Origin of the sequence: Streptococcus sanguinis (assembly GCA_013378335.1) — a bacterium.
GTDB classification, from domain to species: Bacteria; Bacillota; Bacilli; order Lactobacillales; family Streptococcaceae; genus Streptococcus; species Streptococcus sanguinis_I.
The window spans coordinates 1,326,445-1,384,115 of record CP040556.1 but is presented as its reverse complement, the minus strand read 5'-3'; the positions used below and the strand labels follow the sequence as shown (position 1 = coordinate 1,384,115).

General features: G+C 42.6%; 39 protein-coding genes and 7 pseudogenes (2 of these 46 only partly in view). 38 read left to right on the top strand and 8 right to left on the bottom strand.

Annotated features, from left to right (window positions below; translation table 11 throughout):
• The 8 genes and pseudogenes from FFV08_07240 to FFV08_07205 all read left to right on the top strand — a co-directional run.
• Window positions 1-1,222: the 3' portion of a 2-isopropylmalate synthase gene (locus FFV08_07240; protein QLB52424.1), read on the top strand. The gene continues 347 nt to the left of window position 1, outside the view; 1,222 of the gene's 1,569 nt are visible here — the last part of the coding sequence; the start codon falls outside the window, past its left edge; the stop codon is at window positions 1,220-1,222.
• A gap of 12 nt (window positions 1,223-1,234) precedes the next feature.
• Window positions 1,235-2,272: a 3-isopropylmalate dehydrogenase gene (gene leuB / locus FFV08_07235; protein QLB52423.1), complete on the top strand. Its 1,038-nt coding sequence runs from the start codon at window positions 1,235-1,237 to the stop codon at window positions 2,270-2,272.
• Window positions 2,269-2,535: a DUF1294 domain-containing protein gene (locus tag FFV08_07230; protein ID QLB52422.1), complete on the top strand. Its 267-nt coding sequence runs from the start codon at window positions 2,269-2,271 to the stop codon at window positions 2,533-2,535. The genes leuB and FFV08_07230 overlap by 4 nt, the downstream gene beginning before the upstream one ends.
• A 1-nt stretch (window position 2,536) precedes the next feature.
• Complete coding sequence (leuC, locus tag FFV08_07225; protein QLB52421.1) at window positions 2,537-3,919, top strand: 3-isopropylmalate dehydratase large subunit; 1,383 nt, start codon at window positions 2,537-2,539, stop codon at window positions 3,917-3,919.
• Between the two features lie 9 nt (window positions 3,920-3,928).
• On the top strand, window positions 3,929-4,519 hold the full coding sequence (leuD, locus tag FFV08_07220) for a 3-isopropylmalate dehydratase small subunit (GenBank protein QLB52420.1): 591 nt from the start codon (window positions 3,929-3,931) through the stop codon (window positions 4,517-4,519).
• Between the two features lie 99 nt (window positions 4,520-4,618).
• Window positions 4,619-5,398 carry a translation factor (SUA5) gene (locus FFV08_07215; GenBank protein QLB52419.1) on the top strand — a complete coding sequence of 260 codons (780 nt, stop codon included), beginning with the start codon at window positions 4,619-4,621 and terminating at the stop codon, window positions 5,396-5,398.
• Window positions 5,399-5,646: 248 nt separating this feature from the next.
• Window positions 5,647-7,281, top strand: coding sequence for an endonuclease (locus FFV08_07210; GenBank protein QLB52418.1), 1,635 nt, complete (start codon window positions 5,647-5,649; stop codon window positions 7,279-7,281).
• Window positions 7,247-8,550, top strand: a pseudogene (locus tag FFV08_07205) (3-isopropylmalate dehydrogenase). The gene FFV08_07210 and the pseudogene FFV08_07205 overlap by 35 nt, the downstream one beginning before the upstream one ends.
• A 79-nt stretch (window positions 8,551-8,629) precedes the next feature.
• On the opposite strand, the gene FFV08_07200 reads toward FFV08_07205, so the two are convergent.
• Window positions 8,630-10,024, bottom strand: a complete 1,395-nt coding sequence (locus tag FFV08_07200) for an IS1182 family transposase (protein ID QLB52417.1) — start codon at window positions 10,022-10,024, stop codon at window positions 8,630-8,632.
• Window positions 10,025-10,237: 213 nt separating this feature from the next.
• On the opposite strand from FFV08_07200, the pseudogene FFV08_07195 reads away from it, so the two are divergent.
• The 6 genes and pseudogenes from FFV08_07195 (at window position 10,238) to FFV08_07170 (ending at window position 14,529) form a co-directional block, all read left to right on the top strand.
• Window positions 10,238-10,318: pseudogene (locus tag FFV08_07195) on the top strand (polyketide cyclase).
• Between the two features lie 14 nt (window positions 10,319-10,332).
• The gene (locus FFV08_07190) at window positions 10,333-11,061 is read left to right on the top strand and encodes an ABC transporter ATP-binding protein (protein QLB52416.1); all 729 of its coding nucleotides are present in this window, start codon (window positions 10,333-10,335) and stop codon (window positions 11,059-11,061) included.
• A pseudogene (locus FFV08_07185) lies at window positions 11,054-12,573 on the top strand (ABC transporter permease/substrate-binding protein). The gene FFV08_07190 and the pseudogene FFV08_07185 overlap by 8 nt, the downstream one beginning before the upstream one ends.
• A 148-nt stretch (window positions 12,574-12,721) precedes the next feature.
• On the top strand, window positions 12,722-13,039 hold the full coding sequence (locus FFV08_07180) for a TfoX/Sxy family protein (GenBank protein ID QLB52415.1): 318 nt from the start codon (window positions 12,722-12,724) through the stop codon (window positions 13,037-13,039).
• A gap of 91 nt (window positions 13,040-13,130) precedes the next feature.
• On the top strand, window positions 13,131-13,796 hold the full coding sequence (locus FFV08_07175; protein ID QLB52414.1) for a DNA-binding protein: 666 nt from the start codon (window positions 13,131-13,133) through the stop codon (window positions 13,794-13,796).
• Window positions 13,793-14,529, top strand: a pseudogene (locus tag FFV08_07170) (DUF3307 domain-containing protein). The gene FFV08_07175 and the pseudogene FFV08_07170 overlap by 4 nt, the downstream one beginning before the upstream one ends.
• Before the next feature lie 100 nt (window positions 14,530-14,629).
• On the opposite strand, the gene FFV08_07165 reads toward FFV08_07170, so the two are convergent.
• Both FFV08_07165 and FFV08_07160 read right to left on the bottom strand, forming a co-directional pair.
• Window positions 14,630-16,024: an IS1182 family transposase gene (locus tag FFV08_07165; protein ID QLB52413.1), complete on the bottom strand. Its 1,395-nt coding sequence runs from the start codon at window positions 16,022-16,024 to the stop codon at window positions 14,630-14,632.
• Between the two features lie 145 nt (window positions 16,025-16,169).
• Window positions 16,170-16,931 carry a DNA/RNA non-specific endonuclease gene (locus tag FFV08_07160; protein QLB52412.1) on the bottom strand — a complete coding sequence of 254 codons (762 nt, stop codon included), beginning with the start codon at window positions 16,929-16,931 and terminating at the stop codon, window positions 16,170-16,172.
• Between the two features lie 193 nt (window positions 16,932-17,124).
• On the opposite strand from FFV08_07160, the gene FFV08_07155 reads away from it, so the two are divergent.
• The 8 genes from FFV08_07155 (at window position 17,125) to FFV08_07120 (ending at window position 23,131) form a co-directional block, all read left to right on the top strand.
• Window positions 17,125-17,706 carry a GrpB family protein gene (locus FFV08_07155; protein QLB52411.1) on the top strand — a complete coding sequence of 194 codons (582 nt, stop codon included), beginning with the start codon at window positions 17,125-17,127 and terminating at the stop codon, window positions 17,704-17,706.
• On the top strand, window positions 17,703-18,326 hold the full coding sequence (locus tag FFV08_07150) for a methyltransferase domain-containing protein (GenBank protein ID QLB52410.1): 624 nt from the start codon (window positions 17,703-17,705) through the stop codon (window positions 18,324-18,326). Before FFV08_07155 ends, FFV08_07150 begins: the two co-directional genes overlap by 4 nt.
• An 11-nt stretch (window positions 18,327-18,337) precedes the next feature.
• Window positions 18,338-18,958 carry a peptidase S51 gene (locus FFV08_07145; GenBank protein ID QLB52409.1) on the top strand — a complete coding sequence of 207 codons (621 nt, stop codon included), beginning with the start codon at window positions 18,338-18,340 and terminating at the stop codon, window positions 18,956-18,958.
• A gap of 114 nt (window positions 18,959-19,072) precedes the next feature.
• Window positions 19,073-19,483, top strand: coding sequence for a helix-turn-helix domain-containing protein (locus FFV08_07140; protein QLB52408.1), 411 nt, complete (start codon window positions 19,073-19,075; stop codon window positions 19,481-19,483).
• 10 nt (window positions 19,484-19,493) lie between these two features.
• Window positions 19,494-20,594: an alpha/beta hydrolase gene (locus FFV08_07135; GenBank protein ID QLB52407.1), complete on the top strand. Its 1,101-nt coding sequence runs from the start codon at window positions 19,494-19,496 to the stop codon at window positions 20,592-20,594.
• A 139-nt stretch (window positions 20,595-20,733) separates the two neighbouring features.
• Complete coding sequence (locus FFV08_07130; protein QLB52406.1) at window positions 20,734-21,231, top strand: GAF domain-containing protein; 498 nt, start codon at window positions 20,734-20,736, stop codon at window positions 21,229-21,231.
• Window positions 21,231-22,901 (top strand): DNA polymerase III subunit gamma/tau, encoded by a 1,671-nt coding sequence (dnaX, locus tag FFV08_07125; protein ID QLB52405.1) that lies wholly within the window; start codon window positions 21,231-21,233, stop codon window positions 22,899-22,901. The genes FFV08_07130 and dnaX overlap by 1 nt, the downstream gene beginning before the upstream one ends.
• 38 nt (window positions 22,902-22,939) lie before the next feature.
• The gene (locus FFV08_07120) at window positions 22,940-23,131 is read left to right on the top strand and encodes a DUF3272 family protein (protein ID QLB52404.1); all 192 of its coding nucleotides are present in this window, start codon (window positions 22,940-22,942) and stop codon (window positions 23,129-23,131) included.
• Between the two features lie 54 nt (window positions 23,132-23,185).
• On the opposite strand, the gene birA is transcribed toward FFV08_07120, so the two are convergent.
• The 3 genes from birA to FFV08_07105 form a co-directional block, all read right to left on the bottom strand.
• Window positions 23,186-24,121, bottom strand: a complete 936-nt coding sequence (gene birA / locus FFV08_07115) for a bifunctional biotin--[acetyl-CoA-carboxylase] ligase/biotin operon repressor BirA (GenBank protein QLB52403.1) — start codon at window positions 24,119-24,121, stop codon at window positions 23,186-23,188.
• Between the two features lie 16 nt (window positions 24,122-24,137).
• Window positions 24,138-25,139, bottom strand: a complete 1,002-nt coding sequence (locus FFV08_07110) for a LacI family DNA-binding transcriptional regulator (protein ID QLB52402.1) — start codon at window positions 25,137-25,139, stop codon at window positions 24,138-24,140.
• Between the two features lie 82 nt (window positions 25,140-25,221).
• A complete protein-coding gene (locus tag FFV08_07105) occupies window positions 25,222-26,094 on the bottom strand; it encodes an AraC family transcriptional regulator (GenBank protein ID QLB52401.1) in 873 nt (290 codons plus the stop codon).
• A 60-nt stretch (window positions 26,095-26,154) separates the two neighbouring features.
• On the opposite strand from FFV08_07105, the gene FFV08_07100 reads away from it, so the two are divergent.
• The 11 genes and pseudogenes from FFV08_07100 to FFV08_07050 all read left to right on the top strand — a co-directional run bounded on the left by FFV08_07100 (window position 26,155) and on the right by FFV08_07050 (window position 48,027).
• On the top strand, window positions 26,155-28,317 hold the full coding sequence (locus FFV08_07100; protein QLB52400.1) for an alpha-galactosidase: 2,163 nt from the start codon (window positions 26,155-26,157) through the stop codon (window positions 28,315-28,317).
• Window positions 28,318-28,349: 32 nt separating this feature from the next.
• Entirely contained in the window at window positions 28,350-29,600 is a 1,251-nt protein-coding gene (locus FFV08_07095; protein QLB52399.1) for an extracellular solute-binding protein, read from the top strand.
• A 16-nt stretch (window positions 29,601-29,616) separates the two neighbouring features.
• A complete protein-coding gene (locus tag FFV08_07090) occupies window positions 29,617-30,483 on the top strand; it encodes a sugar ABC transporter permease (protein ID QLB52398.1) in 867 nt (288 codons plus the stop codon).
• 16 nt (window positions 30,484-30,499) lie between these two features.
• On the top strand, window positions 30,500-31,333 hold the full coding sequence (locus tag FFV08_07085) for a carbohydrate ABC transporter permease (GenBank protein ID QLB52397.1): 834 nt from the start codon (window positions 30,500-30,502) through the stop codon (window positions 31,331-31,333).
• Window positions 31,334-31,578: 245 nt separating this feature from the next.
• Window positions 31,579-33,024 carry a sucrose phosphorylase gene (gtfA, locus tag FFV08_07080; protein QLB52396.1) on the top strand — a complete coding sequence of 482 codons (1,446 nt, stop codon included), beginning with the start codon at window positions 31,579-31,581 and terminating at the stop codon, window positions 33,022-33,024.
• A gap of 21 nt (window positions 33,025-33,045) precedes the next feature.
• A complete protein-coding gene (gene ugpC / locus FFV08_07075; GenBank protein ID QLB52395.1) occupies window positions 33,046-34,182 on the top strand; it encodes a sn-glycerol-3-phosphate ABC transporter ATP-binding protein UgpC in 1,137 nt (378 codons plus the stop codon).
• 176 nt (window positions 34,183-34,358) lie between these two features.
• The gene (locus FFV08_07070; GenBank protein QLB52394.1) at window positions 34,359-35,537 is read left to right on the top strand and encodes a galactokinase; all 1,179 of its coding nucleotides are present in this window, start codon (window positions 34,359-34,361) and stop codon (window positions 35,535-35,537) included.
• A 66-nt stretch (window positions 35,538-35,603) separates the two neighbouring features.
• Entirely contained in the window at window positions 35,604-37,085 is a 1,482-nt protein-coding gene (gene galT, locus FFV08_07065) for a UDP-glucose--hexose-1-phosphate uridylyltransferase (protein ID QLB52393.1), read from the top strand.
• A gap of 3 nt (window positions 37,086-37,088) precedes the next feature.
• Window positions 37,089-38,132, top strand: a complete 1,044-nt coding sequence (gene galE / locus FFV08_07060; GenBank protein ID QLB52392.1) for a UDP-glucose 4-epimerase GalE — start codon at window positions 37,089-37,091, stop codon at window positions 38,130-38,132.
• A 119-nt stretch (window positions 38,133-38,251) separates the two neighbouring features.
• Window positions 38,252-38,818, top strand: a pseudogene (locus FFV08_07055) (hypothetical protein).
• A 206-nt stretch (window positions 38,819-39,024) separates the two neighbouring features.
• A complete protein-coding gene (locus FFV08_07050) occupies window positions 39,025-48,027 on the top strand; it encodes a YSIRK-type signal peptide-containing protein (GenBank protein ID QLB52391.1) in 9,003 nt (3,000 codons plus the stop codon).
• Window positions 48,028-48,297: 270 nt separating this feature from the next.
• Here FFV08_07050 and FFV08_07045 read toward each other — a convergent pair whose 3' ends face one another.
• Window positions 48,298-49,473 (bottom strand): IS256 family transposase, encoded by a 1,176-nt coding sequence (locus tag FFV08_07045; protein QLB52390.1) that lies wholly within the window; start codon window positions 49,471-49,473, stop codon window positions 48,298-48,300.
• A gap of 303 nt (window positions 49,474-49,776) precedes the next feature.
• Between FFV08_07045 and FFV08_07040 the strand changes: the two genes are divergently transcribed.
• The 3 genes and pseudogenes from FFV08_07040 to FFV08_07030 all read left to right on the top strand — a co-directional run bounded on the left by FFV08_07040 (window position 49,777) and on the right by FFV08_07030 (window position 53,693).
• Window positions 49,777-52,197 (top strand): LPXTG cell wall anchor domain-containing protein, encoded by a 2,421-nt coding sequence (locus FFV08_07040; GenBank protein ID QLB52389.1) that lies wholly within the window; start codon window positions 49,777-49,779, stop codon window positions 52,195-52,197.
• A 267-nt stretch (window positions 52,198-52,464) separates the two neighbouring features.
• Window positions 52,465-52,536: pseudogene (locus FFV08_07035) on the top strand (ABC transporter permease).
• A 119-nt stretch (window positions 52,537-52,655) separates the two neighbouring features.
• Window positions 52,656-53,693, top strand: coding sequence for a M42 family metallopeptidase (locus FFV08_07030; protein QLB52388.1), 1,038 nt, complete (start codon window positions 52,656-52,658; stop codon window positions 53,691-53,693).
• A gap of 156 nt (window positions 53,694-53,849) precedes the next feature.
• Here FFV08_07030 and FFV08_07025 read toward each other — a convergent pair whose 3' ends face one another.
• On the bottom strand, window positions 53,850-55,298 hold the full coding sequence (locus tag FFV08_07025; GenBank protein QLB52387.1) for an alpha-amylase: 1,449 nt from the start codon (window positions 55,296-55,298) through the stop codon (window positions 53,850-53,852).
• A 212-nt stretch (window positions 55,299-55,510) separates the two neighbouring features.
• Here FFV08_07025 and FFV08_07020 point away from each other — a divergent pair, with 212 nt between their 5' ends.
• Together FFV08_07020 and FFV08_07015 are read left to right on the top strand one after the other, a co-directional pair.
• Window positions 55,511-56,254: an ABC transporter ATP-binding protein gene (locus FFV08_07020; protein ID QLB52386.1), complete on the top strand. Its 744-nt coding sequence runs from the start codon at window positions 55,511-55,513 to the stop codon at window positions 56,252-56,254.
• A pseudogene (locus tag FFV08_07015) lies at window positions 56,244-57,671 on the top strand (hypothetical protein) (it continues 209 nt past the right edge of the window). Before FFV08_07020 ends, FFV08_07015 begins: the two are co-directional and overlap by 11 nt.

Here is a 57,671-nt window from a genome sequence, read left to right as displayed (position 1 = left end):
AGAGATTTTAGAAGCTATTAAGGAGCACGTTTCTTATGCTCGTTCCAAGTTTGAGATTGTTGAGTTTTCACCTGAGGACGCGACACGAACAGAGCTGGATTTCCTTTTTCAGGTGGTACAAACAGCAGTTGATGCAGGTGCGACTTATATCAATATTCCAGATACAGTCGGCTTTACTACTCCGGAAGAGTTTGCAAATATTTTCGACTACCTAGTGGCAAATGTGACTTCTAATCATAAGGTTGTATTTGGTGTTCATTGCCATGATGACCTTGGTATGGCAACGGCTAATAGTTTGACAGCTATCAAGCACGGTGCTGGTCGTGTTCAGGGAACTATCAATGGAATCGGTGAGCGGGCTGGAAATGTAGCATTGGAAGAAGTAGCAGTTGCCTTAGAGATTCGTCAGGACTATTACCAAGTTGAGACAGACATTGTCCTTAATGAAACCATCAACACTTCTGAGCTGGTATCCCGCTTCTCTGGTATTCCAGTGCCTAAGAACAAGGCGGTTGTTGGCGGCAATGCCTTCTCTCATGAGTCCGGTATCCATCAGGATGGTGTTCTTAAGAATCCACTGACCTATGAAATCATCACACCAGAGTTGGTTGGAGTCAAGAGCAATTCACTGCCGCTTGGCAAACTGTCTGGCCGCCATGCCTTTGTCGAAAAACTCAAAGAACTGGCTCTGGACTTTGCGGAATCTGAAATCAATGATCTCTTTGCTAAGTTTAAGGTCTTGGCTGATAAGAAAAATGAAGTCACTGACGCTGATATTCGGGCTCTGATTGCCGGAACGACCGTCGAAAATCCTGAAGGCTTCCACTTTGATGATCTGCAGTTGACGACTAATGACGACCATACCATCACAGCGGATGTGCAGCTGGTTAATGGAGATGGCGAGACGGTCAGCTGTGTGGCAGAAGGTAAAGGAAGCGTCGAAGCTATCTTTAATGCCATTGACCAATTCTTTAACCAGTCTGTCCAGCTTTTGTCTTATAACATCGAAGCGGTAACGGATGGTATTGACTCTCAGGCTCGCGTCTTGGTAGCTGTTGAAAATATGGATACAGATACGATTTTCAACTCCTCTGGTATTGACTTTGATGTTCTTAAGGCCAGCGCCATTGCCTATATCCATGCCAACACCTTTGTGCAAAAGGAAAATGCTGGTGAAATCGGCCATCAGGTTTCCTACCGCGATCTGCCTGCAAATAGTTAGAAGGAAGCGACTATGACAAAAGAAATTGTAGCACTGGCGGGTGACGGTATCGGTCCAGAAATCATGGAGGCCGGTCTCCAAGTACTGGCTGCTGTTGCGGGCAAGTTCGGCTTTACATACCATGTAACTGAGAAGGCTTTTGGGGGTGCTGGTATTGATGCGGAAGGTCATCCTCTGCCTCAGTCAACTCTAGAAGCAGCCAAGGAGGCAGATGCTATTCTTCTAGCAGCTATTGGCAGTCCCCAGTATGATGATGCCCCAGTTCGTCCGGAGCAAGGCTTGCTCGCTCTGCGGAAGGAGCTTGAACTCTATGCTAATATTCGGCCGGTTAAGATTTTTGATGCTCTTAAGCATTTGTCGCCTTTGAAGGCAGAGCGTATTGCTGGCGTGGACTTCGTGGTCGTGCGCGAGCTGACTGGTGGGATTTACTTTGGTGAGCATATTTTGGAGGACAGAACTGCGCGTGATATTAACGACTACAGTTATGAAGAGGTGGAGCGGATTGTTCGGAAAGCTTTTGAGATTGCGCGTGGCCGTAGAAAGCGCGTGACCAGTATTGACAAGCAAAATGTGCTAGCGACATCCAAACTCTGGCGTAGAGTAGCAGATGAGGTGGCCCAGTATTATCCAGATGTGACCTTGGAGCACCAGCTGGTGGACAGTGCTGCGATGCTCATAATCACCAATCCTGCTAAGTTTGATGTTGTGGTAACGGAAAATCTCTTCGGGGATATTCTATCAGACGAGTCCAGTGTCCTGTCAGGGACGCTGGGAGTTATGCCATCGGCCAGTCATTCGGCTGCAGGCCCCAGCCTTTACGAGCCTATTCATGGTTCAGCTCCCGATATTGCGGGGCAGGGTATTGCCAACCCTATCAGTATGATACTTTCTGTAGCTATGATGTTGCGGGATAGTTTTGCAGAGCTTGAAGCTGCAGAAGCGATTGAAGTAGCGGTTGAGAAGACTTTGGCTCAGGGGATTCTAACGCGAGATTTGGGTGGTCAGGCAGGGACAGCTCAAATGACGGAGGCAATTATTAAGAACCTATGAAATGGATATTAACGGGTATTTGCCTGCTATGGAACCTTGTCGTTTTCCTGCTTTATGGCTGGGATAAGCGAAAGGCTAAGAAAAATCACTATCGCATTCCAGAGAAGACTTTGCTGCTGTCAGCATTGGCAGCCGGAGGTTTGGGTGCTTTATTAGGCGGTCGTCTCTTTCATCACAAGACCAGAAAATGGTATTTCTGGTTGGCTTGGATTTGCGGAATAATAGTGGAAATCGGAATTTTATATTACATATGGAGAAGCTAGTATGGCTGGAAAATCGATTTTTGATAAGCTGTGGGAAAGGCATCTGATAACAGGTGAAGAAGGCCAGCCCCAGCTGATGTATGTGGATCAACATTATATTCATGAAGTAACCAGCCCTCAGGCTTTTCAAGGCCTTCGAGATGCAGGACGCAAAGTTAGACGGCCGGATTTGACCTTTGGAACCTTTGACCATAATGTTCCTACGGTCAATATCTATGATATTCGGGATGTGATTTCCAAGGCTCAGATTGATAAACTTTCTGAGAATGTCAAGGATTTTGGCATCGAGCATGCGGCTCACGGATCGGAACTGCAGGGGATTGTCCATATGGTTGGACCCGAAACGGGCAAGACTCAGCCGGGCAAATTTATCGTCTGTGGTGACAGTCACACGGCCACTCACGGAGCCTTTGGAGCTATTGCTTTTGGAATCGGTACTTCGGAGGTAGAGCACGTCTTTGCCACGCAGACCATTTGGCAGGTCAAGCCTAAGAAAATGCTGGTAAAATTTACCGGAGTGCCACCTAAAGGTGTCTATTCTAAGGACTTTATCCTCGCTCTGATTGCCCGATATGGTGTGGCTGCAGGTGTCGGTCATGTGGTCGAGTATGCTGGGGATGCGATTGACCATCTGACCATGGAAGAGCGTATGACTATCTGCAATATGTCTATAGAGTTTGGCTCCAAGATGGGCATTATGAATCCCGACCAGAAGACTTATGATTATGTTCAAGGCCGGCCGGGTGCTCCAAAGGACTTTGAGGCGGCGGTAGCCGATTGGAAGACTCTGGTCAGTGATCCTGATGCTGTCTATGATAAGGTCATTGAGATTGATGTCTCCGAGCTGGCACCTATGGTGACTTGGGGAACCAATCCTTCTATGGGAGTAGAGTTCGGCGCATCCTTCCCAGAAATTCGTGATATGAACGACGAGCGAGCCTACAATTACATGGATCTCTCACCGGGTAAGAAAGCAGAAGATATTGACCTAGGTTATATCTTTATCGGCTCCTGTACCAATGCCAGACTCAGCGATTTGCAGCTGGCAGCTAAGTTTGTCGCTGGTAAGCACATTGCTCCCAATCTAACAGCTATCGTCGTACCAGGCTCTCGTCCGGTCAAGCGGGCTGCTGAAAAGATGGGACTGGATAAAATTTTCATGGATGCAGGCTTTGAATGGCGCGATCCGGGCTGTTCCATGTGCCTGGGAATGAATCCAGATAAGGTGCCAGACGGAGTTCACTGTGCATCGACCAGTAATCGGAACTTTGAGGATCGGCAGGGATTTGGAGCTAAGACACATCTTTGTAGTCCAGCCATGGCAGCAGCAGCAGCCATTGCCGGGCGCTTTGTAGATGTCCGCCAGCTACCGGAGGTCCAGTAAGGAAGTTTTATGGAAAAATTTACAATCTACACGGGGACAACGGTTCCCCTCATGAACGATAATATCGATACGGACCAAATTTTACCTAAGCAGTTTCTCAAGTTGATTGATAAAAAAGGCTTTGGCAAGTACCTCATGTACGCATGGCGCTATCTGGACAATCAGTACACCGAAGATCCTGATTTCGTCTTTAATAGACCGGAGTACCGCAAGGCGACTATTCTGATTACAGGGGACAATTTCGGAGCGGGTTCCTCTCGCGAGCACGCTGCCTGGGCCTTGGCTGACTATGGCTTCAAGGTAGTCATTGCTGGATCTTTCGGGGATATTCACTACAACAACGAGCTCAACAACGGTATGCTGCCTATCGTCCAGCCGCTCGAAGTACGGCAAGCCTTGGCGAATCTGAAGCCGACGGATGAAGTGACGGTGGATTTGGAGCAGCAGAAGATTTTTTCACCGGTGGGAGAATTCTCCTTTGACATTGATGGTGAATGGAAGCACAAGCTCCTCAACGGTCTTGATGACATCGGCATTACGCTGCAGTACGAGGATTTGATTGCAGAATATGAAAAAAATCGTCCATCTTATTGGCAGTAACCTTATTTTTGCTATATTGAGAAAATTCTGAAAAAACCTTGTCTCCGATAAAAATATATGGTAAAATAAATCTTAATTTAATAGAAAAGGAAGAAACTTATGACAAAACACATTCAATGGAACGGACAGCTTTCACAAGAAGGTTATGACATCTTGAAAGGTGATGGTGGCTGTATCGTTTGCCCGACCAAGGTGGGGTACATCATCATGACCAGCGATAAAGCTGGCTTGGAGCGTAAGTTCGAAGCTAAGTCTCGTAACCGTAATAAGCCAGGTGTTGTCCTCTGTGGTAGTATGGATGAGCTCCGTGCTTTGGCTCAGCTGAATCCGGAAATTGAAGCTTTTTATCAAAAGCATTGGGATGAAGACATCCTCTTGGGCTGTATCCTACCATGGAAGCCAGAAGCTTTTGAAAAGCTCAAGGCATTTGGCGACGGTCGGGAAGAGCTGATGACAGATGTTCGTGGCACTAGCTGTTTTGTTATTAAGTTTGGTAAGGCGGGCGAGCAGCTGGCAGCTAAGCTTTGGGAAGAAGGCAAGATGGTTTATGCATCCTCAGCCAACCCATCTGGTAAAGGAAACCGCGGCAAGGTCGAAGGAATTGGCGAGCGCATCGAAAATGCTGTTGACCTAGTCATTGAAGCAGATGACTATGTAGCCTCTATCCAGCCAGACAAGACCATTGAAACTCGCTATGAGCAAGGTGTTATGGTCTCTATGGTTGACAAGGATGGAAAACTGATTCCAGAACAAGGTGGGCAGCGTTCCATCTCACCAGCACCAGTGGTCATCCGCAAAGGCTTAGACATTGACAAAATCATGATGCACCTGTCCGATACTTTCAACTCATGGGATTACCGTCAGGGTGAATATTACTAAGATAAAAAGAAGCTCAGTGTAGGAGAGAAGATCTTCTTCCGCACTGAGCGCTTTTTGTTTATAAATTCTTTTCTTTTTCCTATAATTATGCTATGATAAAGAAAAACTATATTATCCTTTTAAAATCAGGATTTTTTAATTCTTATATCATAATGTAGAGCGCTATCTGTATTGTTTTCACAGCAACGCAAAGGATTAGAAAATGAATATATGATTTTAAAGGTTAGGTCAAAAATTTGGAGGAGATTATGAAATATAATAAGCAATATTGGACTATAGGTGCTGGAGGCAATGGAAAAAAATTTATAGCTAACAAAATAATTGCAGTTGATTATGGTGTTAATAAAAATTTGTCTAGAATGTCAAAAGAGGATTTGCAGATTGAATTTGGTAGAAATGATATCAAAGCAGTAGAATTTAATAAATTCATTAATGAAATTCAGATAGGTGATATTGTCATTTTAAAGCAGGGACGGCATCAGATTCTTGCTATTGGTGAAGTCACAAGTGATTATTTTTTAGATGATTCTTTTGATCAGGTTAGAGAAGTTAACTGGTTAAAATCTGAATCAATTGAATTTAGTGGAAATATTCCAACAAATGGTACAGTGTTTAAGGCCAATAAAGAATTAATAAAATTTGTTGAGTCTACTTTGTTTGAGTCTAATAATGAATTTATTAAAAAAAGGAGTAGGTATACAGATGTTTTAAAACAATCCAAAAACCTCATCCTCCGTGGAGCGCCTGGTACTGGGAAGACTTATCTTGCCAGACAAATTGCCAATGAGTTGACTGGAGGAAATGAAGAGCAAACAGGATTTGTGCAGTTTCATCCGTCTTATGACTATACGGATTTTGTAGAGGGGTTGAGGCCGCTTCCAAGTGATGATGGGCAGATTAGCTTCGGCTTGCAGGATGGAATATTTAAGAAATTTTGCGAAAGAGCTAAATTAGCGCAAAAGACAGGCGGTCAGGATAATTTTGATGAAGCTTGGAATGCCTATCTTGAATATGTAAATAGTAGAGATGAAAAAGAGCGTTTGACAGATTTTTCTTATCTTACTGTTAATAGCCGGAATAATTTTAATGTCAATTATGAGAGCAAAAGTCAAGGGACAGTCTTGACTAAATCCTATGTCTATGAACTCTATAAAGATGAAAATTATTTAAAACAGACTTATTATCGTAGTCAGGGAAAAAAAGTTCTTGAAACGTTAAGAAAAAAATTTGGTCTAAAAGACTATATTTCTCCAACAGAAATTGATACAGACAAGAAATTCGTCTTCATCATCGATGAAATCAATCGAGGTGAGATTTCTAAGATTTTTGGGGAACTTTTTTTCTCCATTGATCCGGGCTATCGTGGTAAGGATGGAGAGGTTTCGATCCAATATGCTAATTTACATGAAACTAATGAGAAGTTTTATATTCCTGAAAATGTCTACATCATCGGAACGATGAATGATATTGACCGTTCGGTGGATACCTTTGATTTTGCCATGCGCCGTCGTTTCCGTTTTGTAGAAATCACGGCTGAAAGTCAGCTGGGAATGCTTGATGAACCTCTTGGAGATGGAGCTGAAGAAGCGAAAATGCGTCTAAGAAACTTGAATGCTGCTATAGAAAAAGTAGAAGAGCTCAATAGTCATTACCATGTTGGACCAAGTTATTTCCTTAAGTTGCAGGAAGTAGATTTTGATTATGAATTGCTCTGGTCTGATTATATTAAACCGCTCCTAGAAGACTACTTGCGTGGTTCTTATGATGAGGTTGAAACTTTGGAAACTTTGAAAAAGGCATTTGATCAGACAAGCATTGAGCAAAGAAATCAGTCAATAACGGGTTATAATGAAGGCGATGGAAATGACGATGCGGATAACTGATAATCAGCAACTTATAAAAAAGAGGATTTTGTTGAAATCTATCCCAAAATTAGTCAGGTACTTTTAGATAGAACTTTAGAAAGCCTTTCTCAAGAGGATAGTATTTTCATTTTTCCAAATGACTTGAAAAATACTTCTGACTTGGACAAGGACAATAAAGTTTTTGAAACTGTAAATCAGAACATTAAGACAGGAAATGTGATTGGTTTTCTGGGTTACGGTCAGGAAAGATTAACGATTTCCTCTCGTTTTTCAAATGCTAATAACGACTATTTTTTACATTATCTCTTGCAGAAGGTCCTCAATATCAATCTCACTAATTTGGATGTTGGTTTATCTAGCGAAGATAAACTCTATCAACTATTAGTTTACCTCTTTCTAAAATATCTGCAAGCGGCTTTGAGAAAAGGGCTTTATAAGGAATACCAGAGGTTTTTCCATAATGATAGCCATGTAAAGGGAGCGATTGATGTAGGAAATCATCTTAAGAAAAATGTTCCTTTTATGGGGAATATTTCCTATACTACTAGAGAGTTTGCTTATGATAATCCATTGATGCAGCTGATTCGACACACCATTGAGTATATTAAGAATCAGAAAATAATTGGAAGTGGAGTATTTGATGCTAATCGTGAAAATGTAACAGAAATTATTCGTGTGACTCCGTCTTATAAACTAGCTGATCGTGTGAAGATTATCAGACTAAATCAAACTAAACCTGTTCGTCATGCCTATTTTCGAGAATATAGAAAATTACAGGAACTCTGTCTGCTGATTCTGAGTAGCGAAAAGCACGGTTTAGGACTTCAAGAGCAAAAAATACACGGTGTTCTCTTTGATATTGCTTGGCTTTGGGAAGAGTATGTCCAGACATTATTGCCAGAAGGTTTTATTCATCCACGAAATAAAGAAAGGACGGATGGTATTTCTGTATTTAGCAGTTCTGGTCGAAATGTTTATCCAGACTTTTATCATAAAGATTTAAAAATCGTACTAGATGCCAAATATAAAAAGCTAGAATTTACTGAAAAAGGAATCAATCGTGAGGATTTATATCAACTGATTTCCTATGCATACATTTTAAAAGCTAAAACAGCCGGTCTTATTTTCCCAAGCGTGGAGAAGGTTGTTGATAACGACATAGGTAAATTAGCAGGTTACGGGGCACTCTTGAAAAAGTGGTCCATTCTTATTCCCCAAGAAGCTGAAAATTATGACCATTTTATTCAACAGATACATCAATCGGAAACAATAAATTTTAGATTTTAAAGCAGGGTGAACCTGCTTTCAGACCGTAGACAAACATTCCAAATAGTGTTTGTCTTTTTCTGTTTGTCAGGCTAAAATTTCATCTTTTGATTTCATCTTTTGATAGCATAATGGTCATTTGAACAAAATAAAAAGGCTTCCCCACCCTCATTTTTACTAGTTTTTTGAGATTCAAACACGCCAAAGTAAGCCCAACCTTATCTTCCATCTTGGACTTGCCTTTCTCTCTTGTATAACGGAGGTTGTGGTATTCTTTAGCTGTCCCAAAGAGCCGCTCAATGGTTTCTTTGCGCTTCTTATAGAGCTCCTTCATCCCTCTTTGGTGTCGAATCTCTTCACAACATTCAAGCGCATCTTTCCATACATGTCTTGTGATGACTTTCTGCTGATTCTGGCTCTGGGTACAAACAGATAATAGGGGACAGGCGACACATACTGTTGAATCACTCTTATACTCACGGTAGCCTGCTCGGGTCGTCGTGCGATAGGTTAACACTTGGTTCTCTGGACAGAGGTAACAGTCATAATAGGAATCATAAACAAAATCATTGGGCCTTAAGTTCCCTTTTACACCCTTGGGGCGGGTATAAGGGAAGACAGGGGTAATCTCTCTGTCTAACAAAAATTTTGCAATACTTGGGGTTTTATAACCTGCATCTGCGATGAGATAGGTTGGATGAAAAGGCTCAATCTTGGCAAAAAGGGCAGGGAAAGCCTGACTATCATGAACATTTCCTGCTTCAACCGTATAAGCCAAGGCCCAACCATGCTTATCACACGCTACTTGGGCAGAATAGGCAAAGACTTCCTTGTGTTCCCCCTTGTGGAACCAACCACTCTCAGGATCTGTCCTTGAGATTTTCTTTTCCTTAGCCTCGCTTTCTTTTGCGGGCTTTAAGGGCTTTTTTTCGTGTTTTCTCCTATCTAAATCAATCTCAACTTCCAATTGCTCACTCATAAATGTAGCTTGTTGGGCAACCATTTCCTTATGATACTTGTGGCTGTTGGCTGCCGCTTTAATATGGGTTCCATCCACAAATATCTCAGAAGGATCAATCAAACCAGCACATAAAGCTTGATGGAGTACGTGTGAAAATATCTCAGTAATCAGTGCTTTATCTTGAAAACGACGGCTGTAATTCTTTCCATATGTGGTAAAATGAGGCACCTTGTCATCCAAGCTTAGTCCAAGAAACCAACGATAAGCTACGTTTACTTCTATGTCTTTAATGGTTTGGCGCATGGAGCGAATGCCATAAAAACATTGAATCAAAGGAATTTTGACCAACATGACGGGATCTAGACTGGGACGACCCTGATCTGGGCTATAGGTTTCTTCAACCAAGTCATAGATAAAGTCAAAATCAACCTCCGCTTCCAATTGGCGAAGAAAGTGATCTTCTGGGACCAATTCGTCTATCGTATAGAAGCCATATTGGCAGCGATTATAATCAGATTTTTCTTTGTGAAACATAGGGAGCACCTCACAACTGTTCTTACCTCTATTATACGACTTTACAAAAAGAAAAGCCCTTAGAAACTTCTGTTCTTAGGACTTTGTCTTCAATCTGAAAGCAGGGTGAACCTGCTTTTTCTATGCTTATTTTTTAAATTATTTCCAAATAGAACAAAATTCTTGATAGTTGAAATCACAAGTGTTACAATGGAACCGTTCGTTATGGATGATAATGGCTTGATTGTAGAGCATTGGGACAATAAAGAAGTCATGCCTAAGGTAGAAGACTTGACCAATCGAGGGAAGTTTTAAATTGAGGACAAAGAATGATTGAATATAAAAATGTAGCGCTACGCTACACAGAAAAGGATGTCTTGAGAGATGTCAACTTACGGATTGAGGATGGTGAATTCATGGTTTTAGTTGGGCCATCTGGTTCAGGTAAGACGACCATGATTAAGATGATCAACCGTCTTTTAGAGCCAACTGATGGAAATATTTACATGGATGGCAAGCGCATCAAAGACTATGATGAGCGTGAGCTACGCCTTTCCACAGGCTATGTCTTACAAGCGATTGCCCTCTTTCCAAATCTAACTGTGGCTGAAAATATTGCTCTCATTCCTGAGATGAAAGGATGGAGCAAGGCAGAGATTCAGCAGAAGACCGATGAATTGCTGAAGCTAGTAGGCTTGCCTGCTGAAGACTATGCTCAGCGTATGCCGAGTGAGCTGTCTGGTGGTGAGCAGCAGCGAGTGGGCATTGTCCGTGCCATTATCGCCCAGCCCAAAATCTTGCTGATGGATGAGCCTTTTTCAGCTCTTGATGCTATCTCGCGTAAGCAATTGCAGAGCTTGACCAAGAGTATTCATGACCAGTTTGGGATGACAACAATCTTTGTGACCCATGATACGGACGAGGCTTTAAAGTTGGGGAATCGGATTGCTGTTCTGCAGGATGGGGAGATTCGTCAAGTGGCAACACCTGAGGAAATCCTATCTGCACCTGCGACTAGCTTCGTAGCAGATTTATTTGGAGGTGTTCAACATGGCTAATTTGTTTTCTACCTTTCAGGAGCGCTTTGGCGAATGGTTGGCAGCCTTAGGTCAACACCTCCAGCTGTCTCTTCTGACCTTACTAGTGGCCATCTTCTTGACCATTCCGCTCGCTATCTATCTTCATAGTCATAAGAAAGTAGCCAATTGGGTGCTGCAAATTGCAGGGATTTTTCAAACCATTCCTTCAATGGCTTTGCTGGGACTCTTTATCCCTCTTATGGGGATTGGTACACTGCCGGCACTGACTGCTCTGGTGATTTACGCTATTTTCCCGATTTTAGAAAATACTGTCACGGCTTTGAATGGGATTGATCCTAGTTTAGAAGAAGCTGGAATTGCCTTTGGGATGACTAAGTGGGAGCGGCTCAAAAAGTTTGAACTACCTCTAGCTATGCCCGTCATCGTATCAGGTGTTCGGACGGCAACGGTAATGATTATCGGAACAGCAACTCTAGCAGCCCTTGTCGGAGCTGGCGGACTAGGTTCTTTTATCCTTCTAGGAATTGACCGTCGCAATGCCAGTCTAATCCTGATTGGAGCCATTTCCTCCGCAGTTTTAGCAATTCTTTTCAACAGTCTCCTTAAATGGATGGAAAAGGCTAAGCTTCGGACAGTATTTACAGCTTTTGTGGTTTTAATCCTCGGCCTCGGTGCTTCTTATACACCGAGTCTGATTCCCAAGCAGGAAAAAGAACATTTGGTTATTGCTGGGAAATTGGGTCCAGAGCCAGAGATTCTTATGAATATGTATAAACTCCTCATCGAGGAAAATACGGATATGACTGTGACGGTCAAACCAAATTTTGGAAAGACCGACTTCCTTTATCAAGCTCTGAAAAAGGTGATATTGATATCTATCCTGAGTTTACCGGTACGATTACTGGAACTCTCTTGCAGCCTGCTCCAAAGGTCAGCAATGATGCTGAAGAAGTTTTTGAAGCAGCACGTGATGGAATCAGAAAACAGGACAACCTAATCTTGCTCAATCACATGGCTTATCAGAATACCTATGCTATTGCAGTGCCTAAGAGTGTTGCTAAAAAATACAATCTTAAAACCATCTCTGATCTTAAAGCAGTCCAAGACAAGCTCAAGGCAGGGTTTACCTTGGAATTTAACGACCGTGAAGACGGAAACAAGGGTTTGCAATCTCTATATGGCCTTAATCTTAATGTAGCTACCATGGAGCCAGCCCTTCGCTACCAAGCTATCCAGTCGGGTGATATTCAAATCACGGATGCCTATTCGACTGATGCAGAACTTGCGCGTTATGATTTACAAGTTTTAGAAGACGATAAGCACCTTTTCCCTCCTTATCAAGGGGCGCCTCTCCTGAAGGCTGAATTACTAGAAAAACACCCTGAGTTGGAAGGTATTCTCAATAAGCTGGCTGGCAAAATTACAGAAAGCCAAATGAGCCAGATGAATTATCAAGTTGGCATTGAGGGCAAAAAAGCGGAAACTGTTGCGCGTGATTATCTGGTCAAGGAAGGACTTTTAAAAAAATAAGAAATAAAAGTTAGACTTGTAAGGTCTAGCTTTTTTGCTTACTTGTGGATAGACAGACTACGGATTGGTGGAGATGTGTTTATCTCTTATTTAGGAAATCTTCATCCATTTTTGGTATAATAAAGTATCAATGAGTGGAGGTGTTCCGATGGCATCTAGTCAAGAATTTTTGGATTTTATTCTGGAGCAGCTGCAGGGCCTAGGGCAAGAAATTAGCTTTCGCAAGATGATGGGAGAGTATTTGCTCTATTATCGAGGGCGCTTATTCGGCGGGATTTATGACAATCGCTTGCTGCTCAAGCCGGTCCAGCCAGCTCTGGATTTTTTTGAAAATCCGATTTATGAGTCTCCTTATTCAGGCGCAAAACCAATGCTTCATATAAAAGAAGTAGAAGATGCTGCCTTTCTCTGCAGTTTGATTGAAGCTGCCTATCCTGCCTTACCAGCACCTAAAAAGAAAAAATAGTCTTTTCTTTACAATAGACATTCTAAAAAGTTGCTGTTTAAATAGACATTTTTAAAATTTTCCTTTATAATAGACTTAAAGGAGGATTGTTATGCTTTATATTGCTCTTATTGGAGATTTAATTGAATCCAAACAGCTAAAAAATCGCAAGCAGGCCCAAAAGGATCTTCAGGACATGATGGCGGTGCTAAATCAGGATTATCAGGATTATCTGGTGTCGCCTTTCACGGTAACGACTGGAGATGAGTTTCAGGCTTTGCTGCGACCTAATCCAGAAATCATGCAGCTCCTTGATCAGATTGCCTTGGGCTTTCCTCACCCGATTCGCTTCGGGCTTGGCCTAGGGGAGATTGTGACAGACATCAATCGGGAGCAGAGTATTGGTGCGGACGGTCCGGCCTACTGGAGGGCACGCGCAGCCATTGAGGCTATTCACGAGAAGAACGACTACGGCAGCAGCCGTATAGCTGTATCCTTGGGAGAGGAAGAGCTCAGTCAGGCGGTCAATACGGTGCTGGCAGCTACTTCATTTATCCAGAGCAAGTGGAACACCAGTCAGAGAGAGGTTCTGGAGCGGATGCTCATGGAATATATCTATGACGAGAATTTTTCTCATGGGGAAATAGCAGAGCTGCTGCAGATTAGCCCAAGTGCGCTTAGTAAGCGGCTGAAGTCGTCTGGACTGAAGATCTATCTGAGAAATCGCCGTTTAGCTATGAGAATGATTCTACAGGCAGCAAAGGAGGCTGAAGAATGACAAATTTTATGGGATTTTCAGAATTTTTCATGCAGAATCCGATTCTTGTACTTACTTTGCTGGCTCATGTACTAGCTGATTTTCAGCTTCAAAGTCAGAAAATGGCAGACCTAAAAAGCCGGCGGATGAATTTCTTAATTCTCCATTTGGGAATTGTTCTCTTGCCCCTGTTGCTCTTGGGGCTCATCTTACCTAATTATCTGCTATATTTCGCCTTGGTCTGGCTCAGTCATGCGCTTATTGACTTCTTGAAGAATAGGTTGAATTCATCGATTGTCCGCCATCATGCTCAAAAGTCAGCCTTTTTACTGGATCAGATCTTGCATCTGATTAGCATTTTTGCTCTTTATTTTCTCTTAGGACAGCAGCAAATTCCAGCGCCTAATTGGTTGTCTGAGCGCTACCTCATGCTGCAGGCTATCTTTTTCTTTTCCCTGACTGGTAAGCCAATTAATATCCTCTTTAAACTCTTCTTCAGCAAGTATCAGGCGGGGGAAGACAGTGGGGAGACTATTGCGGGGCTGGTGCCATGATTGGGATATTAGAGCGCTTGATTATGGGACTTTCCCTTATTTTCGGGCAGTTTACTGCCATTGGGCTAGTCTTTACGGCTAAGTCAATTGCCCGCTATAATAAGATTTCAGAAAGCCAGTCCTTTGCTGAATACTACCTGATTGGCTCGCTTTTCAGTATGATTTCAGTCCTGCTGATTTACGGCTGTCTTTATTGGTAAAAATAAATAAAAAAACAGATCATCATAGTAAGGATGGTCTCAGACCGTAGACAAACATTCCAAATAGTGTTTGTCTTTTTCTGTTTGTCAGGCTAAAATTTCATCTTTTGATTTCATCTTTTGATAGCATAATGGTCATTTGAACAAAATAAAAAGGCTTCCCCACCCTCATTTTTACTAGTTTTTTGAGATTCAAACACGCCAAAGTAAGCCCAACCTTATCTTCCATCTTGGACTTGCCTTTCTCTCTTGTATAACGGAGGTTGTGGTATTCTTTAGCTGTCCCAAAGAGCCGCTCAATGGTTTCTTTGCGCTTCTTATAGAGCTCCTTCATCCCTCTTTGGTGTCGAATCTCTTCACAACATTCAAGCGCATCTTTCCATACATGTCTTGTGATGACTTTCTGCTGATTCTGGCTCTGGGTACAAACAGATAATAGGGGACAGGCGACACATACTGTTGAATCACTCTTATACTCACGGTAGCCTGCTCGGGTCGTCGTGCGATAGGTTAACACTTGGTTCTCTGGACAGAGGTAACAGTCATAATAGGAATCATAAACAAAATCATTGGGCCTTAAGTTCCCTTTTACACCCTTGGGGCGGGTATAAGGGAAGACAGGGGTAATCTCTCTGTCTAACAAAAATTTTGCAATACTTGGGGTTTTATAACCTGCATCTGCGATGAGATAGGTTGGATGAAAAGGCTCAATCTTGGCAAAAAGGGCAGGGAAAGCCTGACTATCATGAACATTTCCTGCTTCAACCGTATAAGCCAAGGCCCAACCATGCTTATCACACGCTACTTGGGCAGAATAGGCAAAGACTTCCTTGTGTTCCCCCTTGTGGAACCAACCACTCTCAGGATCTGTCCTTGAGATTTTCTTTTCCTTAGCCTCGCTTTCTTTTGCGGGCTTTAAGGGCTTTTTTTCGTGTTTTCTCCTATCTAAATCAATCTCAACTTCCAATTGCTCACTCATAAATGTAGCTTGTTGGGCAACCATTTCCTTATGATACTTGTGGCTGTTGGCTGCCGCTTTAATATGGGTTCCATCCACAAATATCTCAGAAGGATCAATCAAACCAGCACATAAAGCTTGATGGAGTACGTGTGAAAATATCTCAGTAATCAGTGCTTTATCTTGAAAACGACGGCTGTAATTCTTTCCATATGTGGTAAAATGAGGCACCTTGTCATCCAAGCTTAGTCCAAGAAACCAACGATAAGCTACGTTTACTTCTATGTCTTTAATGGTTTGGCGCATGGAGCGAATGCCATAAAAACATTGAATCAAAGGAATTTTGACCAACATGACGGGATCTAGACTGGGACGACCCTGATCTGGGCTATAGGTTTCTTCAACCAAGTCATAGATAAAGTCAAAATCAACCTCCGCTTCCAATTGGCGAAGAAAGTGATCTTCTGGGACCAATTCGTCTATCGTATAGAAGCCATATTGGCAGCGATTATAATCAGATTTTTCTTTGTGAAACATAGGGAGCACCTCACAACTGTTCTTACCTCTATTATACGACTTTACAAAAAGAAAAGCCCTTAGAAACTTCTGTTCTTAGGACTTTGTCTTCAATCTGAGATCATCATAGTAAGGATGGTCTGTTTTTATGTTCTTATCTGTAACTCTACTCAATCATGGTATTGACAGCAGTGCCTGTTTGGTAGTCAATCTCTGCATTTGGAGAAACATTGTCCAAGAGGACATGAGACATTCCGTCTTCATCTATTGTTTCCTTGCCCCCTAGCTGGATGCTGACAACATTGCCTTCTGAGTCTAATCCGACATACTGGAGCTCAATCTTGCGAGGAAGAAGCTCATTGTCCGTATAAATCGGAGTAACCTTGTAATCCAGCCAATAATCAGGATTTTCCTCTAACCAGCGCTCCAAGCGATGTTCATAATAGATCATGCTATCTGGGTTATTGTCATCCAGTCCTTGGAAACTACCAGAGTTGAGCCAAGCGGTCATCGGAACGAGGTTTTTCCCTTCGTTATTGAGGCCGCTGAAAGTAAAGCCAATCAGGTGAGCGCGATTCATGAGCCAAACCCGATCATCTCCATTTCCGTAGTAAAATTTGTAATTGTGCCAACCGATGGGATTGTATGTGACTTTGGTCTCCTTTTTCTTTTTGGCTTTGTGTTGCTCTTGCATTTGGACATGAGCAGCAGTAGCCCGACCGTATTTGTCCTTTTTCCCTAGCTTTAGCTGATACTCTCCGTTCAACTCCAGAGTGCCGATAGCTGTTTCATCGCTATGGTTAAGCAGCTGGACCTTAATCTGGTTCTTCTGATTCGCAGCAACATTTTCTGCAGGAAGAGCTTGTGAAAGTAACAACAAAGAGCCGGCTGACAGGACAAGCCAGGTGCCAAACCTAAACTTTTTCATAAAGAACTCCTTTTAAATAATATATCTCCGACATCATTCTACTAAAAAATAGATTGTTTGACAACTAAAACTTTTCAAAAATATTACAAAAATAAATATCTGTTCAATAAGTGCGAGGATTGACTCGGATGCGTATTTTTCCTATAATCATAACTAGAGAAAACGCTTGTATAAATTACCTAAGGAGGTGCTTATGAGTCCATCTTCAGAGGAAATGTCACTCGAGGAGCTATGGCAGCTTTTTCCGATTTTTCTGAGAGAGCATCAGGCAGCGTGGGAAGATTGGTATGAGGCGGAACGGCTTCGGCTTTTGAGTTTTTGGCCTGCAAATTGGCTGGTTCGGATTAGTCATATCGGTTCGACGTCCCTTGAGACCATCTGGGCCAAGCCTATAGTGGATATATTGATGGAAATTCCTAAAGAAACAGATATGGTGGTAATGAAAGACTTGCTGCTGAAAAATGGTTATCTGCTCATGTCAGAAAGCCAAGGGCGGATGTCATTCAATAAAGGCTACACACCGAGTGGTTTTGCGGAGCGGGTTTTCCATCTGCATCTGCGCTATGAAGGAGATCATGATGAACTGTACTTTAGAGACTATTTGCAGGAACACCCTGCTGTAGCCAAAAACTATGAAAAGCTCAAGCTGTCCTTGTGGAAGCAATATGAGCACAATCGTGATGCCTATACAGAGGCGAAAACGGATTTTATCAAGAACTATACAGAGGAAGCTAAAAAGCTTTATGGCGGAAGATATGAGAGGGAAGACAGATGATTTATCCAATGATTGGCTTTCTGATTATTCTTGCTTTTCTTTACTTAATTTACCAATCTAAGAAACCATCAGGTTTTGTCGGCTTATGGATGATGAAATTATGGAATTATGGAATCGCGTTTATCTGCCCATGGTTGTTTGGTCGGTCAGTCAGTCAGCTGGATTATAAGAAACGATATAATGCTATTTTGGATGTTGGAGTTGGAAATGGAGCTTCCTCGAAATATTTGAAAAAGCACTTTCCTAATAGCCAAGTGTTGGGGATTGATATTTCTTCTACGGCTATCAGAGCAGCTGAAAAATTGGCTGAGCCTGGCCTATCTTTCGAGGTGAAAAATGTTGAGAAAACGGATCTTTCCGTTAGCGAATTTGATTTGATTACAGCATTTCAGACCCATTTTCATTGGCCAAATCTAACTCAGTCCTTCCTAGAACTTAAGCGGATTCTTAAGCCAGATGGAATCATCATACTGGCATGTGAATGGAGCAAATTAGCTTACTACCTACCAGACTTTAGAAAGCAAGAAAAACTTGAAAACTATTTGACAGATTTTGGCTTTCATCTCATTAATAGTCAAAGAAAGGGCCAATGGATTCTTTATAAAATTAAGAAAAAATAAGGAGGTATCCTATGAAACAATTATTTTTATGTTCTTATTTTGCGGGAGTCAAGGACTTGTTCAGACAATATGCGTCTGAAAAGCAATTGGGCAATCAGGTACTTTTTATCCCGACGGCTGGAAATGTAGAAGAGTACAGGGCTTATATTGACGAAGCCCTGCAGTCCTTTGCGGACTTGGGATTTCAAGTAGAGGTCTTGGATATTTCAGCTTGTGATAGAGAAACGGCTCAGGCCAAAATTTTCCAAAGTAAGCTTCTCTATATCTCTGGTGGCAATACCTTTTATCTTCTGCAAGAACTAAAGAAAAAGCAACTTCTGCCTTTGATAAAAGAACAGATTGCGGACGGCATGGTCTATGTGGGCGAATCTGCTGGTGCTATCATCACAGCCAAGGACATTGACTATAATAAGATTATGGACGATAAGGCAGTTGCTAAGGAACTGTCTGATACAGAGGCACTAAACGAGGTAGATTTTTATATCCTGCCTCATGTTGGCGAAGAACCTTTTGTCGAAAGTGCTCAGGCAACTCTGGATACATACAGCGCCCAGCTAAATCTGCTTTCCCTCAATAATCACCAAGCTGTGCTTGTGGAAGGTGAAGAAGTGAAGGTTTTGGAGGAGGAATAAAATATTTTTGCCACGAATTTTAACAAAAGGTCTATAAAAAGTAAGAAAAGCTTGGTTGAAGCAACCAGCTTTTTTGCTATACTAACAGTGTAATCATAAAAAGGAGATTAAAAAATGATTTCTAAAAATATTGCTATTTTAAGAAAAAGAGAGAATATTTCTCAGGAAAAACTGGCCGAAGAAATAGGTGTATCAAGGCAGACTATAGCAAAATGGGAAGCAGGAGAAAGCGTTCCAGATGTGATTTATTCCTCTCAATTAGCTGATTTTTTTGATGTGAGTTTGGATGAACTAGTACATTTAGAAAGCAATTTATTGACAACTCCTAGTTTCAAAGGGAAATATATTTTTGGAACAGTAACGGTGGGTGAGCGTGGTGAAATCCACTTACCCCCTCGGGCACGAAATATTTTTCAAATAAAAGCGGGAGATCAGCTTCTTTTGCTAGGAGATGAAAATCAAGGATTGGCGTTATTAGATCCGAATTTTTTTCTAGAAACTCCTAAGTATTTTTCAGAAAAGTAGTAGGCAATGAATGAAAAGGAAAATGATGTTAGTTATTTTGATATTGATAGCTGTTATATTGGTAAGTGCAGGGTGGTTTGCTTATCGCAATCTTCACTATGATAAGGCTAATCTTGAATATATCCGACAAGCTGGGATGCTAGAAAAGCAAGTGACTTTACCAGATGGATCTCTTATAAATTATGGCGAAGGTCCCAAAAATGGTCCCCCTTTACTCCTGATTCATGGCCAGCAAGTATCTTGGGAGGACTATGCCAAGGTTTTTGGAGAATTGTCTAAGCGATATCATGTATATGCAGTAGATTGTTATGGACATGGTGGGTCTAGTAAAAATCCTGCTAAATATTCAGCACTGGAAAATAGTCAGGATTTCATTTGGTTTATTCATAATATTATAAAAGCTCCTGTGTTCATTTCAGGACATTCATCAGGAGGGCTTCTTGCAACATTGGTAGCTGCACTAGCTCCTGATACTGTTAGAGGACTATTGATAGAAGATGCACCGTTTTTTTCAACAGAGCCTAGTCGAGCACTTTCTACTTTTTCTTGGTTAGGATTTAAAGATATGTGTGATTTCTTAAAAAGCGGTAAAAAAAATTATACTGCCTATTTTTTAGAACATACTTATTTAAAAAAACTTTTTGGTGAGGAAAATTTTAATAAAATTGTCAAAAAACCAGCTCTGAACTATATGAAAAATCATCCAGGAAAGATTCCTAGAATTTGGTACTATCCGCCAGAATTACAAGTGAATCTCATCTATGACTTAACAGCTAATTTACAGGATGGAACAGGAGATTACGATCTTCGTTTTGGCACAACGTTTTATGATTTTTCTTGGTTCAAGGGATTTGAACAGGAAGAAATCTTGAAAAAAGTTCAATGTCCATCTATATTGCTTCATGTGGCTCGGCCTTTGAATCAGAAAAATTACTATGATAAAAATGGTATTCTCTTGAGTGCTATGGATGACAAAGATGCTAAGCGAGTAGACAAACTTTTGTTGAACAATCATCTAATAGATAATATCAAGAGTGGGCATGATATTCATGTTGAAAAACCTGAGATTTTTATTCGGGCGATTGATGATTTACAAAAAAGGTGTAAATAGAATCTTAAAGGTGAGAGATGTTTTTACTTGATCTATTGGGATTTTCACTTGACGAAAAGTTTAAAGTATATTTTAGTTGTGCTTCTTATTTTTATTTCAAAAACAGTCATCAGACTGTTTTTTTGATATAATAGACTCTATGAACACAAAAGAAAAAATTTCAAATTATCAACTTTTATTGGCTCAGTTGGAAGCCTTGTTGGAGGGTGAGACCAATGCTTTAGCCAATTTTTCCAATGCTAGCGCTCTGCTCAATCAAGCTCTTCCTAATTCTGTTTTTGCGGGTTTCTATCTTTTTGATGGGAAGGAGCTAATTTTGGGGCCTTTTCAGGGTGGTGTTTCCTGTGTCCATATTGCGCTAGGTAAGGGTGTCTGTGGGGAATCTGCTGAGAAAGAGCAGACGATTATCGTGGATGATGTGACCCGGCATGCCAACTATATCTCTTGCGATAGCCGAGCTAAGAGTGAGATTGTGGTGCCCATGGTAAAAGACGGCCGACTGCTTGGAGTGCTGGATTTGGACTCAGCCTTGACGGGTGATTATGATGACGTAGACCAGGAATATCTGGAAAAATTTGTCCAGATTTTGCTTGAAAAAACAACTTGGAATTTTGAAATGTTTGGAGAAAAAGCCTAATGTATCAAGCTTTATATCGAAAGTACCGCAGTCAGACCTTTGGTCAGCTGGTGGGGCAGCAGGTAGTAGCCACCACCTTGCGGCAGGCTGTTGAGCAAGAGAAAATCAGCCATGCCTATCTTTTTTCTGGCCCGCGTGGAACAGGGAAAACCAGTGTTGCCAAGATTTTTGCTAAGGCTATGAACTGTCCGAATCAAAAGGACGGTGAGCCTTGCAATGACTGCTATATCTGTCAGGCTATCACTGAGGGAAGCCTTGAAGACGTCATCGAAATTGATGCGGCTTCCAATAATGGGGTAGATGAGATTCGTGATATTCGGGACAAATCCACCTATGCGTCCAGTCTAGCCAAGCACAAGGTCTATATCATTGACGAGGTGCACATGCTCTCGACTGGGGCTTTTAATGCCTTGCTCAAGACCTTGGAAGAACCAACAGAAAATGTGGTCTTTATCCTAGCGACGACAGAGCTACATAAGATTCCAGCGACCATTCTTTCCCGCGTCCAACGTTTTGAGTTTAAGTCTATCAAGACGCAGGACATTATTGGTCATATCGAGTGGATTTTGGAGCAGGAAGGCATTGACTTTGAGCAGGAAGGTGTGCAGATTATTGCCCGTCGAGCTGAGGGCGGTATGCGGGACGCCTTGTCTATCCTCGATCAGGCTCTTAGCTTGACCCAGGAAAATCGTTTGACTACAGACATAGCTGAAGAGATCACTGGCTCTATCAGTTTGGGAGCCTTGGATGCCTATGTAGCTGCTTTGATTGCTCATGATGCAGTAGCAGCCTTGGATAATCTCAATCTGATTTTTGACAGCGGTAAAAACATGGCCCGTTTTGTGACGGACCTCCTGCAATATCTGCGTGATCTAATCATTGTCAAAACTGGCGGGGAGAATCATCATGCTAGTGAGCTCTTTCTGGAAAACCTCAATACACCGCAGGATATCCTATTTGCCATGATTGATATGGCGACCAAGAGTTTGGCAGACATCAAGAACAGCCTGCAGCCTAAGATTTATACTGAAATGATGACCATTCGACTGGCAGAGACCAGCAGTCTTCCTGCAGCGACAGCGATTCCAGATAATCTAGCCGAAGAGCTCAAGGGATTGAGACAAGAGATTGATAACCTCAAGCAGCAGCTGGCTAATGGCAATGGAAAACCTGCAGCAGCTGTCAAAACTTCGGATATTCGACCACAGAAATCTAAGGGCTACCGAGCAGACCGCAATAAGGTCAATGCTATCCTAGAAGAGGCTGTTGACAATCCTAGTCTGGCTCGCAGCAATCTGACTAAGCTGCAGAATGCTTGGGGGGAGATTATTGAAAGTCTGGCTGGAGCTGATAAGGCCTTGCTGGCAGGCTCGCAGCCGGTAGCGGCCAACGAAAGCCACGCTATCTTAGCTTTTGAGTCTAATTTTAACGCTGAGCAGACTATGAAGCGGGACAATCTCAATACCATGTTTGGCAATATCCTCAGTAATGCGGCAGGATTTTCACCAGAGATTTTGGCTATTTCCTTAGAAGAGTGGACCAAGATTCGGGCGGATTTTTCAGCTCGCAGCCGCAATGGTAAGGCAGAGGTTGAAGAGAAGGAAGAGGAAAGCCTGATTCCAGAGGGATTTGACTTTTTAGCAGAAAAAATTACCATTCAAGAGGACTAAAAAAAGATTTTTCTAGGTTTTCGTGTTATAATAAAATTATGAATAGACGACAATTTATTGTAATGGCTGTTTTTACGGCCTTAGAAACCTATTTTTTCAATGAATCCATCATGGCGGGGCGCTATTTCATGGCTGCTTTCTGGGCTGTTTTAGTGCTGCGTAATCTGCAGATTTCCTATGTCATGGGGCGGATTGTGGATGAAATCGATAAACATTTAGGACCGAAATAATGAAAACAGGACTGAGTCATTAAGAATCAGTCCTTTTGAAATGAATTTTTTTGATTACCAACTGCTTAGAGAGACTTCGCCGCTGTTGAGCCAGATTTCCTGATCATCTGTCAGCTGGACTAAGAGTTGCCCACTGTCTGAGATGTCTTTGGCCAAACCTTGGTAGTCTGCACCTTTTTGGCTGAAGCTCACTTGTCGTCCCAGCACCAAGGATTGTTGCTTGTAGAGGTAGATGAGCTCTTCTGGGTCACTTTCGTAGAAGCATTTCCAAATCTCGGCAATGAGCTCATTGCGACTAATGGCTGGTTTCTCTTCAAAGAGAGAGCCGGCTTTCTCTTTGATGTCGGCTGGAAAGTCTGTAATGAAAAAATTAAAGCCAACACCGATGATGACATCGGTGACGAGACCTGTCTCGATGGAGGTTGTCGCTTCGGTCAAGATGCCGGAAATTTTCTTGTTTCGATAGTAAATGTCATTGACCCACTTGATGTCAATCTCCATGAGGGTTAGATTTTTCACTGCCTTATAGATGGCACCCGCAGTCAAGATAGTATAGGAAGGGAGCTGGTCGAAGGGGAGATTGGGCTTGAGGTGGAGAGACATGTAAAAGCCGCCCTGGCTGGGGCAGAAGAAGGAACGACCAAAACGGCCTCGGCCAGCAGATTGGGCAGTGGCCAGATAGAGAGTGTTGGCTGGGCGTCCAGCCTCCATGCCAGCCTTGGCATCCATTTGAGTGGACTGGCAGTCAGGATTAAAGGAGACCTGAACAGGTGAGTGTGCCTCGATCCAGTCAGGAATCAGTAAGTCACCGGCTGTCAATCGATAGCCCCGGTTCTTGACTGACTCGATTTGAATTCCTTCTTTCTCCAATTTTTGAATGGCCTTCCAAATAGAAGTTCGTGAAACGCCCAATTCTTGGGCTATTTTTTCGCCGTTGACATAGTCGTCAGCCTGGCTGAGGATGTCAAAGATTTTTTCGTAGGTTTTCATAGGCGGTCTTTCTAGCTTAAAGGCTGCTTTCTCTGAGAGTTAGCTTGGTAGAGAGCTTGATCATGTAAGGGATGGGGCTTTCGTCAGTTTTAATCATCTGGTCCAGCATTTGCAGAGCTTGCTTGCCCATTTCCTCTGTAAACACTGTCACAGTACTGAGAGGCGGATAGACGTATTTGGCAATGGATGTATCATTAAAGGAAATAATCTGGACATCTTGGGGAACAGCTATTCCTGCTTCCTGAAGAGCACGTAGGGCACCGACTGCCAGAGCATCGCTGGCTATGAAGAATGCTTTGGGCATCCGCTCTTTTTGCTGGTCAACCATGTCTTTCATCAGCTGGTAACCAGACTCTGAGGAGAACTTGCCTATCTTGACATAGGCCGGATGATAGAGGTCTTTTTCATTAAGGTAACGGCAGAAGCAAGCCAAGCGTGGATCGTCAAGACTTGTCGTTCCGTCTGTAGTCTCTTCGCGTCCTGCAATCATACCGATTTCTCGAATGCCCTGCTCAAGAAAATGGTCAAGAACATGGGTAACGGCATGCTCAAAGTCCATTGTCACACAGCTATGGCCTTTGTCTAGCGTATCGCTGTCCACGAAAACCAGGGATGGACTGTATTGCTCCAGCTCCTTGACTTGCTTGGTGCTGAATTTTCCGATGGCAATAATGCCGTCAATCTGCTTCAGCTGGCTTAGTGAGTCGTTGTTGAAAATCCGCACGATATCATAGCCCAGTTCCGGGGCTTTCTTTTCAATGCCTAAGCGGATGGAGTAGTAGTAAAGATCATCCAGCTCTTCCAGCTCTGTGTACCATTCTACGATGGCAATGCGGTGGGTCTGAGATGAAGTCTTTTTCTGTCTGTTGCTTTTTTTGTAGTTGAGCTGTTCAGCGATATCGAAAATATTTTTACGCGTCTCATCGCTGACAGACATGGACTTGTCATAGTTCAAAACCCGCGAAACAGTTGCGGGAGAAACACCAGCAGTCTGGGCGATATCTTTGATAGTAGCCATTTGATTTGGTCCTTTTTAATTTACTGTCTACATAAATTATAACTCAAAAATTAGTAAATCACAAAGAAATATTTAGTAAAACTTAACTTTGTTCTCGAAATGAGCTTGGTGAAAAGCCAAAATATTTTTTAAAAGCCTTTGAAAAGTAAAGGGGATCTGAGAAACCGACAGAATAGGCGATAAACTGGATAGGCTCACAGGTACTTTTAAGGAGTTGTTTAGCTCGATGCATTCGGACATATTCCAGATATTCTTTAGGTGAACTTTGTTGCTCCTCCTTGAAAATGGTTGTTAGATAGCTGCGATGAACGGACAACTTAATTGCCATATCTTGAATGCTGAGGTTAGGATTGGGATATTGAGTGTCAATTATCTGTTTGCAGGCTAGATAGAGTTGCTGGCTTGCAGATAGGGTATTTGCTTGGGGCTTATAGGCAATGCTGCCCAAGTGAAAGAGGAGTTCATAAAGTTGGCCCATAATGTGGAGTTGAGCTACTTGGTTAGATTTGGTCTGCTCAGCGAAGTAAACTAAGTTCTCAACAATTTTCCCAATCCTATCTGTTTTACGTTCCTGGTTAGCAAGTAGGTAGCAGTCTTCGGCAATCTGAGAGTGATTGAAGTAGTCATAAACCCTACCGCCAGTCATTCCCAGCCAGTAGTAGGACCAAGGTTCTTCTTTGTCAGCTTGATAAAAGGTAAGTTCATTAGGCTTGAGCAGAAAGAGATCTCCAGTTTTTAAATCGACAATTTTTCCTTTGTAATGAAATTGCCCTTTCCCTTTGGTAATGTAGTGAAGAACATAGGTATCTCTAATAGCTGGTCCAAAAGAGTAGCTAGGTGTGCACTCTTCATAACCGTAGAAGCTAAGTGAGAGATCAATTGTTCCTGTTTGGTATTCTGAAAAAACAAGCATATTTTGCCTCCTACCTAACATTTTACCATATTTCCCTAACATAATTCTATTTTTGGAAGCGATTTCATAAGGTAAAATATTAGTAAATATGGAGGTTCAGAAATGGCTATAAAAATAGACAAGAATCTATTCTACATCAATACAAAAAATTCTAGTCTTATCATTGAGGAAAGAGATGGCTACCTTTTGCTTAAACACTTAGGCAGAAAAATTGAATCCTATCATTTTTCCAATACAGTATTTGAGCGAGATCATGCTTTTTCTGGTAATCCGAGGTCGAATGAGCGGAGTTTTAGCTTAGATACCCAGCGGCAGGTTTTGGGTCAGCATGGTTTAGGAGACTTCCGGCAACCTTCTCTGCAAGTCCAACATGCTAATAATGAAGTAACAGATTTTCGGTTTGTTGAGAGTCAGCTGATTAAGGGAAGTTTGGAAGTTCCAGGACTGCCTAGCCCTCACAGTACAGAAGATGCAGAAACACTGGCCTTTATTTTAGAGGATACAGTGGCTCACTTACGCCTCACTCTCTATTACACAGCTTTTGAGGATAGCAATACCATTGCAACCTTTACTAAGCTGGAAAATATCGGTAGAGAGACAGCAGTCATACATAAGAACTTGAGCTTAATGGCAGATTTGCCGGCAGGGACTTATGATGTGATTAGTTTACAGGGAGCTTATGCTAGGGAAAAAACAGTTCGTCGTCACAAGCTAGAACAGGGAATTTTCAAAATAGCTTCCAACCGAGGAGCTTCTGGTCACGCGCAGACTCCAAGCCTTATCCTTTGTGATAGTGAAACGACGGAAGAGGCTGGTCAAGTTTGGGCAATTCAGCTCCTTTATAGCGGAAACTTTGAAGCTTGGATTCAGCAAAATCAGTTGAGTGAAGTTCGGCTAGGTATCGGTATCAATGAAGATAATTTTGCTTGGAAACTGGAAGCGGGGCAGACTTTCTATAGTCCTGTTGCTCTGTTGAATTATTCGGCTCGGGGTTTGACTGGTCTTAGTCATGAGAGCCAAGCTTTTGTTCAAGAGCATATCATTCCTAAAGCTTTTGCGAAGAGAGAGCGGCCAATTTTAATCAATAACTGGGAAGCAACTTACTTTGATTTCAAAAAAGAGAAGTTGCTAGAGTTAGCAGATGAGGCACAGAAAGTTGGTATTGAGCTCTTTGTTCTCGATGATGGCTGGTTTGGCAACCGTTTTGATGACAATCGGGCTCTGGGCGACTGGTTTGTCAATGAAGATAAGCTAGGTGGCAGTTTGACAGAACTCATAGCAGAAGTTCATAGCAGAGGATTGCAATTTGGTTTATGGGTTGAGCCAGAAATGATTTCCGTAGATAGTCAGCTTTATCGGGCACATCCAGACTGGGCTATTCAAGTACCTGATAGGGATCATACATACTCTCGCAATCAACTCGTATTGGATTATGCTAATCCAGATGTGGTAGCCTATATCAAAGAAACACTGGATCAGCTGTTTAGTCAGCACGATATTGACTACATAAAATGGGATATGAATCGTAATATTACCAATCTTGGGAATGGCACTGACTATCTGGCGACCAAAATGCAGTCGCATAAGTATATCTTGGGGCTTTATGAAATTGTAAAATATTTGACAGAGAAATATGAGAATATTCTCTTTGAGTCCTGCTCAGGTGGTGGTGGACGAAATGATCTTGGTATGATGCGGTATTTCCCTCAAGTCTGGGCTAGTGACAACACCGATGCCATAGCTCGTTTGCCAATCCAATATGGGTCTTCTTATCTTTATCCGACTATTTCAATGGGTGCCCATGTGTCGGCAGTGCCTAATCATCAGATGGGACGAATTACTCCGCTGGCAACTCGTGGTCATGTGGCTATGATGGGAAATCTGGGGTATGAGCTTGATTTGACAAGTCTGACTGAGAAAGAAAAAGAAGAAATTAGAACTCAGGTGAACTTGTATAAAGAATTACGGCCAGTAGTCCAGTTAGGACGTCAGTATAGGTTAATCAATCCCGATACTACATCCAATGAAGCAGCTGTACAATTTAACTATGAAAATCAAACGATAGTAACTTACGTCCGAGTCCTATCAGTTGTGGAAACAATGGAAACCACCTTGAAACTAAAAGACTTAGAGGAGGAAGGGCTTTATAAGTTGGAAGGAACAAACATTGTTTACTCGGGTACAGAGCTCATGTATGCAGGTTTAACTGTTACCTTATCCCAAGGAGATTTTTTGAGTAGACAATATATTTTTAGAAGACTATAATAAAGGTGTAAATTTATAAAGGAGGCATTCCAATGAAATGGTATAAGAAAGCAAGTGTTCTTTTAGTAGCTGGGGCTAGTTTATTAGGCTTAGTGGCTTGTGGTCAGAATAATCAATCAACTGATGGAAAGGTAACGATTGAGTTTTTTAACCAGAAGACCGAGATGGCAGATACCTTGCAAAGGATAGTGGATGATTTTGAGAAGGAACACCCTAATATTGATGTGAAGCTGACTACAGTACCTTCAGCTGGTATCGTCTTGAAGACACGTATCCTGTCTGGAGATGTGCCCGATATTATCCATATCTACCCACAGAATATGGACTTCCAAGAATGGGCGAAAGCTGGTTATTTCCAAGATATGACTGGTAAGGATTATTTGAAAAGAATCAAAAATAATTATGCTGAAAAGTATGCTATAAATGGCAAAATTTATAATGTCCCATTGACTGCCAATGTTTCAGGTATCTACTATAACAAGACTAAGTTCAAAGAACTTGGCCTTGAAGAACCAAAAACTTTCGAAGAATTCCAAGAGATTACCAAGAAGATTAAGGATAGTGGTACATCACCATTTGCAGTTGCAGGAACAGAAGGTTGGACACTTAACGGATACCACCAATTATCATTGATTACAATAACTGGTAGTGGTGATAAAGCAAATGATTACCTTCGTTTCTCAAAACCAAATGCTATAAAAGCAACTGATCCAATTCTAAAAGAGAATGCTAAGAAATTGGATCTTCTAGCTGAAAATGCACAAAATGGTTGGCGTGGTGCTTCCTATAATGATGCCGTTGTGGCCTTTGCCAATGGTAAAGCCTTGATGATGGCTCAAGGATCATGGGCTTTAGCGGCAGTTAGACAACAAGATCCTAAGTTTGAAATTGGTATGTTCGCCTTTCCTGGAGATGAGGCAGGACATGAGGCTACAGTGGGAGCAGGAGACTTAGCTCTCTCAGTATCAGCTAAAACAAAACATCCTAAGGAAACCGAGAAGTTCATCGAATACATGACCTCAGCTAAGGCAATGCAAAAGTATTATGATGTTGATGGTTCACCAGTTGCTGTAGAAGGGGTGAAACAGGATCTAGAGTCACCACTTGCTAATATTTCACAACTCGCCTTCACAGATAAACACTACGTTTGGTTGGGACAACACTGGAACTCTGAAGAAGATTTCTTTAACTTGACTGCAAATTACTTGATGGATCAAAATATCGATAACTTGGCTAATAACCTCAATGCCTTCTTCAACCCTATGAAGGCAGATCTTGACTAGGAGGAGTAATAATAAAATGCGAAAATTTTTGAATAAATATTGGGGATGGACCTTCCTTATCGTACCAATCATCTTACAAGCTGTCTTTTTTTACTTCCCTATGGCACAAGGAGCGTTCTATAGTCTCACAAACTGGACTGGTCTGACTTACAATTATAAGTTTATCGGCCTCAATAACTATAAACTTCTCTTAATCGATGGAAAATTCTTCCAAGCTGTCATCTTTACCATCGTCTTAACCTTGGCTTTGATTATTGGACAAATCTTCATCGGAATGGTTGTGGCGCGTGCGCTCAATTCAAAAATTAAGGGACAAACCTTCTTTCGTGCCTGGTTCTTCTTCCCAGCTGTACTTGCAGGTTTGACCGTTTCCTTGATTTTCAAACAAATCTTTAACTATGGCCTTCCAACAATCGGTAAGGTTTTGGGTATCGGTTTCTTGCAAGAAAGCTTGCTCGGAACTAGCTTTGGAGCAGTCATTGCAACGATTTTTGTTCTCCTTTGGCAAGGGGTAGCAATGCCAATCATCCTATTTCTTGCAGGTCTTCAAAGTATTCCAGATGATATTCTTGAAGCTGCAGCTATTGACGGTGCTACTGCTAAACAAACATTCTGGAAGATTGAGTTGCCATACTTACTTCCAACAGTTTCAATGGTCTTCATCCTTGCACTTAAATCAGGGTTAACAGCCTTTGACCAAATTTTTGCACTTACAGGTGGTGGACCAAATAACGCCACAACATCTCTAGGGCTCTTAGTTTATAACTATGCTTTCAAGAGTAATCAATATGGATATGCGAATGCAATTGCCTTGATTTTATTCTTAATTATTGGAATTGTTTCTCTTATCCAAATCAAGCTATCAAAGAAATTTGAAATCTAATAGAGGAGTCCTACACATGAAAAAAGAAGAAAAATTGAATCAGTTTTGGAAATATGTCCTCTTGATAGTCGGTGGTATCCTTATACTTGTTCCTTTGTTGGTAACAGTATTTAGTTCTTTCAAAACAACTAAGGATATCATGAATCATTTCTTTAGTTTGCCCAATCCTTTTACCTTAAGTAATTATGAACGATTAATTTCGGATGGGATTGGAGGCTATTTCTGGAATTCAGCTGTTATTACGGTGTTATCATTGATTGTAGTAGCTTTCTTTATACCAGCTGCAGCTTATTCCATTGCTCGAAATATGTCCAAGAAAAAAGCCTTTGCAATTATGTATTCGCTCCTGATCTTAGGGATATTTGTTCCATTTCAGGTGATTATGATTCCCATCACAGTTATGATGAGTAAACTCGGTCTAGCAAATATGTGGGGGCTAGTAATACTCTACCTAACTTATGCTATTCCACAGACTCTCTTCTTGTATGTTGGTTATATAAAAATCAGTGTACCGGATAGTTTGGATGAAGCTGCGGAAATTGATGGGGCTGATCGTTTTACAATTTATCGTCGAATCATTTTTCCAATGTTGAAGCCCATGCATGCGACAACTTTGATTATCAATGCTCTCTGGTTCTGGAATGACTTTATGTTACCACTGTTGATTTTGAATAAGGATTCCAAGATGTGGACTTTGCCTCTCTTCCAGTATAACTACCAAGGTCAGTACTTTAATGATTATGGACCTAGCTTTGCTTCTTATGTTGTTGGGATTATCACCATTACTATCGTTTATCTTATCTTCCAGCGCAACATTATTGCTGGCATGAGCAACGGAGCAGTGAAGTAAGCTCAAGATATAAAGCCCGTAAAAAGCTCACAAGGCAACCACATCCGTAAACTACTGAATTAGTAACAGCTGTAGAAAAATAGGGAATCTGAAAAAGAAGCTTTAGCTTCTTGGAAGATTCATCTTTCGCACAGAGCTTAGGGCATGTCCTATTAGGCGCACTGGAGTGGAAACCGAGCTAAGGGATAGAAAACCTAAAACCGCTAGGAAAAGATATAGAAGTCAAGATTTTAGAGGAGAAGACTATGGCTATTCAAAATAAGACCATGCTGATTACTTACTCAGACAGCCTGGGGGAGAATTTAAAAGATTTATATGACAATTTAGAAAAGCATTTTGGCGATGCAGTTGGAGGAGTGCATTTGCTTCCTTTCTTCCCATCAACTGGTGACCGGGGATTCGCCCCAGTAGACTATGAAGAGGTTGACTCAGCCTTTGGTAACTGGGAGGATATAGAAAAGCTGGGCGAGAAATATTATCTCATGTTTGACTTTATGATCAATCACATCTCACGCCAGTCCAAGTATTATAAGGATTTTCAGGAAAAGAAGGATCAGAGTGAGTATCGCGACCTCTTTCTCAGCTGGGATAAGTTTTGGCCAGAAAATCGTCCGACGCAAGCTGATGTTGATTTGATTTATAAGCGTAAGGATCGTGCACCTAAGCAAGAAATCGTCTTTGCAGATGGAAGCACCGAGTATCTGTGGAACACCTTTGGTGAAGAGCAGATTGATCTAGATGTTCGCAGTCAGGTAACTAATGATTTCATCAAGAAAACATTGCGTCAACTGTCAGAGCATGGCTGTGATCTGATTCGTTTAGATGCGTTTGCCTATGCAGTCAAAAAGTTAGATACCAATGATTTCTTTGTTGAGCCAGAAATCTGGGATTTATTAGAAAAAGTCCAGCAGCAAGCGGCTGAGTTTGGGACGGATATTTTACCAGAAATTCATGAGCATTATTCTATCCAGTTCAAGATTGCAGAGCATGGCTACTTTGTCTATGATTTTGCGCTACCGATGGTAACTCTTTATTCTCTATACAGTGGTAAATCAGAGCGTCTAGTCAAGTGGCTTGAAATGAGTCCAATGAAGCAATTCACAACACTGGACACTCACGATGGTATTGGGGTTGTTGATGTTAAGGATATTCTGACTGATAAAGAAATTGACTTTGCAACCAATGAACTATATAAGGTTGGGGCAAATGTCAAGCGTAAGTATTCCTCAGCTGAGTACAATAATCTGGACATTTACCAGATTAACTCGACTTACTACTCAGCTTTGGGAGATGACGATAAGAAGTACTTCATTAGCCGTCTGATTCAGGCTTTTGCTCCAGGGATTCCACAGGTCTATTATGTTGGTTTCTTAGCTGGGAAAAATGACCTTGAACTGCTAGAAAATACTAAGGAAGGCCGCAATATCAACCGTCATTATTACAGTAATGAGGAGATTGCTGAAGAAGTCAAGCGTCCAGTTGTGCAAGCCTTGCTCAAGCTTTTCAGTTACCGCAACCAGTCTGCTGCCTTTGACCTAGATGGCACTATTGAAGTGAATCTATTGGATGAAAATAGCCTCCGGATTGTCCGTAGCAATGCAGATAAGTCAGTCACTGCTCAAGTAGTTATTAACCTCAAAGAATTGACATATAGCGCTAGTGAAAATGGCCAAGCTATCACTTTTGAATAGAGATAAGAAAAGAGAAGAATAATGGTAGAATTAAATCTGAAAAATATCTATAAAAAATATCCCAACAGTGACCACTACTCAGTGGAAGACTTCAATCTAGATATTAAGGACAAGGAATTTATCGTATTCGTTGGTCCGTCTGGTTGCGGAAAATCAACTACGCTGCGTATGATTGCGGGTCTTGAAGACATCACAGAAGGAACTGCCTCTATTGACGGTACAGTGGTCAATGATGTGGCGCCAAAAGACCGTGATATCGCTATGGTCTTCCAGAACTATGCTCTTTATCCACACATGACTGTCTATGACAACATGGCCTTTGGTCTCAAGCTGCGCAAGTACAGCAAGGAAGATATTGACAAACGGGTCAAGGAAGCAGCAGAAATCCTCGGCTTGAAGGAATTCTTGCAACGCAAGCCAGCTGATTTGTCTGGTGGTCAGCGTCAGCGGGTAGCAATGGGACGCGCTATCGTTCGGGATGCAAAGGTTTTCCTTATGGATGAGCCTCTGTCTAACTTAGATGCAAAACTTCGTGTATCCATGCGTGCTGAAATCGCTAAAATTCACCGTCGTATCGGAGCAACAACTATTTATGTTACCCACGACCAGACTGAAGCCATGACCTTGGCGGATCGTATCGTTATCATGTCAGCGACCAAGAATCCTGCTGGAACTGGAACGATTGGACGGGTGGAGCAGATTGGTACGCCGCAGAAAGTCTATAAACATCCGGCAAATAAGTTTGTTGCCGGATTCATTGGCAGCCCAGCTATGAACTTCTTTGAAGTGACGCTGGAAGATGGCCGTCTTGTCGGACCAAACAGAGACTTCAGTCTCCAAGTCCCAGAGGGCAATCTTAAGGGGTTGCGGGAGAAGGGCTATGAAGGCAATAAGTTGATTTTTGGTATTCGTCCGGAAGATATCAACATGGAACCAGCCTTTCTGGAAACCTTCCCGAATTCAGTTGTCCATGCTAAGATTTCTGTTTCAGAATTGCTGGGAGCAGAGTCTCATCTCTACTGTGCGGTTGGTGGCAGTGAGTTTGTTGCCAAAGTTGATGCACGTGATCATATGAATACTGGAAGCAGTATTAAACTTGGCTTCGACCTAAACAAGGCGCATTACTTTGATGCTGAGACGGAAGACAATATTTTCTAATCTATTGCTCCTTATAAAATAATCCAGACAGATTACTGTTTGGATTTTTACAAAAAATCTATCTATGAAATTAGTAAAATTTTACTAAATTTGTTGAAGTTTTACTCAGAAACAGTTATAATAAAATTAAGAAAACGATTACAATGCCAATCATTCATTTTAAAGGAGTTTAGTTTATGTCAAACCTAATTTCAGCGGAGCAAGTCCGCGCAGATTTTGCCAAAGTTTTTGAAGTAGAAGCAGATCACACATTCTTTTCACCCGGTCGGATTAATCTGATTGGAGAGCATACCGACTATAACGGCGGCCATGTCTTTCCTGCAGCAATTTCTCTAGGAACTTATGGAGCGGCTCGCAAGCGGGATGACCAGCTCTTGCGATTCTTCTCAGGGAATTTTGAAGAAAAAGGGATTATTGAAGTGCCGCTGGAAAACCTGCACTTTGAACCTGAGCATAACTGGACCAACTATCCAAAAGGAGTTCTGCATTTTCTGCAGGAGGCAGGCCATACGATTGACCGAGGCATGGATGTCTATGTTTATGGAAATATTCCCAATGGATCCGGCTTGTCGTCTTCTGCGTCAATAGAGCTCTTGACTGGTATCATTGCTGAAAAACTTTTTGATTTGAACTTGGAGCGGCTTGACTTAGTCAAAATTGGTAAATTAACTGAGAATGAATTTATCGGGGTTAATTCTGGTATTATGGATCAGTTCGCTATCGGAATGGGAGCTGACCAACGTGCTATTTACCTTGACACCAATACTCTTGAGTATGATTTGGTACCACTTGATCTCCAGGACAATGTTGTAGTGATTATGAATACCAACAAGCGACGTGAGCTGGCCGACTCTAAGTACAATGAGCGTCGGTCGGAGTGTGAAAAAGCTGTTGAAGAACTTAACCGCAAGCTATCTATCGCTACCTTGGGTGAGTTGGACGAGTGGGCCTTTGATGAGTATAGTTATCTGATAGAGGACGAAAATCGTCTCAAACGGGCTCGACATGCTGTTTTGGAAAATCAACGTACTTTGCAAGCACGGGCAGCTTTGCAGGCAGGCGATCTTGACAAATTCGGCCGTCTCATGAATGCTTCCCACGTTTCATTGGAGCATGACTATGAAGTGACTGGTCTAGAGCTGGACACTTTGGTTCATACAGCCTGGGAGCAAGAAGGTGTTCTGGGGGCTCGTATGACTGGGGCTGGCTTCGGTGGTTGCGCCATTGCTTTAGTTGGTAAGGCTACGGTGGAATCTTTCAAAGAAAATGTCGGCCGCAAGTATAAAGAGGTTGTCGGCTATGCCCCTAGCTTTTACATTGCAGAAGTAGCTGGCGGAAGCCGAGTGCTAGACTAAATCACAGAAAAGGAACTTGGGCTGACAGCGATGCCAGCCCTTTACTAGCAAGAGAAAGGAAGAACTATGCCCAAGAAGTTACTGGATGCCTTTGTATCAGCAGTGATTGACAATAGCCCTTTTGAGGAGCTGGACACCATCTATCTGAGCAATCGTGTCATGGCTTTAGTCGGAGAGGCAGTTGTAGAGCAGGAGACCGAGGCTGAGCAGCTAATTGACCTGAAGGATGACTTGGTAGCTGTAGCTATGAAGAATGGGATGATTGGTGATACTCTGGCTGAGCAGGATATACTGGGAGCTGAGCTCATGAACTTGATTACCCCTGCCCCTAGTCAGCTCAATCGGGACTTCTGGACGACTTATGCTTCCAATCCTGAACAGGCTGTGGATGATTTTTACCAGCTTAGTCAAAAGAATGACTACATCAAGGTCAAGGCTATTGCTAAAAACATTGCTTTTCAGACTTCGACGGACTACGGAGATTTGGAAATCACTATCAATCTATCTAAGCCAGAAAAGGACCCCAAGGAAATTGCGGCAGCTAAAAAGGCCAAGAATAGTCATTATCCAGCCTGCCAGCTTTGCATGGAAAATGAAGGTTACCAAGGTCGCTTGGACCACCCAGCCAGAGCCAACCATCGGATTATTCGCTTTGACTTGGCTGGACAGGAGTGGGGCTTCCAGTATTCGCCCTATGCCTACTTTAACGAGCATTGCATCTTTCTACACAGCCAGCACCTTCCCATGGTTATCAGTCGGTTGACCTTTGAGCGCTTGCTAGACATCGTTGAGACCTTTCCAGGCTATTTCGCTGGTTCCAACGCCGACTTGCCTATTGTCGGTGGCTCTATCCTGACCCACGACCACTATCAGGGCGGACGTCATACTTTCCCTATGGAAATAGCAGAGCTGGATTGCAGCTTTACTTTTAGAGGATTTGATGAGGTTGAGGCAGGTATTGTCAAATGGCCTATGTCCGTCATTCGGCTGAGATCTGAGAAGAAGGAACTGTTGATTGAGTTGGCTGACAAGATTTTGCAAGTTTGGCGGACTTATTCTGACCCGAGTGTGCAGGTATTGGCAGAGTCTGAGGGTGAGCCGCACCATACTATCACACCGATTGCTCGCAGAAAAGATAGATTTTTTGAGCTAGACTTGGTCTTGCGGGACAATCAAACTTCACAAGAACATCCGGACGGCATTTATCACCCTCATGCAGATGTGCAGCATATTAAGAAAGAAAATATCGGTCTGATTGAGGTGATGGGGTTGGCTATTCTACCGCCTCGACTCAAGGAAGAACTCAAGCAGGTGGAACTTTTCTTGCTGGGAGAAGACTGTCAGGTTGCTGCCTATCATCAGGAGTGGGCCAATCAACTCAAAGAGCAGAATCCAGATGTTACCGCTAAGACAGCGGAAGGAGTAGTTCAGGCCTCGGTTGGACAAATTTTCAGCCGTGTGTTGGAAGACGCAGGAGTTTACAAGCGAACGGAGGAGAGCCAGGAGGCTTTCATGCGCTTTGTCCAATCCGTTGGCATCCAGCCCTAGGAAATGTGTTATAATGAATCTAGCGTAAGAGGGAAAGGAAGTTTTATGGCAATTTTAGTATTAGGTGGAGCTGGCTATATCGGCTCGCACATGGTAGACCGTCTGGTAGCAGCAGGTAAGGAAGAAGTAGTCGTCGTTGATAATTTGGTGACTGGTCATCGGGCAGCCGTCCATCCGAAAGCAGTCTTTTATGAGGGGGATTTGGCGGATAAGGACTTTATGCGTGATGTCTTTGCCAAACATCCATCCATCGATGCAGTCATTCACTTCGCTGCTTTTTCGCTGGTGGCGGAGTCTATGGTAGATCCGCTCAAGTATTTTGACAATAATACAGCCGGCATGGTCTCTCTCTTGGAGGTCATGCAGGAATGCGATGTTAAAAATATTGTCTTTTCTTCGACTGCTGCGACTTATGGCATTCCTGAGGAAGTTCCGATTCTGGAAACGACTCCGCAAAAGCCTATCAATCCTTATGGTGAGAGCAAACTCATGATGGAGACCATTATGCGCTGGGCAGACCAGGCCTATGACATCAAGTTTGTAGCCCTGCGTTATTTCAATGTGGCCGGTGCCAAACCTGACGGTTCAATCGGTGAGGATCACGGTCCTGAAACCCATCTCCTGCCTATTGTGCTTCAGGTGGCTCAGGGCAAACGTGAGAAGATTGCCGTCTTTGGAGATGATTATGATACTCCGGATGGGACCAATGTACGCGATTATGTCCATCCTTTCGACTTGGCTGACGCCCATATTTTGGCTGTTGAGCACCTACGTACCGGCCATCCTTCAGATGCCTTTAACCTTGGCTCTTCGACTGGTTTTTCCAACCTGCAGATTGTAGAAGCAGCTCGAAAGGTGACCGGCCATCCGATTCCTTTGGAAATAGCAGAGCGGCGCCCAGGGGATCCGGATACGCTGATTGCTTCTTCTGAGAAAGCGAGAAATGTTCTGGGCTGGCAGCCGAAATTTGACAATATCGAAACTATTATCGAAACCGCTTGGAAATGGCATTCCAGTCATCCAAATGGCTATGATGATAGAGGATAAACTGACGAACCAGCTAGAAAAGCTGGTTTCAGACCGAAGACAAACATTCCAAATGGTGTTTGTCTTTTTCTGTTTGTGACTTTCAGTCTGTATCGCTCCGTAAGGTGCGATACAGACTGAAAGTCACAAATCAAATTCATCAGGACAAGCTAGCTCATCGCTTTGAGTCTTTTGAAGAAGCGGGTTTCACCATTTGCTCTCCCAAAAAGAAGGAGTGGGATCAAGCTTCGCTGCAGGTTTTTGAGCTCCTCAATCGACTCTTTCAAGATTTTCCAATTTATCGGTCTATTTCCAGTCAGCAGTTCAGTCAGATTTTTCAAAAATACCAGTATATTCTTGATTTTTCCATGGTTAAGTTGGCCTATAAGGAGGGCAAGCTAGCTGGTTTTCTGATTGCTATGCCGGACTACGGTTCTCTGGTTTATCAAAAACTGACTCCTCTCAACCTAGCTAAACTTTTTTGGACCAAGCGTTTTCCAAAACGCTATATGATTATGTATCTAGGGGTAGATGAGGAATTCTTGGGATTGGGCTCTGCCTTGGCCTATCCGATTTTTAAAGAAGCACAGAAGCGTCAAGCCTCAGCTATTGGAGCCTTGATTCATCAAAAAACCGTCACGCGCCACTATGCGGCAGAACTGCAAGGAGACAAGCATGAGTATGGTCTCTTTGAGTTGGATTTGTAACAAAATAAATCACATTAAAAAAACAGATTTTCTAACTGAATATTTGTTTTTTAATTTTTCGGGTAAAAATGAACACTATTTTCAGGCTGTTCAAAAACATGATGATTTCAGCCTTCAAAGATATATTTTTAAGCAAAAGCATTGAATTTTTGTAGGAAATTCTGTAAAATTTTAAGAGATTATTATATGAAGAAAAGGGAATTATTATGGAAAAAAGAATCACTGGTGATACGCTCCAGCGCTATTCTTTTAGAAAGTTATCAGTAGGATTGGTTTCTGCCACTATCGGAAGCTTCTTTTTGAGTACCGCAATAGGGGGAAATATAAGCACAGTTGAGGCTGCAGAAGTCTCAGCAGGCAAAACCGTTCCAGTCCAGTATCACTACGTAGTAGAATCTGAACTGACTGAAGCTGAGAAGAATGCTGTTGTTAAGGAGCTTCCAAAGTTTGTGGAAGAAAACTCTGATGCTTATTACCTGGTTTACCGTCCAAAGACCCAGGGGCTTTCGGCAAAAAGTTTGCCAAAGACGGGCTACTCAAGTCTGTGGGAAGCAACTTTTGCAGCTGCTGGACTGACTTTAGCAGTCTTAGTAATTGCACGAGGTAGAAATGGCAAGCGATACCTGTCTTCTATTTTGCTGGTGACAGGTCTAGGCTCTATTCTCCTAGCTCCTTCTGTATTTGCAGTGACCAATATTGAATTAGCCGCCTACAATCAAAGGCTAAATTTGACAGTAGGAGACAAGCTGCCTGAGCCTTTAGAGATTGCTGGTTTCGAATATGTTGGCTATCTGAAAAGCGGTGAACAGGGCAAGGAGAACGCAGCAGGAAGTCATCAGCTTCCTATGGCACAAAAGGACTTGTCAGCTCTCGAAGTCGATCAGCAGGCAGGTAAATCTGCTAGTCTTTCTAGGAATCAGAGTACTGCCAACAAGCCTGTATCTACTGAAACAGAGAAACTGACAGAGCAAGAAAAAGAGATTATTGCTGCCAAAGAGCGCGAATTTGCTCGGCTTTCTCCAGTCACTGAAGTACTAGAGCTGGAATTCAAGAGCCAAGAAAGCAGCCAAACCCAAGTCCTGCCTTATCAAACAGAATACCAATATTCAAATGAGCTCGCAGAGGGGCAATCTCAGGTCATTCGCGCAGGTGTCGCTGGTACACGCACTGTCGTCACTCGCAATTATATTGCAGGTAAAGAAATTGTAAAAAGGGAAGTAATTTCAGACCAAGTAACTGCAGAGCCAGTTTCGGAAATTGTGTTGGTTGGAACTGCTGCAGTAAAATCTGTACCAAAACAAGCACCAGTGCATCAAGTCCCAGAATTGACGACTTATGGCACGACACCACATACAGCGCCCGTACAAGAAGCTCCAGAGTTAACCACTTATGGAACGGCACCAGATACAGCACCCGTAAATGAAGTTCCAGAATTAACGACGTATGGAACTACACCTGATGTAGCCCCGGTGCAAGAAGTTCCAGAATTAACGTCTTATGGAACGGCGCCAGATACAGCTCCAGTACAAGAAGTTCCAGAATTGACATCTTATGGAACGGCGCCAGATACCGCACCTGTAAATGAAGTCCCAGAGTTGACAACCTATGGCACTGCACCAGATACTGCGCCAGTCCAAGAAGTCCCAGAGTTGACAACTTATGGCACTGCACCAGATACCGCGCCAGTACAAGAAGCTCCGGAGTTAACCACTTATGGCACTGCACCAGATACCGCACCAGTGCAAGAAGTTCCAGGATTGACATCTTATGGAACGGTGCCAGATACAGCACCTGTAAATGAAATCCCAGAATTGACGACCTATGGCATTGCACCAGATACCGCGCCCGTACAAGAAGCTCCGGAACTAACAACTTACGGTAGCGCACCAGATACCGCGCCTGTAAATGAAGTCCCAGAATTGACGACCTATGGCACAACGCCAGATACCGCACCGGTTCAAGAAGTTCCTGAGCTAACGACTTATGGCACTGCACCAGACACCGCTCCAGTACAAGAAGTTCCGGAACTAACAACTTACGGTACCGCAGCAGATGAAGCACCCGTGCATCAAGCCCCAGAATTAGAGCTGACTGCAACGGATGAAACAAGAAGAGAAAAGATAGATTTTTCCGTCGAAGAACAGTATACTGATGAGATTCCAGAAGGCAGTCGCCAAATTGTCACACCAGGTGTACAGGGGGAGCGGGCGATTACCACTCGTATCTATACCTCGAATGGCCAAGAGGTTGACCGCCAAGTTTTATCGGATGAAGAAATTCTTGCAGCAGTCACTCAAATTATTAAGGTCGGAACAAGTAAGTCAAGCCTGATTCCGGCTGACGCACCAAAGGTTGAAGAACTACCAGAGTACCCTCTGACCTACATGGACGAAACCCGTGTAGAGAAAATCAACTATACTATTCGTGAAGAAGAGACAGACGAATTGGTTCGCGATGCCCGTCAAATCGTCACTCCAGGAGTTGAGGGTGAGCGAACTATCAAGACCCGCATCTACAGTTCCAACGGTCAAGAAGTTGATCGCCAAGAGCTTTCTAATGAAGAAACTCTAGCTCCAGTAACGCAAGTTATCAAAGTCGGAACAGCTAAGCCAACCATGGTTCCAAACGATGCGCCGAAAGCAGAAGTTCTTCCAGAATATCCGCTGACTTACACAGATGAAACGCGTGTTGAGAAAATTGCCTTTAACATCGAGGAACAATACACCGATGAGTTGTCTCAGGACTCTCGCCAAATCGCAACACCAGGTGTACAAGGTGAGCGAACAATCAAGACACGCATCTACAGTTCCAACGGTCAAGAAATCGATCGCCAGGAGCTGTCTAACGAGGAAACTCTCGCTCCAGTAACGCAAATTGTTAAAGTTGGAACGGCTAAGTCAACCATGGTTCCAAACGATGCGCCAAAAGCAGCCGCTTTGCCAGAGTATCCGTTGACTTATGCCGATGAAACGCGTGTTGAGAAAATAGCCTTTAACATCGAGGAACAATACACCGATGAGTTGCCTCAGGATGCCCGTCAAATCGCAACTCCGGGAGTTCAAGGTGAGCGAACAATCAAGACCCGTGTCTATAGCTCCAACGGTCAAGAAGTTGATCGTCAGGAGTTATCGAATGAGGAAACACTGGCTCCAGTAACGCAAATTGTTAAAGTTGGTACAGCTAAGCCAACCATGGTTCCAAATGATGCGCCAAAAGCAGAAGTTCTTCCAGAATATCCGCTGACATACACTGACGAAACTAGAGTTGAAAAAATCAACTTCACAATTCGTGAAGAAGAAACGGATGAATTGCCTCAGGATACCCGTCAAATTGCGACTCCAGGTGTTGAGGGTGAGCGGACGATTAAGACTCGTGTTTACAGCTCTAATGGTCATGAAATTGACCGCCAAGAGCTGTCCAACGAGGAAACACTAGCTCCAGTGACGCAAGTTGTCAAAGTCGGAACGGCTAAGCCAACCATGGTTCCAAACGAAGCACCAAAGGCAGACGCCTTGCCAGAGTATCCACTGACTTATACAGATGAAACTCATGTAGAAAAAATCAACTTTACGATTCGAGAAGAAGAGACGGACGAATTGATTCGTGATGCCCGTCAAATCGCCACTCCAGGTGTGCAAGGTGAGCGAACTATCAAGACTCGTGTTTACAGCTCTAATGGTCAGGAAATCGACCGCCAAGAGTTGTCCAATGAGGAAACTCTAGCTCCAGTAACGCAAGTTGTCAAAGTCGGTACGGCTAAGCCAACTATGGTACCGAATGATGCACCGAAAACTGAAGCTCTTCCAGAATATCCGCTGACATACACCGACGAGACTAGAGTTGAAAAAATCAACTTCACAATTCGTGAAGAAGAAACGGACGAATTGGTTCGTGATGCCCGTCAAATTGCGACTCCAGGTGTGCAAGGCGAGCGTACCATCAAGACCCGCGTCTATAGCTCCAACGGCCAAGAAGTTGACCGCCAAGAGCTTTCTAATGAAGAAACTTTAGCTCCAGTAACGCAAGTTGTCAAAGTCGGTACGGCTAAGCCAACCATGGTGCCAAGCGATGCACCAAAAGCAGACGCTTTGCCAGAGTATCCGCTAACTTACACGGATGAAACTCGAGTGGAGAAAATAAACTTCACTATTCGTGAAGAAGAAACGGACGAGTTGGTTCGTGATGCCCGCCAAATTGCAACACCAGGTGTGCAAGGTGAGCGAACCATTAAGACCCGCATCTACAGTTCCAACGGTCAGGAAATCGATCGCCAAGAGCTGTCTAATGAAGAGACTCTAGCCCCAGTTACACAAGTTGTCAAAGTCGGAACGGCTAAACCAAGTATGGTACCGAACGACGCACCGAAAGCAGAAGTTCTTCCAGAATATCCGCTGACTTACACGGACGAAACTCGCATAGAGAAAATCAACTTTACCATTCGTGAAGAAGAAACGGACGAATTGGTTCGTGATGCCCGTCAAATCGCTACCCCAGGTGTTGAGGGTGAGCGAACTATCAAGACCCGCGTCTATAGCTCCAATGGCCAAGAAATCGACCGTCAAGAGCTGTCTAACGAAGAAACCTTGGCTCCAGTGACGCAAGTTGTCAAAGTTGGAACGGCTAATCCAACCATGGTACCGAATGAAGCACCAAAAGCAGCAGCCTTAGAAGAGTTTGATTTAATTCCACTTCATAATCTGTTGGCGGAAGCGGATCAGATTAAAGCTCAGGCACGTTATTTCAACGATAGTCAGAGTCATCAATCTAGCTATGATACTGCTTTGACAGCGGGTCAAGCGATTCTGAGCCAATCACATGCTAGCCAAGCAGAAGTCAACCAACTGGTGGAACAAATCAACCAAGCTAAAGCTCAGTTAAGCGGTCTTGAGGTTGTCAAAACGGCTCTTCAAACCGAATACGATTTAAATCCAACTATTAAAGTAACTGCTAAATATAAGAATGCAGACTCAGATAAGCAGACAGCTTATACTGACGAATTGACCAAGGCAGAAGGAGTTCTAAACAATCAAACTGCTACACAAGTGCAGGTCAATCAAGCTTTTGCTAGCCTAACAGCAGCCAAAGAAGTTCTAAATGGAGTGCCTAAAGTCAAGCCGACAGTTTCCATTCTAAGTTTGACAGAAAATCCTGATGATAAGTCGGTTACAGTTCAATATAGACTGCAAGACCAGACCCAGTCCTTCCGTTCAGCGACTGCAGAATTGTATCAGGGAGATCAGCTTGTTCGCACTCTTCCGATTACCAATTTCGCAGGAAGTCTGAAGATTGGCGACTTAGACTACTACACAGGCTATACTTTGAAAACCAAGCTGACTTATGAACTGGATAATGGCAGCTTCACAGACCTTGAAACCAGCAGCCGCAATTTTGAATTGGAATACAAGAAGATTGCCTTCCGAGATATTGATTCGGTCGAGTTTTACAGAAAAGAAAACGACCAGTTTAAGCGCGTCGTGTCGATGAGCTCTATGCCTACGGATCTGTCCACCTACTTTGTCAAAGTCAAATCAAGTGAATCTAAGGAAATGCTCCTGCCGGTTCACAGCATAGCGGAAAGCCATAAGGATGGCAGGGATGTCTATAAGGTAACAGTCTCTCTGCCTGAGCTGGTTCAAGAAGGTGAGACAGGCTATAAGTCTGGCTATGACTTCTATATCAGCAAGGCAGTTGCTCCTAGTCAGCAAAATGTCTACACCAGCTTTGCTAGTTTGGTAGACGCTATGAAGCAAAATATGGCTGGCAACTATGTTCTGGGAGCAGATTTGGATGCTAGCGAGGTCAGTCTGGCTCCTGCGGATTATGTCTACCTCAAAGGGAACTTCACAGGCAGCCTGACTGGTAGTCATAATGGCAAGCAGTACGCAATTTATAATCTAGCCAAGCCTTTATTTGAAAACCTCAAGAGTGGTTCTTCTATTTCTAATCTGGACCTGAAAGAGGTCAATATTGTAGGTACTTATGACTCAGCGGCTCTGGCTCGCAATGCAGAAAATACTCGAATCACAGACGTTTCAGTCCAAGGTAGAGTAGAAGTAAAAGACAATGCTTCACAGGTAGCAGGTTTGGTCGTTATTGCTAACAATACCCAAATTACCAATAGCTCCTTTACTGGAACTATCGTGTCAAATGATAAACAGGGCAAAGAATACAATGTCGGTGGTTTGGTTGCCAATCTTAAGGGAGGAAACTCCTTGATTAGCCAAAGCAGGGCAGATGTGACCATTCTAGCAGGCGCTAGAGCCAACAACCAACGCTTCGGTGGCCTGGTTGGCCGTTTAGAAAGCAATGCCCGCATCAGCCGCTCTTATGTAACTGGAAAGATCCAAAACTCTACTAAGAATGGTCAAATCGGTGGTGTGGTAGGTTCCAATTACTTCAATGGCTTGATTGATAATGTCGTCAGCAATGTCAGCGGTACAAATGTTTATAGTATTTCTGGCGATCAGGGATATGAAAACAACCGTATCACAGAAGCTTATGCCGTTGAAGGAAATAAAACACTGGAAAATGACAAGTTTGTCACTTCAACACTGACTCTGGACCAGGCAGAAGAGAAGCTGGCTAGCTTAGACATTACAACCACTCTGGAAGACACGAATCTCAACCTTTATTCTGTCAATTATGCCCAAGAAAAGAATGCTCGAGAAGACCGTCTGATAGCTTATGCTAACATGGAAAAACTCCTTCCATTCTACAATAAGGAGACCATCGTTGCCTATGGAAATAAACTTCCAGATAATCACAAGCTTAATACGGAGTACTTGCTGGATGTTGTTCCGATGAAAGGCAACCAGATTATCACTGATATCAATAGCAACAAGACCGGAATTAACCGTCTGATGCTACACTTTGAGGATAATACAGTTGATTACCTGGATTTGACCTATAAGGGAGATTTCAAATATAAGGCAATTGCAGAGTACAGTGTAAACGGCTTAGACCTCCTTTATACTCCAGAGGCCTTCCTATCAGACTATAGCAGAGTTCTCAATCAAGTGCTGCCGGAATTGAACAAGGTTGTCCTTGATTCGCCAGCTATGCGGACTGTTTTAGGCGTAAATGCTGAAACTTCTCTGGATGATCTCTATCTGGATACTGCCTTTGACCAAGTTAAGACAAAGCTGTCAGAAGAGTTGCGCAAGGTACTGGCTATGGACAAGTCTATCAATACCGAAGGCAATGTCGTAGCTGACTATATAGCTCAGCAAATTAAAGACAATAAAGAAGCCTTCTTACTTGGTCTGACCTATCTCAATCGTTGGTATAATATCAACTATGACAATATCAATGTAAAGGATTTGTCAGCCTATAAGTTTGACTTCTTTGGAAATCATAATGCTTCAACCTTAGATACCATCATTTCACTTGGTAAGTCAGGCATGAACAATCTTAAAGCTAAGAACAACTATATGGCTTATGATGCCTCACTTTCTGAAGCGACTGGTAAACGAGGGCTCTTTAACTATCTAGAAGGCTATCGTCAGCTCTTCCTGCCGGGCAAGAGCAATAATGAATGGCTCAAGACCAATACAAAAGCCTACATCGTTGAGGCTAAGTCGGATATAGCAGAAGCGAGACAGATTCAGGATGCAGCCGAGGACAAGAGCAAGTATTCTGTCGGCGTTTACGACAAGATTACTGCTGATAATTGGGAACACAAGGGCATGCTCCTACCACTCTTGACCATGACTGAGAAGGGTGTCTATGCTATCTCCAATATGTCTACCATCTCTATGGGGGCTTATGATCGCTATCGCCTTGATGCCAATGGCAGGGTTCGGACAGATGCAGAGCTAGCTGAATATGTCGAAGACCGAGTGAGAAAAACAGCTGAATACCAGCGCAATCACTATGACTTCTGGTATAAGATTCTAAGCGATGAAAGCAAGGACAAGCTCTTCCGTTCTGTTCTGGTTTACGATGGATTCTCATTGGTTGACAAGGATGGTAAAAGATATTGGGCTCCAGCTAATGACAAAAAATCACTGGCTATGCAGGAGTTCTTCGGACCAGCCGGCAAGTGGTATCCAAGTAAGGGCTACAATGCTTATGCTACAGGAAATGTAACCCACTTTGATGCAGCTAAATTGTTAGAAGACTATGGTAATTCTGTCTACACACATGAGATGACCCATAATTCTGACGGTGGCATTTACTTTGAGGGCAATGGCCGCCGCGAAGGTCTGGGAGCTGAACTCTATGCTCGCGGACTCCTGCAGTCCACTCCAAGTGCGGATGAGGCGACTATTACGCTTAATACCCTCTTCAAGGTGGATAAGGACTCTAAGACGCGCCTACACACATATAACTTCAAGGAACGCGTTCAAAATGCAGAAGACCTGCAACACTATGTCCACGGTATGTTTGACATGATCTACACTCTAGATTACCTAGAAGGTACTTCTATGCTGAAGCAGAGTGATGATGCGAAACTTCAGTGGTTCAGAAAGATGGAGAATTACTACGTTACTGATAAGTATGGTAAGGAAACCCACGCTGGAAACCAGACACGAACCTTCACTGCTGAAGAAATCAAGCAGCTGAAGACCTTTGACTCCCTGATTGAAAATGATGTTATCACTCGTCGGGAGAATAAGGAAAGTGGTAAGTATGCACGAAATGGCTACCTCAGCCTCAGTCTCTTCTCACCAATCTACTCAGCCTTGAGCAATCCAAATGGAGCGCCGGGTGATGTCATGTTCCGCCGCACAGCTTATGAGTTGCTGGCAGCCAAGGGTTACCATGAAGGATTTATCCCTTATGTTTCTGGTAAGTACTCTAAAGAAGCCTTCGATGAAGGTAAGAAAACTTGGGATGGATGGTCCGGAAGAGATGTTGGTCTGATAACAGATCAGAAAGTCTTGGAAAATGTATTCAAAGGCGAATATGACTCTTGGGTAGCCTTCAAGAAGGCTATGTATAAAGAGCGGATTGATCAGCTGTCCAAGCTCAAGCCAATCACCATCGAGTATGAACTCAGAAATCCAAACAGTACCAAGAAAGTAACCATTCGCTCTTATGCAGATATGCAGAAGCTGATGGACGAAGCAGTAGCAGAGGATGTACGCAACATTACCAATGCTACCAGCCGTGTTGATGCTAGCTGGGTCAACTTGCTCAAGAAGAAGATTTATAATGCTTATCTACGTGAAACAGACGACTTCAGACAGTCAATCTTTAATAAGTGAGCAATAAGTTGTTTTCCATATATATTTAAAAATACCTAGACTCTTTATAGTCTAGGCATTTTTTCTGCCATTTATTTCTAAAAAATCAATAATAATCCATCCGAGTTAGATTAAAAAAATAATTTGTAACTTTTTTGTAACGAAAGTAGACAAAGAACAGATAAATGCTAATAAAAATTGTGGTTTACAAGGCGAACATTTTTGTTTAATTTAAACCATTTAGATACTGTCAATAACTTTGTGTAAACACTCAAGTAGAGTTGAAGAATGCTAATCAAATAAGCTTTCCAGTGTGTCAGAACATTGGCCAAATCCTTTATGGATTCGTTGACTTTGCTTGAAATTATAATCTTCAAACAGGGTAACTAAATAACGTTCCAGAGCCTCCTCATTAGGGAAAAGAACCTTCTTTTTCGTTTGACGTTTGATTTCTTTGTTGAGAGATTCAATAAGATTTGTAGAATAAATGCTATGCCAAATCTGGTAGGGAAACTGATAAAAAGTTAAAAGATTGTCCGTATTCTCTAGACTTTCCATGACTTTCCTATACTTTGGTTTCCATTCAGCGATAAAGTCCTCTAAAGCTTGTACTGCCATTTCTAAATTTTCAGCACGATAAATCCTTTTAAATTGCCCCAGAATAACTGCTCTATCTACTCGTTTGACTTTACTAGCCAGATTTCGACTAATATGAATTAAGCAACGTTGTTGCTTGGCTAATGGGTAAGCCTGACTGATCATCTGCTCAAGTCCCTTAAATCCATCTGTGACTACGAGTGAAACCTGTTGAATCCCTTGATTTTGAAGCTTGTCTAGCAGAGTCAACCAAGAAGCATTATTTTCATTTGGGGCGATTTCATATCCAAGAACAGCCTTCTGTCCTTCTGGTGTAATGCCAAGTGCGATATGAATACATTCTTTACTAACGGTCCCACGTCTTAATGGAAGATAGGTTCCGTCAAGAAATAAAACAGAGTAATTGGCTTCTAAGCTTCGCTCATGAAAAGCAGCGACATTCTCCTGAGTTGCTTTTGAGATGTTAGAAATGGTGGCAGGGCTATAGTGATGCCCGTACATCCGCTCGATGATATCACTAATTTCTCGAGTCGTTACACCGGTTTGATAGAGTTTAATCACCATTTCTTCTAAGTGATCATCACGACGTCCATAAGCGGGGATCAAAGCTGGACTAAAGTTTCCATTACAATCTCTGGGAATGGTTAACTGAACAGTCCCATATTTGGTTTCAAATTTCCGTGAATAGGTTCCATTACGACTATTGCCGGTATGATATCCAGCCTTATCATAAGGTTCATAACCTAAAAAGGCCGACAATTCTGCTTGAAGCAGGTCGTTCATAGCTGTTTCAAGGGATGAACGAAAAAATTCATCAATATCTTGCTTTTGGGCTAGAAAGTGTAGCAATTCTGTGGTAAACTGTGTCATAGGAATAAATCTCTTTCTAGTAATGTTTCGCAACTCTACTATAACGGATTTATTCCTTTTTGTGTTTACACAACTTATTTTACACTACCAAATTGTGGTTTACAAGGCGTAAATTATAATATTTTATGTTATAATTGATATGTATATGTCATATTTGCTTATCATATACAAACAGATTCATTTTTAGTTTGGTAATAAATCTTGATTTAGAACCGGCTGAAAATGAGGGGGTAGACAGGTGATGGTGTGCCTGCCAGCATGTGTCAAAAATAAAATTTAAAAAGAAGGAGGACCGCATTCAAGGTGAAACAAACTTATCATAAAGTGTCTCATGCTCTGATGACTTTGCTGCTTTTGGTATCAACCTTTCTTCCCTTGTTAAGCTCAAGTCCTAGGGTTTCTGCTGCAGAGTTAGGTGAAAGTGATTATCAGCTAACTACAGATGTTACCATTAATACTAATCCTTTAAAGGATACAGGTTACGGTGAAGGTAAATTTTACATTGCTCCGACCTATACATTTGCAGATAGCAAAGTATTAAATAATGGTGATACCATGGTTTATCGTGTTCCATCACAGTTCAAAATTGAGCGAACTTTGGAGGAAAACATAAGCGCACCGGATGGCACTGTTGTTGCCAAGTTGGTGACAGATCCTGTTACCAATACAGCAACCATTACTGTCACAAATGCTGAGTATTTTGCGAAAATGCCAGATACCAAGCGTATTCAAGCTTCTTTCACAGTGGTTTGGGCTGATAATATGCCTTATGACCAAGAACAAGAAGTCAACTTTCCGGGTGCTAGAGCTTACAGACTGAAGCGCATCAAGGTTGATGAGGAGCCTCAGGGTTATTCCAAGTGGGGTGTTCAGGATGCCAATGATCCAAACTACGTCAACTGGCGTATCCGTGTCAATCGTGATGTCCAAAATCTTGGTCAAGTTGTCATTGAGGACGCTATTCCAGAAGACCAAGAGCTGGATGAAGAAAAAGGGATTACTGGTTACTACTTTACTGAGTGGGAAGGTGCTTCTGGCACACGTCAATCATTTAATCCAAGTCAGATTGTGACAATCACAGACTCCAATCATTTCACAGTTAATGCTGGGGAATTGAATGGAAGAGGGATTTATGTTATTTACCGGACTCGTTTGACTGAGCCAGTAGATAAGGTAACCAAAAAAGCCTTTAACGATGTAACCGTTACGTCTAATGGGCAAAAGATGCCTGATTTGTTAGCACGTCCATTCGCACCGTTGACAACTCTTGATGGTGTTGGCGAAGGTACCCGTTCTGACGAAGTTGTCTTTAAAGTCAAAAAGGAATTGACTGGCCGCAATTTGGAGGATGGTGAATTTACTTTTGATTTGATTAATAAGGATGACAACGATAAAGTTGTTCAAACGGTAACCAATAAAGCTGGTGCCGTAACCTTTAAGAAACTTCGTTTCAAAAAAGAAGGAACTTTTAACTACGTCATTCGTGAACGAGCAAGCAATCTGCCAGGTGTGACAAACGATGCCAATTCAGACATCAATGTTACTGTTACTGTAACAGACAATAACGGCGTTAAGACAGCAACTGTTGCCTATGACCGTGAGACTTTCACCAATACCTACAAGTTAGATCCAGCAACTGCAGCGATTACCGCTAAGAAAGTTCTGGATGGTAAAGCACTTGAAGCTGAAAAGTATACTTTCAAACTGACTGAGGTTGGCGGAAATAACTTGGAGCTTCAAGCAGCTAACGATGCCAATGGTAATATCAAGTTCCTTGGAATCAACTATGATAAAGAAGGCACTTATACTTACAAGCTGACGGAAGTAGCTGGAAATGAAGCTGGTGTGACCTACGATAGCGCAGAGCATACAGTGACTGTCACAGTGACCGCAAGCAAGGGCAAGTTGGAAGCTACCGTCGAGGGCAATAATCCAGTATTCACAAACACTTATAAAGACTATGGTGTCAGCTATGAGTTTCTCAGCAGCAATCCAGCCTTTCCAAATCTGCCAAAAGAAGTAATTGATTTGCTTCCAGCAGATGCTAATCGCTACACTAGTGGTACTAATGTAGACGCTAAACAGCCTGCTAAAACAAGCGTTACAGTTGCGGAAGGCACCTGGACTTTCGAAGGCTATGCGGAAACGAATAGCCAGACTGTTGCGGATAAGGACCTTAAATTTACTGGTAAATGGAATTTCACTCCGGCACCGAAATATAAGGTGACTTATGAATTTGCTAGCGCAGATCCGAACCGTAGCTTGCCAGCAGAAGTCACAGAATTGTTACCAAATGATGCCACTGAATATGCAGACGGTGCTGCCGTTCAAGCGGTTCAGCCAGCTAAGAAATCTGTTGAAGCAAGTGATGGTACTTGGAAATTCCTCAAATATGACGCAGATAGTAAAACTATTGCAGGCGCAGATGTCAAATTTACAGGCACATGGACATTTGAAGCTAGACGTCCACAAGGACCAGGTACACCGCCACCTTCTTCAGATTCGACACCACCACCGTCATCATCTGGTGACAAACCAGGCGGTTCGACTGATGGAACCCCAGGTAATTCGACAGATAAAGATGGAAAAGATGGTCGTGGATCAGCAACTGGCAAAAAAGTTTTGCCGAAAACTGGCAGCGAAACATCTATCTTTGCGATAGCAGCAGGATTTGCTCTGATTCTTTTATCAGCTCTTGTCTATCGTTTCAAAAAAGCTAATTAATATTAGCCAAACGTGAGGCTTGGACAAAAAGATTTTGATTTTAGGAATTCTTTATTATAAATTTTTAAAATCGATAGATTAGACAAAAAAGCGAACAAGACAGAATTCTGAGTGTCAGATAACTCGTTTTGTTCGCTTTTTATATTTAAGGCTGGACTTTTGTCTCAAACTTTTTTTCTAGTTTTTGTCACCATCTATTCTCGATAATGTGCTGACGGTTAAATTTATAAACTCTGAAATAAGCAGATATTTGAATGGCCGTTTTTGCTTTCAGGTTTTCTGGTCAATCTCTTTTTTTGGGAGTTGAAAAAGATTGAAGTTCAGGAGGAGAAAGAGTAGCAGTACGGCGATAGTAATTGAGGAGTTTTTATTGTTGTTAATTATTAAAAGCCTGCTGAAAATCTATTTGCTCAGGCTTTCTTTGTGCTATAATAAAGAAAAACGATGAGGAGACATTCATGAATAAAACTGTTCAATATTTACAAGAATTAACGGCTATCTCTTCCCCAACAGGCTTTACAGCTGAGGTGGCAGACTATTTGGTACAAACGCTGCAAGGATTGGGTTATAAGCCAGTCAGAACCAATAAAGGCGGTGTTCATGTTGTGGTTAAAGGTGAAAATGATGCCCAGCATCGGGTAGTGACTGCTCATGTGGATACACTGGGGGCTATTGTTCGGGCTATTAAGTCTGACGGTCGTCTCAAGCTAGATCGGATTGGCGGTTTCCCTTGGAACATGATTGAAGGAGAAAACTGTCTAGTCCATGTAGCTAGTAGCGACAAGACCATTAGCGGAACTATCTTAGTTCACCAAACTTCCTGCCATGTCTACAAGGATGCTGGAACGGTTGAGCGAACTCAGGAGAATATGGAAGTCCGTTTGGATGAAAAGGTGACGAGTGAGAAGGAAACACGCGATTTGGGAATTGAAGTCGGTGATTTCATTTCCTTTGACCCGCGTACCACTGTTACCGAGTCAGGCTTTATCAAGTCTCGTTTTCTGGATGACAAGGTCAGCGCAGCTATTTTGCTCAATCTTTTGCGCGTTTATAAAGAGGAAGCTATTCATCTGCCAGTGACGACTCATTTTGCTTTCAGTGTCTTTGAAGAGGTTGGCCACGGGGCAAATTCCAGTCTGCCGGCGCAAGCGGTAGAGTACTTAGCGGTTGATATGGGCGCTATGGGTGACGACCAGCAGACGGATGAATACACGGTTTCCATCTGTGTCAAGGATGCTTCAGGACCTTATCACTATGGCTTCCGCCAGCATTTGGTAAATTTAGCCAAGGAGCAGGACATTCCTTACAAACTGGATATCTATCCATTCTACGGGTCAGATGCCTCTGCAGCCATGAGTGCAGGAGCAGAAGTCAAGCATGCCCTGCTAGGTGCAGGTATCGAATCCAGCCACTCTTATGAGCGAACCCATATCGATTCAGTCGTTGCGACAGAGCGTATGGTGGATGCTTATCTAAGAAGTGGATTGGTGGAGTGAGTGAACTTCATTTTATCTTATTGGCGGGGATTTCTATGTAACGGCAGTTCTATAGAAAACAGGAGCTCTTCTTCAACTACCTCAAAGCCTAGAAACTTAAAAACCGATTCGTCAGTGTACTGCGAATCGGTTTTTAGTTTGCTATAAGAAAATTGATTACCTGACACTCCAGACACTAACTGATTTTTCCTCCACAGGAAATTCTCCCCAGCCTTGGTCGTCAATGGTTACGATTTGAGCGTTGTTGCCTAGATAATCGCTGAATTCTCTGCCGACCCATTCTGGACCGATTAGCATGGATTTACTAGCGGATTGAGCATTGCTGATAAGGACAGCGATTGGCTGACCATCGTCCTTACCTTGACGAGTCCAGCCGATACAGTTTGCATCGTCAAAGTAGTCGGTCTGCTCACCATAGGCTAGATTGAGACGGGTGTCTAGGAGTTTATCCAGTACCTCTTGAAAGCTCTCTTGGGCAAATTCTCCGCTAATGCCATAGTAGTCTCCGTAAAAGACGCAGGGCAATCCAGCTTCTCTTAGAAGTATGAGAGCATAGGCCGCAGGCTTGAACCATTCTTCGACAGTAGATTCCAGAGCCTGACCTCTCTGAGTATCGTGATTGTCTACAAAGGTTACAGCCGATTCAGGATGATTTTGTGCAAGTGTTTGATCAAAAATAGTTCGCAGGTCATAGTCTGCTCCAGATTTGCTGGCATCAAATAAATTCTGATGGAGCTTGACATCAACTAGGTCAAAGCGGTAGTCAATACTTTCTAGATAATCGTTATTGGCTGTCTCGTCACTATTCCAAAATTCCCCAAAGACATAGAAATCGTCACCGTATTTTTCAGTAATATCGCGGATGAAATTCTTCATAAAGAATGAATCAATGTGTTTAACAGCATCTAAGCGAAAGCCATGAACACCAGTGCTTTCAATAAACCAATGAGCCCAGTCGTAGAGATTCTGGATGACTTCGGGGTGCTTGAAATCAATATCCGCATACATGAGATAGTCGTAGTTACCATTCTCATTGTCTACTAGCTCATCATCTGCCCAACCTTTATTGTCGCCTTGGATGAGAAAAATGCCTGACTTGTTGTTTTTTGCATCATAGTCAGTGCCGGTGAAGTGGTACCAGTGCCATTCGAAGTCATTGTAAGCTTTTTTGCGGCCTGGGAAGACAAACTTAGTCCAGCCTTTAATCTCGAAAGGTTCTGACAAGACCTTTGTGCGGTCATTAGGATCAACTTCAACGACGGTAAAACGCTCTTTGTAGTCAGCTGCGGCCTTGTGATTGAGGACAACATCCGCAATAGCCTCAATGCCGTTCTGCTCAAGCGCTTCAATTGCTCGGAGGTATTCTTCCTTCAAGCCATACTTGGTGCGTACAGTCCCTTTTTGGTCGAACTCTCCTAAATCAAAGAGGTCATATACGCCATATCCGACATCATTAGAGCTGGTTCCCTTGAAAGCCGGCGGCATCCAGACCTTGCGAATTCCTTTCGCTGCTAAGTTAGGTGCGTCTTCTGCCAAGCGATTCCAATGCTGACCGTCATCTGGCAGATACCATTCAAAATACTGCATTAAAGTTTGATTTTCCATACTGTGATTCCTATAATTCTTATTGCTAGGCTTTATTGTACCAAAAGAAGCAGAAAGACGCAATCGTTTGCGCTTTTCACTATCATAAACACTTAACTCTTTTATAATTTGAGAAATCTTTTTAAAATTGAAAATGAAACATTTTCAGCTGAGACAAAAAGCTGCAAAAAGAGTATACTAATCTGTATAGAAATCGGTAAAGGAGCTCTCTTATGATTGAATTTAAAGATGTCACTAAAGTTTATGAAGGAACGGTAGCTCTCAATCAGCTGAATCTAACCTTGCAAAGCGGAGAAATCGTCGGTCTGATTGGTCACAATGGCGCCGGAAAATCTACTACCATTAAGTCATTAGTCAGCGTCATCAATCCTAGTAGTGGACAGATTTTTGTAGATGGGAAAGAATTATCCGCTAATCGCTTGGAAATCAAGAAAAAAATCGGCTATGTAGCTGATTCACCAGATTTATTTTTGCGCCTAACTGCCAATGAGTTCTGGGAACTGGTAGCGACTTCTTACGATATGACAAATGCTGAAGTCGAAGAGCGACTGGGAAATCTGCTCCATATTTTCGACTTTGGATCTCATCGTTATGAGGTCATTGATTCATTCTCTCATGGGATGAGGCAAAAAGTCTTCGTCATAGCGGCGCTTTTGTCTGACCCGGATATTTGGGTGCTGGATGAGCCGCTGACTGGTCTTGATCCGCAGGCGGCTTTTGACCTCAAGCAGATGATGCGGGAGCATGCGGATAAAGGAAATACAGTTCTCTTTTCAACCCATGTCTTGGAAGTGGCAGAGCAGCTCTGTGATAAGGTGGCCATTCTCAAAAAAGGGAAATTGATTTTCTACGGAACTATTGAAGAACTAAAAGGCCAACATCCAGAACAGTCTCTTGAAACCATTTATCTTGGTCTGGCAGGCCGTAGAGAAGAGGTGAGTCCTGATGCGCATTAAAGCTATAAAAAAACTCGTTGATATCAACATTCTCTATGCTATTCAGCCTTCTCAGCTGCAGCAGTACCGCAAGATGCAAGCTAAGAATCCTGAGCGCAAGGTCAATGTATCGCTGAAGGCTATCCGCATGTATCTGATCTTAGGACTGGTCTATCTCTTTCTTTTCGGTTTGATGGGCTCCCTGAACCAACTAGTTGGCAATCCAGGTCTCTTTGCCAATTTGGTTTCTGCTTTTGCTCTCTTTTCTATGTCTCAGGGCTTTCTGGTTTTTTACAATGTCTTTTATGAAAGCAAGGACTTGCAGTCTTATCGCCCCTATGCTTTTAGCGAAGCAGAAATCATCGTCGGAAAAAGCATTTCGGTTATTCTGACCTTGCTGATTGCCATTTTGCCTATGTTCAGTTATTTCTTGGTTTTGGCTTTTCAAGGTGGTAATCCTTTCTTGGGCCTACCCTTGGCTCTGCTTGCTATTCTGATTTTAAGTTCAGTTATCACCTTTCTGATTTTGATTGCCGTCCATTTTATTACCAAGACAGCCTTTTTCAGGAAGTACAAGACCATCCTGTCCAATGTCATTCTGGCTCTTGTCTCCATTGGCTCCTTTTTCCTCTATTTTATGATTAATCAAATGAACAGCAGAAGCGTTATAAATCGTACAGAGGTTAAAGCTTTCTTCCCTCCAGTTCAGGCTTTTTATGATTTTATTCTTCATCCTTTTCATACAGCTTCCTTGCTGGGATTTTGGGCTGGGTGGCAGTTGCAGCTCTTCTATTTTTCATCGTAAAGACCAAGGTAATTCCAGAATTTTATGAGGCAGCTCTCATGACAGGCTCTTCAGTAGGAAAGCGGGAGCGCGTGCATGACATCAATATTGCTGAAGCAAAAAATCTCAAAAAGTTTGTCTGGCGCTACAATATCAGGCTTTTGAGCGAGGGTTCTGTCATTATGCAGGCCATCTTTATGTCGGCCATTCTCCCTTACATTGTCATTTTCAGTATGGGAATGGGTATGATACAAGGCGGCTTGTCTTTGACTTCTTATCTGGGACCGCGTTTCCTCTTGCCAATGATGGCCTTGGCTGTTTTGATTGCAACGCTAAACTCAGGCGGCAGCAACCTTACGGCTATTGGGATTTCTCTGGAAAGGGAAAATTTTGATTATCTCAAGGTTCTCCCCTTTGATTTGAAGCAATATATTCGTCTGAAGTTTTGGCAGCTCTTTGCCGTCCAGTCTATCCTGCCTCTAACCTTGCTTTTGATAAGCAGCCTTGTTTTCGGTATGCATCCAGTGACTTTCTTGGGAATGGTGATTGTTTGGGCCTTGATTAGTCTAATGTGGAGTTCCTGGGGTTACTACCGAGACTACAAGCATCTCGTGACCAATTGGTCCAATGTCACAGAATTGATGAGCCGAGGTA

Coding starts and splice junctions, on each gene's coding strand:
- FFV08_07150 (QLB52410.1), top strand. CDS start 17,703: ATGATTTATCCAATGATTGGCTTTCTGATTATTCTTGCTTTTCTTTAC.
- galE (QLB52392.1), top strand. CDS start 37,089: ATGTGTTATAATGAATCTAGCGTAAGAGGGAAAGGAAGTTTTATGGCA.
- FFV08_07100 (QLB52400.1), top strand. CDS start 26,155: ATGGCTATAAAAATAGACAAGAATCTATTCTACATCAATACAAAAAAT.
- FFV08_07050 (QLB52391.1), top strand. CDS start 39,025: ATGGAAAAAAGAATCACTGGTGATACGCTCCAGCGCTATTCTTTTAGA.
- FFV08_07020 (QLB52386.1), top strand. CDS start 55,511: ATGATTGAATTTAAAGATGTCACTAAAGTTTATGAAGGAACGGTAGCT.
- FFV08_07140 (QLB52408.1), top strand. CDS start 19,073: ATGATTTCTAAAAATATTGCTATTTTAAGAAAAAGAGAGAATATTTCT.
- FFV08_07200 (QLB52417.1), bottom strand. CDS start 10,024: ATGTTTCACAAAGAAAAATCTGATTATAATCGCTGCCAATATGGCTTC.
- FFV08_07160 (QLB52412.1), bottom strand. CDS start 16,931: ATGAAAAAGTTTAGGTTTGGCACCTGGCTTGTCCTGTCAGCCGGCTCT.
- FFV08_07180 (QLB52415.1), top strand. CDS start 12,722: ATGGCATCTAGTCAAGAATTTTTGGATTTTATTCTGGAGCAGCTGCAG.
- galT (QLB52393.1), top strand. CDS start 35,604: ATGCCCAAGAAGTTACTGGATGCCTTTGTATCAGCAGTGATTGACAAT.
- FFV08_07155 (QLB52411.1), top strand. CDS start 17,125: ATGAGTCCATCTTCAGAGGAAATGTCACTCGAGGAGCTATGGCAGCTT.
- FFV08_07130 (QLB52406.1), top strand. CDS start 20,734: ATGAACACAAAAGAAAAAATTTCAAATTATCAACTTTTATTGGCTCAG.
- FFV08_07210 (QLB52418.1), top strand. CDS start 5,647: ATGAAATATAATAAGCAATATTGGACTATAGGTGCTGGAGGCAATGGA.
- FFV08_07105 (QLB52401.1), bottom strand. CDS start 26,094: ATGTTAGGGAAATATGGTAAAATGTTAGGTAGGAGGCAAAATATGCTT.
- FFV08_07030 (QLB52388.1), top strand. CDS start 52,656: ATGAATAAAACTGTTCAATATTTACAAGAATTAACGGCTATCTCTTCC.
- FFV08_07145 (QLB52409.1), top strand. CDS start 18,338: ATGAAACAATTATTTTTATGTTCTTATTTTGCGGGAGTCAAGGACTTG.
- FFV08_07025 (QLB52387.1), bottom strand. CDS start 55,298: ATGGAAAATCAAACTTTAATGCAGTATTTTGAATGGTATCTGCCAGAT.
- FFV08_07120 (QLB52404.1), top strand. CDS start 22,940: ATGAATAGACGACAATTTATTGTAATGGCTGTTTTTACGGCCTTAGAA.
- gtfA (QLB52396.1), top strand. CDS start 31,579: ATGGCTATTCAAAATAAGACCATGCTGATTACTTACTCAGACAGCCTG.
- FFV08_07165 (QLB52413.1), bottom strand. CDS start 16,024: ATGTTTCACAAAGAAAAATCTGATTATAATCGCTGCCAATATGGCTTC.
- FFV08_07175 (QLB52414.1), top strand. CDS start 13,131: ATGCTTTATATTGCTCTTATTGGAGATTTAATTGAATCCAAACAGCTA.
- dnaX (QLB52405.1), top strand. CDS start 21,231: ATGTATCAAGCTTTATATCGAAAGTACCGCAGTCAGACCTTTGGTCAG.
- FFV08_07085 (QLB52397.1), top strand. CDS start 30,500: ATGAAAAAAGAAGAAAAATTGAATCAGTTTTGGAAATATGTCCTCTTG.
- FFV08_07110 (QLB52402.1), bottom strand. CDS start 25,139: ATGGCTACTATCAAAGATATCGCCCAGACTGCTGGTGTTTCTCCCGCA.
- FFV08_07045 (QLB52390.1), bottom strand. CDS start 49,473: ATGACACAGTTTACCACAGAATTGCTACACTTTCTAGCCCAAAAGCAA.
- FFV08_07190 (QLB52416.1), top strand. CDS start 10,333: ATGATTGAATATAAAAATGTAGCGCTACGCTACACAGAAAAGGATGTC.
- ugpC (QLB52395.1), top strand. CDS start 33,046: ATGGTAGAATTAAATCTGAAAAATATCTATAAAAAATATCCCAACAGT.
- leuD (QLB52420.1), top strand. CDS start 3,929: ATGGAAAAATTTACAATCTACACGGGGACAACGGTTCCCCTCATGAAC.
- leuC (QLB52421.1), top strand. CDS start 2,537: ATGGCTGGAAAATCGATTTTTGATAAGCTGTGGGAAAGGCATCTGATA.
- FFV08_07070 (QLB52394.1), top strand. CDS start 34,359: ATGTCAAACCTAATTTCAGCGGAGCAAGTCCGCGCAGATTTTGCCAAA.
- FFV08_07215 (QLB52419.1), top strand. CDS start 4,619: ATGACAAAACACATTCAATGGAACGGACAGCTTTCACAAGAAGGTTAT.
- FFV08_07230 (QLB52422.1), top strand. CDS start 2,269: ATGAAATGGATATTAACGGGTATTTGCCTGCTATGGAACCTTGTCGTT.
- birA (QLB52403.1), bottom strand. CDS start 24,121: ATGAAAACCTACGAAAAAATCTTTGACATCCTCAGCCAGGCTGACGAC.
- FFV08_07135 (QLB52407.1), top strand. CDS start 19,494: ATGAAAAGGAAAATGATGTTAGTTATTTTGATATTGATAGCTGTTATA.
- FFV08_07090 (QLB52398.1), top strand. CDS start 29,617: ATGCGAAAATTTTTGAATAAATATTGGGGATGGACCTTCCTTATCGTA.
- FFV08_07095 (QLB52399.1), top strand. CDS start 28,350: ATGAAATGGTATAAGAAAGCAAGTGTTCTTTTAGTAGCTGGGGCTAGT.
- leuB (QLB52423.1), top strand. CDS start 1,235: ATGACAAAAGAAATTGTAGCACTGGCGGGTGACGGTATCGGTCCAGAA.